The 57,671-nt window shown below is 28.6% G+C and carries 58 protein-coding genes and 1 pseudogene (1 of these 59 running past the window's edge); 10 read left to right on the top strand and 49 right to left on the bottom strand.

Annotated elements, in window-relative coordinates; genetic code table 11:
* The 15 genes from tilS to KGF42_RS08170 all read right to left on the bottom strand — a co-directional run.
* A protein-coding gene (gene tilS / locus KGF42_RS08240; RefSeq protein ID WP_107595743.1) for a tRNA lysidine(34) synthetase TilS crosses the window boundary here: on the bottom strand, positions 1–453 show its 5' portion. Its footprint begins 936 nt before the window's first position; only the first 453 of its 1,389 coding nucleotides appear in the window; the start codon lies at positions 451–453; its stop codon lies off the left edge, out of view.
* 182 nt (positions 454–635) lie between these two features.
* Positions 636–1,064, bottom strand: coding sequence for a DUF1934 domain-containing protein (locus KGF42_RS08235; protein ID WP_306800909.1), 429 nt, complete (start codon positions 1,062–1,064; stop codon positions 636–638).
* A 16-nt stretch (positions 1,065–1,080) separates the two neighbouring features.
* Positions 1,081–1,887 carry a glutamate racemase gene (gene murI, locus KGF42_RS08230; protein ID WP_227820869.1) on the bottom strand — a complete coding sequence of 269 codons (807 nt, stop codon included), beginning with the start codon at positions 1,885–1,887 and terminating at the stop codon, positions 1,081–1,083.
* A 201-nt stretch (positions 1,888–2,088) separates the two neighbouring features.
* The gene (locus KGF42_RS08225) at positions 2,089–2,574 is read right to left on the bottom strand and encodes a cell wall hydrolase (RefSeq protein WP_227820870.1); all 486 of its coding nucleotides are present in this window, start codon (positions 2,572–2,574) and stop codon (positions 2,089–2,091) included.
* Positions 2,575–2,624: 50 nt separating this feature from the next.
* On the bottom strand, positions 2,625–3,284 hold the full coding sequence (gene spoIIR / locus KGF42_RS08220) for a stage II sporulation protein R (protein ID WP_227820871.1): 660 nt from the start codon (positions 3,282–3,284) through the stop codon (positions 2,625–2,627).
* A gap of 143 nt (positions 3,285–3,427) precedes the next feature.
* Positions 3,428–4,108: a GntR family transcriptional regulator gene (locus tag KGF42_RS08215; protein WP_009892132.1), complete on the bottom strand. Its 681-nt coding sequence runs from the start codon at positions 4,106–4,108 to the stop codon at positions 3,428–3,430.
* On the bottom strand, positions 4,092–4,982 hold the full coding sequence (ispE, locus tag KGF42_RS08210; protein WP_227826100.1) for a 4-(cytidine 5'-diphospho)-2-C-methyl-D-erythritol kinase: 891 nt from the start codon (positions 4,980–4,982) through the stop codon (positions 4,092–4,094). The genes KGF42_RS08215 and ispE overlap by 17 nt, the downstream gene beginning before the upstream one ends.
* Before the next feature lie 117 nt (positions 4,983–5,099).
* Positions 5,100–6,650, bottom strand: a complete 1,551-nt coding sequence (locus tag KGF42_RS08205; protein WP_227820872.1) for a DUF3794 and LysM peptidoglycan-binding domain-containing protein — start codon at positions 6,648–6,650, stop codon at positions 5,100–5,102.
* A 92-nt stretch (positions 6,651–6,742) separates the two neighbouring features.
* Positions 6,743–7,009: a Veg family protein gene (locus KGF42_RS08200; RefSeq protein ID WP_009892135.1), complete on the bottom strand. Its 267-nt coding sequence runs from the start codon at positions 7,007–7,009 to the stop codon at positions 6,743–6,745.
* A gap of 147 nt (positions 7,010–7,156) precedes the next feature.
* The gene (gene yabG / locus KGF42_RS08195) at positions 7,157–8,017 is read right to left on the bottom strand and encodes a sporulation peptidase YabG (RefSeq protein ID WP_227820873.1); all 861 of its coding nucleotides are present in this window, start codon (positions 8,015–8,017) and stop codon (positions 7,157–7,159) included.
* Between the two features lie 83 nt (positions 8,018–8,100).
* Positions 8,101–9,039: a dipeptidase gene (locus tag KGF42_RS08190; RefSeq protein ID WP_227820874.1), complete on the bottom strand. Its 939-nt coding sequence runs from the start codon at positions 9,037–9,039 to the stop codon at positions 8,101–8,103.
* Positions 9,040–9,137: 98 nt separating this feature from the next.
* Positions 9,138–9,299: a hypothetical protein gene (locus tag KGF42_RS08185; protein ID WP_054275413.1), complete on the bottom strand. Its 162-nt coding sequence runs from the start codon at positions 9,297–9,299 to the stop codon at positions 9,138–9,140.
* 9 nt (positions 9,300–9,308) lie between these two features.
* On the bottom strand, positions 9,309–9,806 hold the full coding sequence (locus KGF42_RS08180; RefSeq protein ID WP_227820875.1) for an SEC-C metal-binding domain-containing protein: 498 nt from the start codon (positions 9,804–9,806) through the stop codon (positions 9,309–9,311).
* A gap of 105 nt (positions 9,807–9,911) precedes the next feature.
* Positions 9,912–10,622, bottom strand: a complete 711-nt coding sequence (locus tag KGF42_RS08175; protein WP_227826099.1) for a UPF0489 family protein — start codon at positions 10,620–10,622, stop codon at positions 9,912–9,914.
* A 444-nt stretch (positions 10,623–11,066) separates the two neighbouring features.
* Entirely contained in the window at positions 11,067–11,237 is a 171-nt protein-coding gene (locus tag KGF42_RS08170) for a hypothetical protein (RefSeq protein WP_227820877.1), read from the bottom strand.
* A 245-nt stretch (positions 11,238–11,482) separates the two neighbouring features.
* Between KGF42_RS08170 and KGF42_RS08165 the strand changes: the two genes are divergently transcribed.
* Entirely contained in the window at positions 11,483–12,238 is a 756-nt protein-coding gene (locus KGF42_RS08165) for an SGNH/GDSL hydrolase family protein (protein ID WP_227820878.1), read from the top strand.
* 13 nt (positions 12,239–12,251) lie between these two features.
* Here the strand turns inward: KGF42_RS08165 and KGF42_RS08160 are convergent, their stop codons facing one another.
* The 5 genes from KGF42_RS08160 to KGF42_RS08140 form a co-directional block, all read right to left on the bottom strand.
* Positions 12,252–13,448: an alginate O-acetyltransferase AlgX-related protein gene (locus KGF42_RS08160; protein ID WP_227820879.1), complete on the bottom strand. Its 1,197-nt coding sequence runs from the start codon at positions 13,446–13,448 to the stop codon at positions 12,252–12,254.
* Between the two features lie 15 nt (positions 13,449–13,463).
* Positions 13,464–14,879: an MBOAT family O-acyltransferase gene (locus KGF42_RS08155; RefSeq protein WP_227820880.1), complete on the bottom strand. Its 1,416-nt coding sequence runs from the start codon at positions 14,877–14,879 to the stop codon at positions 13,464–13,466.
* 652 nt (positions 14,880–15,531) lie between these two features.
* Complete coding sequence (locus KGF42_RS08150; RefSeq protein ID WP_227826098.1) at positions 15,532–16,785, bottom strand: MFS transporter; 1,254 nt, start codon at positions 16,783–16,785, stop codon at positions 15,532–15,534.
* A gap of 50 nt (positions 16,786–16,835) precedes the next feature.
* Positions 16,836–17,990, bottom strand: a complete 1,155-nt coding sequence (locus KGF42_RS08145) for an aminotransferase class I/II-fold pyridoxal phosphate-dependent enzyme (protein ID WP_227826097.1) — start codon at positions 17,988–17,990, stop codon at positions 16,836–16,838.
* Between the two features lie 561 nt (positions 17,991–18,551).
* On the bottom strand, positions 18,552–19,121 hold the full coding sequence (locus KGF42_RS08140; protein ID WP_079740218.1) for a recombinase family protein: 570 nt from the start codon (positions 19,119–19,121) through the stop codon (positions 18,552–18,554).
* Positions 19,122–19,323: 202 nt separating this feature from the next.
* Here KGF42_RS08140 and KGF42_RS08135 point away from each other — a divergent pair, with 202 nt between their 5' ends.
* Positions 19,324–19,551, top strand: coding sequence for a single-stranded DNA-binding protein (locus KGF42_RS08135; protein ID WP_054275421.1), 228 nt, complete (start codon positions 19,324–19,326; stop codon positions 19,549–19,551).
* 218 nt (positions 19,552–19,769) lie between these two features.
* On the opposite strand, the gene KGF42_RS08130 is transcribed toward KGF42_RS08135, so the two are convergent.
* Complete coding sequence (locus KGF42_RS08130; protein ID WP_227820883.1) at positions 19,770–20,513, bottom strand: DUF3298 and DUF4163 domain-containing protein; 744 nt, start codon at positions 20,511–20,513, stop codon at positions 19,770–19,772.
* Positions 20,514–20,680: 167 nt separating this feature from the next.
* Between KGF42_RS08130 and KGF42_RS08125 the strand changes: the two genes are divergently transcribed.
* The 3 genes from KGF42_RS08125 to KGF42_RS08115 are packed head-to-tail and all read left to right on the top strand — an operon-like array spanning position 20,681 to position 23,096.
* A complete protein-coding gene (locus KGF42_RS08125) occupies positions 20,681–21,553 on the top strand; it encodes a class I SAM-dependent methyltransferase (protein ID WP_227820884.1) in 873 nt (290 codons plus the stop codon).
* A complete protein-coding gene (locus KGF42_RS08120; RefSeq protein ID WP_227820885.1) occupies positions 21,553–22,218 on the top strand; it encodes an RluA family pseudouridine synthase in 666 nt (221 codons plus the stop codon). The genes KGF42_RS08125 and KGF42_RS08120 overlap by 1 nt, the downstream gene beginning before the upstream one ends.
* 20 nt (positions 22,219–22,238) lie before the next feature.
* Positions 22,239–23,096 carry a MerR family transcriptional regulator gene (locus KGF42_RS08115; protein ID WP_107595752.1) on the top strand — a complete coding sequence of 286 codons (858 nt, stop codon included), beginning with the start codon at positions 22,239–22,241 and terminating at the stop codon, positions 23,094–23,096.
* A gap of 137 nt (positions 23,097–23,233) precedes the next feature.
* Here the strand turns inward: KGF42_RS08115 and KGF42_RS08110 are convergent, their stop codons facing one another.
* The 5 genes and pseudogenes from KGF42_RS08110 to KGF42_RS19825 all read right to left on the bottom strand — a co-directional run bounded on the left by KGF42_RS08110 (position 23,234) and on the right by KGF42_RS19825 (position 25,824).
* The gene (locus KGF42_RS08110; protein WP_413927002.1) at positions 23,234–23,551 is read right to left on the bottom strand and encodes an FtsX-like permease family protein; all 318 of its coding nucleotides are present in this window, start codon (positions 23,549–23,551) and stop codon (positions 23,234–23,236) included.
* Between the two features lie 170 nt (positions 23,552–23,721).
* Positions 23,722–24,379 (bottom strand): annotated as a pseudogene (locus tag KGF42_RS08105) (ABC transporter ATP-binding protein).
* A gap of 44 nt (positions 24,380–24,423) precedes the next feature.
* The gene (locus KGF42_RS08100) at positions 24,424–25,032 is read right to left on the bottom strand and encodes a sensor histidine kinase (protein WP_413927001.1); all 609 of its coding nucleotides are present in this window, start codon (positions 25,030–25,032) and stop codon (positions 24,424–24,426) included.
* The gene (locus KGF42_RS08095) at positions 25,019–25,705 is read right to left on the bottom strand and encodes a response regulator transcription factor (RefSeq protein ID WP_054275429.1); all 687 of its coding nucleotides are present in this window, start codon (positions 25,703–25,705) and stop codon (positions 25,019–25,021) included. The genes KGF42_RS08100 and KGF42_RS08095 overlap by 14 nt, the downstream gene beginning before the upstream one ends.
* Positions 25,702–25,824 carry a hypothetical protein gene (locus KGF42_RS19825; protein ID WP_054275430.1) on the bottom strand — a complete coding sequence of 41 codons (123 nt, stop codon included), beginning with the start codon at positions 25,822–25,824 and terminating at the stop codon, positions 25,702–25,704. The genes KGF42_RS08095 and KGF42_RS19825 overlap by 4 nt, the downstream gene beginning before the upstream one ends.
* Positions 25,825–26,114: 290 nt before the next feature.
* Between KGF42_RS19825 and KGF42_RS08090 the strand changes: the two genes are divergently transcribed.
* The 3 genes from KGF42_RS08090 to KGF42_RS08080 are packed head-to-tail and all read left to right on the top strand — an operon-like array spanning position 26,115 to position 27,334.
* Positions 26,115–26,444, top strand: coding sequence for a PadR family transcriptional regulator (locus KGF42_RS08090; RefSeq protein WP_227826096.1), 330 nt, complete (start codon positions 26,115–26,117; stop codon positions 26,442–26,444).
* 4 nt (positions 26,445–26,448) lie between these two features.
* A complete protein-coding gene (locus KGF42_RS08085; RefSeq protein ID WP_054275432.1) occupies positions 26,449–26,898 on the top strand; it encodes a permease prefix domain 1-containing protein in 450 nt (149 codons plus the stop codon).
* Between the two features lie 58 nt (positions 26,899–26,956).
* A complete protein-coding gene (locus KGF42_RS08080; RefSeq protein WP_054275433.1) occupies positions 26,957–27,334 on the top strand; it encodes a hypothetical protein in 378 nt (125 codons plus the stop codon).
* Between the two features lie 168 nt (positions 27,335–27,502).
* Here KGF42_RS08080 and carB (KGF42_RS08075) read toward each other — a convergent pair whose 3' ends face one another.
* The 7 genes from carB (KGF42_RS08075) to KGF42_RS08045 all read right to left on the bottom strand — a co-directional run bounded on the left by carB (KGF42_RS08075) (position 27,503) and on the right by KGF42_RS08045 (position 39,196).
* Complete coding sequence (gene carB / locus KGF42_RS08075; RefSeq protein WP_227826095.1) at positions 27,503–30,709, bottom strand: carbamoyl-phosphate synthase large subunit; 3,207 nt, start codon at positions 30,707–30,709, stop codon at positions 27,503–27,505.
* 181 nt (positions 30,710–30,890) lie between these two features.
* A complete protein-coding gene (gene carA / locus KGF42_RS08070) occupies positions 30,891–31,940 on the bottom strand; it encodes a glutamine-hydrolyzing carbamoyl-phosphate synthase small subunit (protein WP_227820888.1) in 1,050 nt (349 codons plus the stop codon).
* Between the two features lie 258 nt (positions 31,941–32,198).
* On the bottom strand, positions 32,199–35,405 hold the full coding sequence (gene carB, locus KGF42_RS08065; RefSeq protein WP_227820889.1) for a carbamoyl-phosphate synthase large subunit: 3,207 nt from the start codon (positions 35,403–35,405) through the stop codon (positions 32,199–32,201).
* Between the two features lie 53 nt (positions 35,406–35,458).
* Positions 35,459–36,502, bottom strand: a complete 1,044-nt coding sequence (gene carA / locus KGF42_RS08060; protein WP_227826094.1) for a glutamine-hydrolyzing carbamoyl-phosphate synthase small subunit — start codon at positions 36,500–36,502, stop codon at positions 35,459–35,461.
* Between the two features lie 25 nt (positions 36,503–36,527).
* A complete protein-coding gene (gene pyrF, locus KGF42_RS08055; RefSeq protein ID WP_227820891.1) occupies positions 36,528–37,244 on the bottom strand; it encodes an orotidine-5'-phosphate decarboxylase in 717 nt (238 codons plus the stop codon).
* 377 nt (positions 37,245–37,621) lie between these two features.
* The gene (locus KGF42_RS08050) at positions 37,622–38,257 is read right to left on the bottom strand and encodes a DUF1847 domain-containing protein (protein WP_227826093.1); all 636 of its coding nucleotides are present in this window, start codon (positions 38,255–38,257) and stop codon (positions 37,622–37,624) included.
* 24 nt (positions 38,258–38,281) lie between these two features.
* Positions 38,282–39,196 carry a nitroreductase family protein gene (locus KGF42_RS08045; protein WP_227826092.1) on the bottom strand — a complete coding sequence of 305 codons (915 nt, stop codon included), beginning with the start codon at positions 39,194–39,196 and terminating at the stop codon, positions 38,282–38,284.
* A 602-nt stretch (positions 39,197–39,798) separates the two neighbouring features.
* Between KGF42_RS08045 and KGF42_RS08040 the strand changes: the two genes are divergently transcribed.
* Positions 39,799–41,028, top strand: coding sequence for an aminopeptidase (locus KGF42_RS08040; RefSeq protein ID WP_227826091.1), 1,230 nt, complete (start codon positions 39,799–39,801; stop codon positions 41,026–41,028).
* Positions 41,029–41,232: 204 nt separating this feature from the next.
* On the opposite strand, the gene KGF42_RS08035 is transcribed toward KGF42_RS08040, so the two are convergent.
* From KGF42_RS08035 to KGF42_RS08010, 6 genes are all read right to left on the bottom strand, one after another.
* Complete coding sequence (locus KGF42_RS08035; RefSeq protein ID WP_227826090.1) at positions 41,233–43,614, bottom strand: homocysteine S-methyltransferase family protein; 2,382 nt, start codon at positions 43,612–43,614, stop codon at positions 41,233–41,235.
* On the bottom strand, positions 43,586–44,311 hold the full coding sequence (locus KGF42_RS08030) for a vitamin B12 dependent-methionine synthase activation domain-containing protein (RefSeq protein ID WP_227826089.1): 726 nt from the start codon (positions 44,309–44,311) through the stop codon (positions 43,586–43,588). Before KGF42_RS08030 ends, KGF42_RS08035 begins: the two co-directional genes overlap by 29 nt.
* Positions 44,301–44,756 carry an S-ribosylhomocysteine lyase gene (locus tag KGF42_RS08025; RefSeq protein ID WP_227820897.1) on the bottom strand — a complete coding sequence of 152 codons (456 nt, stop codon included), beginning with the start codon at positions 44,754–44,756 and terminating at the stop codon, positions 44,301–44,303. The genes KGF42_RS08030 and KGF42_RS08025 overlap by 11 nt, the downstream gene beginning before the upstream one ends.
* Before the next feature lie 273 nt (positions 44,757–45,029).
* Complete coding sequence (locus KGF42_RS08020; protein ID WP_227826088.1) at positions 45,030–46,217, bottom strand: ATP-binding protein; 1,188 nt, start codon at positions 46,215–46,217, stop codon at positions 45,030–45,032.
* Positions 46,207–46,899 carry a response regulator transcription factor gene (locus KGF42_RS08015; protein WP_227826087.1) on the bottom strand — a complete coding sequence of 231 codons (693 nt, stop codon included), beginning with the start codon at positions 46,897–46,899 and terminating at the stop codon, positions 46,207–46,209. Before KGF42_RS08015 ends, KGF42_RS08020 begins: the two co-directional genes overlap by 11 nt.
* 133 nt (positions 46,900–47,032) lie before the next feature.
* Entirely contained in the window at positions 47,033–47,749 is a 717-nt protein-coding gene (locus KGF42_RS08010) for a M15 family metallopeptidase (protein ID WP_227826086.1), read from the bottom strand.
* Positions 47,750–47,875: 126 nt separating this feature from the next.
* On the opposite strand from KGF42_RS08010, the gene KGF42_RS08005 reads away from it, so the two are divergent.
* Complete coding sequence (locus KGF42_RS08005; protein WP_227820901.1) at positions 47,876–48,610, top strand: ATP-binding protein; 735 nt, start codon at positions 47,876–47,878, stop codon at positions 48,608–48,610.
* A 257-nt stretch (positions 48,611–48,867) separates the two neighbouring features.
* Here the strand turns inward: KGF42_RS08005 and KGF42_RS08000 are convergent, their stop codons facing one another.
* The 10 genes from KGF42_RS08000 to KGF42_RS07955 form a co-directional block, all read right to left on the bottom strand.
* On the bottom strand, positions 48,868–49,623 hold the full coding sequence (locus KGF42_RS08000) for a metallophosphoesterase (RefSeq protein ID WP_227826085.1): 756 nt from the start codon (positions 49,621–49,623) through the stop codon (positions 48,868–48,870).
* A 121-nt stretch (positions 49,624–49,744) separates the two neighbouring features.
* Positions 49,745–50,683, bottom strand: coding sequence for an SDR family oxidoreductase (locus KGF42_RS07995; RefSeq protein WP_227820903.1), 939 nt, complete (start codon positions 50,681–50,683; stop codon positions 49,745–49,747).
* 102 nt (positions 50,684–50,785) lie between these two features.
* The gene (locus tag KGF42_RS07990; protein ID WP_227826084.1) at positions 50,786–51,436 is read right to left on the bottom strand and encodes an HAD family hydrolase; all 651 of its coding nucleotides are present in this window, start codon (positions 51,434–51,436) and stop codon (positions 50,786–50,788) included.
* A 148-nt stretch (positions 51,437–51,584) separates the two neighbouring features.
* Complete coding sequence (locus tag KGF42_RS07985; protein WP_003422320.1) at positions 51,585–51,773, bottom strand: ferredoxin; 189 nt, start codon at positions 51,771–51,773, stop codon at positions 51,585–51,587.
* Between the two features lie 105 nt (positions 51,774–51,878).
* The gene (locus tag KGF42_RS07980) at positions 51,879–53,063 is read right to left on the bottom strand and encodes an amidohydrolase family protein (protein WP_227820905.1); all 1,185 of its coding nucleotides are present in this window, start codon (positions 53,061–53,063) and stop codon (positions 51,879–51,881) included.
* 140 nt (positions 53,064–53,203) lie between these two features.
* Entirely contained in the window at positions 53,204–54,121 is a 918-nt protein-coding gene (locus KGF42_RS07975; protein ID WP_227820906.1) for a SufB/SufD family protein, read from the bottom strand.
* Between the two features lie 21 nt (positions 54,122–54,142).
* Entirely contained in the window at positions 54,143–54,871 is a 729-nt protein-coding gene (locus tag KGF42_RS07970) for an ATP-binding cassette domain-containing protein (protein WP_227820907.1), read from the bottom strand.
* A gap of 175 nt (positions 54,872–55,046) precedes the next feature.
* Entirely contained in the window at positions 55,047–55,247 is a 201-nt protein-coding gene (locus KGF42_RS07965) for a hypothetical protein (RefSeq protein WP_003420681.1), read from the bottom strand.
* A 124-nt stretch (positions 55,248–55,371) separates the two neighbouring features.
* Positions 55,372–55,752, bottom strand: a complete 381-nt coding sequence (locus KGF42_RS07960; protein ID WP_227820908.1) for a VOC family protein — start codon at positions 55,750–55,752, stop codon at positions 55,372–55,374.
* 272 nt (positions 55,753–56,024) lie between these two features.
* Positions 56,025–57,383 carry an MATE family efflux transporter gene (locus KGF42_RS07955; RefSeq protein WP_227820909.1) on the bottom strand — a complete coding sequence of 453 codons (1,359 nt, stop codon included), beginning with the start codon at positions 57,381–57,383 and terminating at the stop codon, positions 56,025–56,027.
* Positions 57,384–57,671 lie beyond the last annotated feature (288 nt).

Below are 57,671 nucleotides of genomic sequence, written 5' to 3'. Positions count from 1 at the left end.
CTTTAGACCTGTTAAACCTGTTCCTCTCATAATACGCATCATAACAGTTTCAGCTTGGTCATTGAGATTATGACCTATTGCTATTTTATTGGCTTTAATCTTATCCTTAATTTCATAAAACATTTCATATCTTAGCTTCCTTGCTCCTTCTTCTAATGATAATCCCTCATTTTCACAATATTTTGGTACATTAATAGACTTTACAAAGAATACAATTCCCATATCCTCACAAAGCTTAGATACATATAATGCATCTTTTTGAGCTTCTATCCCTCTTATTTGATGATTTAAATGTGCTGCATATATTTCTATATTAAAATCTTTTTTCAATCTATTTAGTACATGCAATAAACAAACTGAATCAGGTCCTCCAGAAAGACCTAAAACTATTTTATCGCCTTTTTGTATTAAATTATGTTTATTTATAGTACCTAGTACCTTATCAAATATCATATTTATCCCTCTTACACTTAGTTTTATTCACTTTTAAGTATACTTTCTATAAAAAAACGCTAAACCCTTGTATCAATTTTAAGAAATTAAAGTTTAATATAAATATAATAATACCAAATAAATTAAATAAAAGGTAGTTTTTTCACTACCTTTATAAAATTTCTGGAAAATAGCTATAGTTATTATTTAATACCTATGTATATATCTATTTTATTCCTACCTAAAAATAAATCTTGTATCTTTATATTATAGTCTATTTTCAATTTTATGTATTCCCCTTCTTGTATATTTATATCTAATTCTCTTGTATCAATATCAATTAATAAAGTAGCTTGTGGGGTCACATATTTTGTAGTGCTACTTTCTCCACATTTAAACAGCATTGTTGAGTTAATAGCGCCAAACTTTTTGATACTAACTTCATTTTTAAGTATCTTTATAGTATTAGTTATTTCTATATTTTCTTCTTTTTCCTTGTAAATAACATATATTCCATCATTTTTGTAAAAAATTTTACCAAAGGCAGTCATCTCTATGGTGTCCATATTTCCTTTTTCATCATATTGTCTAGTATTTATACTTATTTTTACACTCAACGATTTTTCCTCCATAGATTCTTCATATAAGCTAATATTTTTGTATTTCTACTTTTTGAATCTTATCAATTTTTTTCTTTAAAAATTCTCTTGCTATATCTGAAAATTTTTCATGTATATCTGATACATAATATTGATAAGTTCCGTGAACTTCTGTATTGTTTATAATATTTTGTCCCTCTAAAATTGTTTTTAAATCTTTAGCAGTCTCTTTAGCTGGATTAACTAGTTTTATATGTTCTCCAACTTCTTCACCTATTGTTCTCTTCAAAATAGGATAATGAGTACATCCTAATACTAGAGAATCTATGTTTTTTTCTTTCAATTCTTGTAAATATATCTTTGCTGTCAATTTAGCTACTTCTGTATTTGCCCATCCTTCTTCAACAATAGGTACAAATAGAGGACATGCTTTATTGACAATTTCTATGCTCTCATCTATTTTAGATATTTCCAAATTGTATGCTTTTGAACTTATAGTTCCTTCAGTTCCTATTATTCCTACAATTTTGTTTTTTGTAGAACTTACAGCTGTTCTAGCTCCTGCTTCTATAACACCAATTATTGGTATATCATATTTTTCTTGAGCTTCTTTTAAACTTCTTGCAGTAGCAGTGTTACATGCTATAACTATAGCTTTTACATCTCTTGTTTTTAAAAAGTTTATGGCTTGAAAAGTATATTTAATTATAGTTTCTTTAGACCTTGAACCATATGGTATTCTAGCAGTATCTCCAAAATATATTATATCTTCATTTGGTAATATCTTCATTATCTCTTTTAAAACTGTTAATCCACCCAATCCTGAATCAAAAACTCCTATTGGCTTATTGCTCATATTTATACAACACCTACTTTACATTTTTGTGTTTAACAACAACTTATTTATCGCTAAAATTTTTATTTATATTCATAATTAATATATTATTACCTAAATGATTATTATAGTTTATTTTACACAAAAAATAAAGGAGCTATCTAAAATTAGAAAATAATTTCTAGAAAAAGACAACTCCTTTCACTACTTAAAAATTTAAATTTATTTTGCAAACACATGATTTCCTATTCTCATATATGGATTTAGTCTATTTATCCATTTGCAAGTGGCTATTTCTGGATTCCAGAAATATACTGCTTTATTAGTTGGGTCAGTTCCATAAAGAGCTTCTTGAGCTGCTTTACATGCTGAGTCTGTCGGTGTCATCTTTATTGAACCATCAAGCACAACTGAGAAAGCATTTTTTTGGTATATAACTTCTTCTATTGTGTCTGGAAATCTAGGGTCCAATACTCTATTTATTACTACAGCTGCTACAGCAACCTGTCCCTCATAGCTTTCTCCTCTAGCTTCTCCTGCAACCAACTTAGATAATAATATTAAGTCATTATCAGATAAATTTATGACTTCTTTCTTTGCTATATTTTTTTCTTGTTTATTTATTTTCTTAATCTTCTCTGTTGGTTCATATGCAAATACCTCTTTAATAGGTATAAATATAAAAGTCAAAGCTAATAGTATAGCCATCAGTTTACTCCACCTGTCCATGATTAAAACCACTCCTTACAATCTTATTTTTAAAATTTTTTCTCTAAATCTTTTACCACTTCAAGTACTTTAAATTTAATTTTTACTCTACTTGTTTTCTTTGGTGTATCTTGCTTTATTAACTTATATTCTTCATCAGTTAAAACTTCTTTCAACTTATCGTCTGTAGATTTATCTATTACTCCATTAGACTCATCAACAAAGCATAGTGGAGGGAACATAACACACCACCAATTTTTTCCTTCACCTTTTCCAATAATAATCTTTAATGCCTTATATTCACCAGCAGGAAGAACTATATTAGAATATTGTTTAGTAGGAAAGTTGCTGTATTGTATACCTACCTTTACACTGTAATTATATCCATTTTCAAGAATAATATTTTTACTTATTTCTTCCAGATTACTATATTCCTTTTTTATAATAGCTTCACTCTCTTTTATACTTTTTGAATTTTGAAGCTTTGGTTGTAAATATTTTATTACTTCATCTCTAACTTTTAGTTTAAGTTCTTGGTCTTCATCTGTATTGCTGTTTGCTATAACATGAAATCTTATTAATTTATCTTTATAATCTTTTGATATATTATCTACCTTTTTTACCTCACCATTTATTACTATTGTCATTATTGATATGACTGATATAAGACTTAATATTAATAGTCCCAATCTAATCTTAATTTTTCTCATTGAAAATTCCCCCTTAAGATAAATTTATATCATCAATTATGTCCAATTAAATTTAATTTATTCATAATATTTTTTAATATTAATAAAAAAAGCTATTTTAAAATGATTGTAATCATTTTAAAATAGCTTTTTAAACTTATATTTTATAAGTCTTTACTAATCATAGCCTTATCTATCATAAACTGCTCTGCTTTTTCTATATGCTCCGTAGCATACTTCTTAGATAGCTCACTATCACCTTTAATTATAGCATCAAGTAAATATTTATGCTCTTCAACAATATTATGCGATGTATCATAAGCAGACATGTAAGTAACCCTAAACCTATATACTTGTTCCCATAATGAGTTTATTAATTGGATTAATTTTTTATTATTAGTTGCTTTAAATATACATTCATGAAATTCTACATCAAGTTTTAACAGTGCATCTACATCGGATTCTAAAGTACTCTTTTTGAATTCTTCTGATATATCTTTAAGCTTTTTAATATCTTCATCACTAATTCTTTCGGCGGCAAGATATGCTGCTAAGCCTTCTAAGCTTGCTCTTACTTCTAATACATCCATAATATCCTTTAACGACATATTTGCAACATACGCACCTTTCCTAGGCAACATAACAACTAAACCTTCTAATTCAAGCTTTCTTATTGCCTCTCTCACTGGAGTTCTGCTTACTCCTAATTGTTCTGCTAGTTGTACTTCCATTAGCCTTTGACCAGGCTTTAATTTTCCTTCTAAGATTGCCTCTCTTAAATTTTCAAAGACTACATCTCTTAATGGCTTGTAATTATCCAAGTTCAGTTTAGTTAAATTCTCCACAAATTTCAACCCCTTTTTGACTGCTATTAACAACATACACCTGTTTATATTTTTTTAATAATTCTTTTTTTCCAATTAGAGCATCTTCTTTACTTTCAAATAGTCCAAAAACTGTAGGACCACTTCCACTCATCATAGAACCTAAAGCATTATTTTTCATCATTACTTGCTTTATATCATTTATTTCTCTATGTTTACTTATAGTAACATTTTCAAGAATATTTACCATGCTTTCTGATACAGCTTTTATATCTTCAGACTTTAAACACTCCATCAAATATTTATTATTTGGTCTTTTTTTAATATTATTCAAATCTAATCCTTGATAAACTTCTTTAGTAGAAACGAATAAGTCTGGTTTACATATCAATATATTCATATCACACGGTAAACCTTTGATGTCTGTTAGCTTTTCTCCAACACCTTGAGCTAAAGCAGGTCTTCCTGATATACAAAATGGAACATCTGCTCCTAAATTAAATCCTATTTCTTTTAATTCATCTTCAGATAATCCAAGTTTCCATAATTGATTTAGACCTACTAATACTGCGGCTGCATTAGAACTTCCTCCAGCCATTCCTGCTGCTACAGGAATATTTTTTTCTATGAATATCTCTACACCTTTTTTTATATCAAATTTATTCTTAAGTATTTTGGCAGCTTTATAAACAATATTATCTTCATCTAAAGGAATATCTAAACTAGTGCTTTTTACCTTTATTTCATCTTCATCTAAATTTTTTATATCTACTATATCGTATAAATCTATCGTTTGCATTATCATTTCAACAAAATGATAACCGTCTTGCCTTTTTCCTAAGACATCAATGGATAAATTTATTTTTGCTCTACTCTTTAGTCTTATAAAATCCATTCTATCCTCCTTGTTTAAAGAATAATGCATCACTAACAATAATATTATACTACAAAAAATAAAATAATAGGGTATTATAATACCCTATTATACTTAATTACTTTAAATTTTTTAACATTAATCTACTAATACGACTTTTTTTTCTAAAATAAGACACTTACCAGGCTTAATTGGTTCATCAAGTTTTATATCATTAAGTTCTGCAATTTCATTTTCTGTTGTATTGTATTTTTTTGCAATGTTCCAGAAAGTATCTCCTTCTTTACATATATATACGATTATGCTAGGAGCTTTAGATAAATCATAGACACCTTGGTCTTCACCCTTGATAATAAAGTTTTCTGCTTTCTTATCTAATGCTTCAGTAAATCGCTTGATTTTTATAATCAAATCTATCTGGTCTCTATTCAAATCAACTTCAACTTTATCAATACATGCTGTATTAAACACAGATGCTGTATCAGTTAAATTATCCATCTCTATATCGTGTTCAAATGGAATTTCTTCACTAATTTTATAAACCAATTTTAAACCTTCAACTGGAACAAATAAAATTTCAACTTTTACGATTCCTTGTATAATGCTTTTATTTCCTTCAATATAGCTATTTTCTATAGACATAGTTGGACAAACGCTTACAATATCTTTTATTTGTATATCATCATTATCATTTCTTATGCCTTCTCTAACCATAAATGTTTCTTCACTATTTCTTAAAGTCTTATTCAACTGAATAGGTTTATGGTCAAATTTTATTATTTTTTGAGGAGAATATGCATCTTGTAATACTTCTCTTGTCACTTCATCTGTAACTTTTACTTTACAACAAGCCATACAATCTATTTCTAAAAGACCTGTATTACTTTCACTATTTTGTTTGAAAATATGATTAAAGTCTGACATAGATAACAGAACTTCCTCAGTCATACCATCACTAACTCCAGGTACTTCTACAAATTGAGTAAACTCAATACCTACTCTATCCAACTCCACAAGTTCACCCTCATATGTACAAGCTAATGGATTTATTTCTAATACTCCACCAATAATAACTTTATTGTCAGTCACTCTACTTTCTTTTACTTTAACACATGGATTCAAACTTATTATAGACTGAATTTCTTCTGTGTTTATAGTTATAGTATCTCTTATAGAACTTTCTGCTTTTTCTATTCCAACTATATCTTGAAAACATATTTCCTTTCTGTACTTTTGTATTCCTTCTACTTGTGCTACATCTTTTACAATGTCTAATCTTTGCTTCTCAAACAAACTTCCCCTTATATTCATAAGAGCTCCTACTTTAATTTTTCTCTCATTCATTATAGTACAATCCATATGCTCTACTTCTGAAAACAACATGTATTCCATATCTTGAACAACATTATCTTTTTCTATTACTTCGTTTATATCTACTTTCCCATCTACATTAGAAATAGTATTTTTATCATCTGCAATATAGATTACATTATAATTAAAACTTCCTCTACAAAGTATCTTCCCATCTGCCATTTCAATTTTTTTAATTGATATGTACCCTTCTGTTTTTACAATTTCATATACATCTAATTTTTTGTCCGGCACAACTGCCTCCGCCTCAATGAATGTTTGAAATTTTCCAAAGTCTATTCTATTGTCAACCTTAATTACATCTTTAATTAATTCCATAGCTTACCTCCTTAAGTATTATAAAAATATCACACTATATTTATATTTAAGAAGCAAAAAAAAAATTACACCTATTTTTAATAGGTATAATTTTAACTGATTTGTAATTTATCTTGATCTCTAAAAACTTGTAACTTTACATTAGATGTTAATAAATCTGAGTAACTATAAGATACTCTAGGATATCCATTACTTTCATCATCTAATTTTATAACAAACACGCTTGGATAAACTTTTTCTAGTATACCCTCTTTTGTAATAATCTGCTTTCTTCCTTTATTAGCTTTCAACAATATTTTCTTTCCTATATGTCTCTCTAAGCTTACTCTTATCTTGTCTAGAGTTTGAACAGTAGCCACAATATCACCTTCTTTAACGTTTATATGTTTACATAATATCACATATAAACATTTTTGTCAAATGTTTAAACTAATTATTTTATATATTTTTTGCAAAAATGTCAATACTATTTTTGAAGATATACAGTATAATTATGTTAATTTTTGCTAATGTAATATTGTTTTTGGCATTGCCCATCTAAATTTTCCTCTTGTTTCAGAACCACCAATTCCCTTAACACCTGTAATAGTCTGCTCTATAACCTCATCAATAGGCACTACTACATCAATTCTTGAACAAGCAATTTTCTCTACTATAAAAACAGGGTCTAATGCATGTATCATTATTCTTCCAGGTGAACTTGCATAGTTTGCTCCTGCACTTATTATTTTTTCATAATTTGATTGGCATGCTCCTGCAAATATAACAAGATTATCCAAATTTGGTTGCCATTTACGTGCTTCTTTTACTGTTTTAATAAAGTTTAAAGAGTTTCTATAGTTACTCATATCTTCTATATCCCCTCTTTTTATTGTCATTGCATCATGACCTGTTATTACTAGTATATCTGGATTATATTTTTCTAGTAACGCTCTTACTTCTTTATATTGATTTTGTTCTGAAACAGCTACACCTACTGCAGGTATTCCAAGTTGAGCATATACATCCAAGCAAATCTTTAAATATTCTTTATCTCCATCTATCTGTAATACCTTTCCAGGCATTCCATATGTGTTAGGATTTAATTGAAGTTTTGGAACTGCTCTTGTCATTCTTTTTTGTCTTTCTTTAGCTTTTCTTACTGACTTATATAATAAATTTTCTACATTTTTATCTATTAATATACCTTTTATATCAGGTGCTTTTACTAATTCTAAGTCATCAATATAAGCATCTGCTATTACTCTAAATGCAATTCCCTTTAGTATAGCTATTTTCTCATTATTTTCATCTACACCAAAAGAGACTATTTTAAATACTATATCTTTGTCATGTGACTTTCTAGCTACAATGTCTCCTACCTTCATAGTTAAACCTCCAATAAATTTTTATCTTAGTTTATACTATGTTCGATATAAAACTTTGTTTCCTAATGTCAAAAGAACATTTCTTATAATACTTCTTTTATTACTCTTAAAGCATTTTTATAGTATATCTTTTCTATCTCATCTTCACTAAATCCTTCTTTTTTTAAAGGTTCATACAATTTACCCATTTGTGATATATCTTCAATCTCAACCTTTGAATCTATTCCGTCAAAATCTGAACCTAGAGCCACAACATCTATTCCTCCAACATTTACAATATGTTTTATATGTCTAACCATATCTTCAAGTTTACTTTCACTTTTATCACTTAAAAATAAGTGGAAGAAGTTAATACCTGTAACTCCACCTTTATTTGCTAATACTTTAATCATATCATCAGTTAAATTTCTAGAATGGCTCATCATTTTTCTTGAATTAGAATGTGTAGCAACTATTGGTTTAGAAGAAATCTTTGCAATTTCATAAAATCCACCATCTGAAATATGAGAAACATCAACTATCATTCCTAATTCATTCATTTTATGCACCACTTCTCTTCCAAAATCAGTAAGTCCTTTTTCTTTATACTCTACTTTATTATGAGGAAAACTCAATTCATTCACATGATTCCAACTTATTGTCATCATTCTAACTCCTAAGTCGTAAAATTTCTTTAAATTCTCTATTTTACCTTCAAGTACTGCACCTTCCTCAATAGATAAAAGTGCTGTAAGTTTACCTTCTGATTGATTTTTCATAATTTCTTCATAATTAGTGGCTAAAGCTATTACATCACTATTTTTTTTCATTTCCTCATGAAATTTACTTGCCATACTCATACAGTAATCAAAAGGATGCTTTACTTCTTCAGTATCAACAAAAAGAGCAAATGTTTGAGCTAATGAATCCCCTTTTTTTAATCTGTCTATATCAACAGAATATTTGTTAGACTTAAGTTCACTTGTCTCTACATTTTCCATTAATTTTGCTATAGTATCACAATGTAAATCAATAAATTTCATATTTATACCCCCTGTATATTTTATATTTATATCTAAAAATAGAAATAGTTGTCCTTATAGACAACTATTTTTAATATTCTTTTTGATGTTACTTAATCTTAGTCTTCTTTTAAGTTAGGTATTACTTTTTTAACTTCTTCAATTTGATGCCATGTTTTATCTATATCATTTTCACTAATATATTTTTTTAAATCAGTTAAAGATGTAAAATCTTTAACTGATAAATTGTCATCATCATCCGCAAATCTTAAAATAAACATGAGACTACCTTACTTTCCACAACATTTCTTATATTTTTTCCCACTTCCACATGGGCATGAATCATTTCTTCCTATTTTTGCTTCTTTAACTATTGTTTTAGATTTCTTGTAAGCCTTTATTATTTCTTTTCTTTGGTCTGCTGGTAGTATTTCTTCCCAACCTTGTAAATTATATAGCCAATGAGCTTCAACAGTTACCATATTGTTATATAATTTTTCCCAATCTATTTTTATAGAAACTTCTTTATCAGCTTCTACATCTTCTAAAACTATACCTTCTTTTAAACTTTCACTTATTCCATCTATGAATCCCATGAAAAATTCATTAGTAGTTCCAAATTTTTCAGCTAATTCACTTACTTTCCCTTCAACAACATCCATTTTATTATTTAATATTTCATTATATATTCCAGCTTCAATTTTTAAATATTCTTCCCAGAATTTTACCTCTGCTTCTTGACTTTCATGATTATCACTTAAATTTCTCCATTCAGTATATAAACTCATACTTTTTCCTCCTAAGTATACCTATATTTTTATAGTATAAAATCTTTTAGTTAGATTAGAAGTTTCTTCTTTTTGATTATACCATATTTTATTTAAAGTTAACTCTTACATTATATCATAATTAAACAATTCTTTTAATACTTTTATAGCATACTCTTGATTTATAAAGTAAGGGCTTGTCGCAATTGTTATTATTTTGGCTTTTTTAACTAAGTTTTTTATCTTTTCTAATTTGAAATCAAATGGTATATAGTCCATATCACTTGAAAATATATCTAAATCTATATCAAGGACAAATTCTGATTCTATATCTAAATCAAATCCATATGAACTGTCTATTATTATTAATTCTGAGAATATGTTATGTTTTAAAGCGGGTTTTATAAAACTTCCTACATTTAAAACTTCATTTGTATACCTGAATACATCTTTTATATTATTTATATCTACATTATAGTTTTCAGGTTCTCTAGTATCCTTATGTTGGTCCACATGCACTAACTTACATCCTCTTGTAAACTCATCCTTCAGCATAGATTTTACCCAAAAATAAAATGCATGATTATGATTGTCAAATACATATATCTTTTTATTTCCCAGGACATATTCGACCATATTCTTCAACCCTATTGCTTTTATTTCCTTATTCTCATCTATTTCATTAAAGACTACCTCATTACCTAACATTACATCATTCAATGTACCATTTATAAGCTTTGGAACATATATACTCTTACCTTCTCTTTTTTCATATGAAAACACATTATTTCCAACTGGTTTTTTTATATAAAACCCAATATATTCATACTTTTCCATAAAAGTTAAATTCCTCCATTATTATAATATATAAGCCTAAATTCACCTATTTTTGTATTCTCCTCATAGACAAATTTATGGTATTCTTGGTGACTAACACTAATATCTTCTCTCAATATGTATTATACAATAAGTATAAGATATATTTATAAATTAGTATTATTTCTTGCGTAAACATAAACGAGATTATCTCAAAATTGATTTTTTTCTAATCAAATTTTAAGTTCAACTCATTTTTGAGTTTTTGTATGTTATTTTTTGTTACTTCTTTTTCAATTAATATCTTAAATTTTAATATTGAGGAAATTTGAGTACAAGAAATAGAGCCTATGTATTTTTTTAAATTACTTAAATAGCTATTTCAAATCAATATCCATTTCATTTATTTTCACCATCCTTTACTTTTCTACTCATATACATTAGTCAACAGAGCAATAATATATTCTAATTTGAATTTGTTCTAAATGCTTTAAGATATTCTGATTTTTGATCAATATCCTTATCTCCAATTTCTATTAATTGTTCAACACTTAAATTATCTAATTTTTCAGACTTACCATTAATATTTTTATTAGAAAATACTAATGGTACTTTTAATAAAAATACAATTATCATTAAAATGATGGACTTATTTTTTTATTTAACATATAATCCTCGTTTTATAAAAACATCTAATACTACTAAAAAAAATAGCCATACAAATCAATCAAAGCAATATGTTTATACATTTTATTCAAATTTTTTATAGGTATATTTAGTTTTAGATATCCATAAATTTTCCGCTTTATTTGTATCTAAATTATGTTAGGAATAATTTATGAATACTTAATACATAATAAAGCATATAGGAGTGGTATCATATGAAAAAGAGCACCATATGTTTTTTATTAGTTACAATAATTAGCTGTATTACTTCATATACGTTAGTTGATTTAAATAATTCATCACCTGTATTTAGTGATACACAAAACAATACATCCTTAGAATTGATGTACTTTAACAAGTGGAAAGGCAAGTCATGGATAACTCTAGGTGATAGTATAACAAGGGCTAATGGATATCAGGATAAACTTAAGAATATATTAGGATTCTCAAGAATTGATAATATGGGTGAAAATGGTCAAACAATGGTATCCCAATCTAAAAATAAGTCAACATATACACTTGGAAAGACAATTGATTATAAGGTATACGATTTGGCAACAATTTTTACTGGAACTAATGATTTTAGATATAATAAAAAACTTGGAAAAATTAAAGCTAGCGGAAGTGTTGAGTTTGATGAAACTACCTTTACAGGGTCATATCAGCTGTTAATAGAGAAAATATTGTCATCAAATCCTAGTATAGATTTGGTTTTAATTACTCCGCCCCAAAGAATTCGTGATGGATATGATATTGACTTTACCAATGAAGTTGGAAGTAAGCTAATAGATTATGTAAACGTTATAAAATCTTTAGGTCAGATGTATTCGCTTCCTGTATTAGATTTATACTCTGAAGGTGGGATATCAAAAAAGAATATTAGTACATTTACAAGAGATGGTCTTCATCCAAATGATGTTGGATATGATCGTATATCAGATAAAATGTATAGATTTTTATTAAGCATATAGCAAAGAGAGAAGATTAACTCTTCTCTCTTTGTTCTTTCATTACATCTATCATCATTTTAAAATCTCTTGTATTGTACATAAACATGACTAAATCGGCCTCACTATCTCTTATAATATCATCAATAGATATATCAAGTTTATCAATATATCTAGGATCTACTAGTTGCACCTCTGAGAATATATCCGCGAACAACCATGATGTAGGAGCTTGATATGAATCTCTTATAATAAGTATTTTTTTATCAGATAATGCATCTTCATTTCTAATTTTTAAAATAGAGCAAGCATTACCAAACATATATGCACCACCATATAAAATGTCTTCTTCATTTTTACGAGTAGCTATAACATCTTCTTCCTTGCATTTAGTTTCTGTTTTTCCATCAAATTTATAATATTCGTAATTAGGCTTATCTTTTAGATGAACATATGGAATAGTCTCATCTTCTTTAACTAGTTTATTTAAATTTTTATTGAAACTTCCTAGAAAATATCCTTTATCATACATTGTTTGGGTATAGTTATCCCAAGAAATATTATTTACTATATTCATATCTTCAATTATAAATTTAAAGCCTTCATAAGCTCCTATTCCATTCCAGTGATGGTCTGTTTTAAAATACAAGCCTTCTCGCTGAGATTCATTAAACTCTTTTAAAAAATGTTCATCTACATCTATAGAGTTTATAATTTCTAAATCCAAATAACTTTTGAAAGCATTTTTATTATTAATATCATTTTTTAATCCATCAGTATATTTGGGGTATAAATGTGTTAACATACTTTCTTTATTTGGAGTAGAAATATAATAAACTTTTTTATTTGAATCAGCTGCTATTTTAGATAATTCATTTATTTCATTTGCAGCATCTTTTAATTCTTTTTCAGTCATTGATTTTGATGGCATTGGCATAATCCAGTTATCATCTAGTAAATAATAGTTTTTAATTTTATTTTTACCAAGAACTATTTGTGCCTTAGAGTATATTTCAGATAACTCTTCTCTAAATGGAAACTGGTCTGAAAAATAACTTTCAAATTTACTTGTATATTTTTCAAATTTAAAATCTTGTAGAGTTGGTTTTTGAGCCAACGTTCTATTTTCAGATTCACTAATTTCTTTATCTTTGCTTACTATGTGTATAAGGAATGTTCCTATTATTATAACTACAAAAGGAATTGATATCCACTTTGATTTCTTATTATTCATCTTAATTGTCCCCCCTTAGAATCTGAAATATAAAAATGGATTATATGTAGAATTTATCAATATCACAACCACTATAAACATTAGTGCCACTAAAAAAGTTGAATGAAGTACGTATACAAAATTACTTTCAACCAGCTTTTTAGTTTTTGATTTTAATATTGACTTAAGCTTAGGTATTATAGGTATTGCAAATATAATAGATAAAATTATAATATATCCATAATCATTTATATACATAATAAAGGAGTTATTATATATTGGACTTGAGCCAATTCCAAATAAAACTTGTACAAATTCAGATGCTTGTACTATATTATCTGCTCTAAAGAATACCCATCCAATCATTACTATTAGTACTAAGTATATATGTCTAAATATCTGTGGTACCTTTTTTAGTAATTTATCTAAAAAGGCTTTTTCTATACTAATTAAGATTCCATAATATATACCCCATGTAAGAAATGTCCAGTTAGCACCATGCCATATTCCTGTTAAAGACCATACCACAAATAAATTTGTATACTGCTTAATAGGAGAAACTCTATTTCCACCTAAAGGTATGTATACATAGTCTTTAAACCAACTACTTAGTGATATATGCCATCTTCGCCAAAATTCAGATACAGATTGTGATATGTATGGATAGTTGAAGTTTTCAAGAAAATCAAATCCAAACATTTTACCAAGACCTATAGCCATATCACTGTAACCTGAAAAGTCAAAGTATATTTGAAGTGTATAGCATATTATTCCCAGCCACGATTCAGCTATTGAAAGATTAGCTATATTTGCTGAAAAAACTCCATCTGCTACCACACCAAGTTGATTTGCTAAAATAACTTTCTTAGCTAGTCCACATATAAATCTATTTACTCCAACTGCAAATTTTTCATTAGAATGAGTCCTCTTACTTATTTGCTCATCTACAGTTCGATACCTAACGATGGGACCTGCTACAAGTTGTGGAAATAAACTTACATATAGCCCTAAGTCAAATATATTTTTTTGAACGCTTCCATCTTTTCTGTACACATCAATTACATAACTCATTGTTTGGAATGTGAAAAATGATATACCTAAAGGTAGTGCTATTGTTGGAATGCTTATATGAGCATTAAATAAAGCATTAAAATTGTCTATAAGGAAATTAGAATATTTAAAAATCACCAATAATGATATGTTAAAAATCACAGATAATGTTAACCACAATTTCTTTTCTTTCTTATTATCTGAAGATACTTTAAGCCCAAACATATAATTGATTGCTATAGACCCAAGCATTAAGAATATATATCTAGGTTCCCCCCATGCATAAAAGAATAGACTCATAAGTAATAACACAAAATTTTTAAGTTTATCATTAACTAAAAAATAAAGTATAAAAACTACAGGTAAAAACGCGAATAAAAATGTTAAGCTACTAAAAATCATATTTTTATATCAATTTAAATCCTCTAAATTGATATATTCACCTCCTTTAATTGACACCTTTATGGATCTATTTTATTGTATAACTACACTTGAACAAACTTTGTTTAAAAAAAATGTATAATAGTGGACTAACATAGTTATATTTAGATACAAAATGTATTAGTATGTAAATTTAAGTAAGAGTAGGACTTAATTTTATAATTAGAGCCATCTCTTGATAATCATGAAAGTTATTTTTGACAGACTTATTCCTTATATAAATATAAAATAATATAAACACATAAAATCATAATATTTTTCTTGAATCTAAGTCTATTTTATATATTACTTATATAGGTTAACATAATAACATAAAAAACATATTTTGCAAATATTTTTAATTTAATTGTAATTATTTGTTATTGAAAATATTATTTATATATACTCATCTCGACACAAAATCTTATAATAACGAGTCGCACCTGGAAATTTTCAAACATATTGTAAACACTTATTTACATAGATTTTTCATTTCTAACTATAAATTCGTTATATTTCTAGTTGTGCAAATAAATTTTCTAGAAGAATAAATGCATTGTGTTATTTTTTGCCCAAAAAGGGGATAACTCAAAATTTTATTTTGAGATATCCCCATATAAATAAGTATAAATATTTAAGCAATCTTGTTATTCAAATTCTTATTTTCTCTTTTGTTTATCTTATTTAAAGCATAAGTGGCAAATATACCTATAACTGCACATACTACAGATAAAATAAATATATATGTATATCCTGTTTGTCCATATTTATCTAACCAATTACCTGCAATAGTGTAATAAAATGCGTCTGGAGAAAATCCTATAAATGACGCAAATCCAACTACTGCTCCTGTGGTTTCTAAAGATATATTAGACTCTGAAACAGATGCAAAGTATATACCTCTAAATCCAAATAATATTACACTTAGTATTATCATGTTTATTACAGCTATCCATATAAATCCTGCACTCTTAGGAATAACCAAGTAAGCAGCTGTGCTCACTGTCATTAGTATAAATCCTACAAACATTACTCTTATAGATGAACCAACTTTATCTGTTATGACACCAGCAACTGGAGATGCACCCATTTTTATAACATAAGTTCTGATTATTGATAGAGCTGAAACTAGAGTCATTGGCATTACGTAAACTTCTGATAAGTATGGACTTAAATAAGTTAAACTTGAAAATACTAAATAAGTTGAAAATATTATAAGACCAATCAACCAAGCCTTTGGCATTGTAACTACTTTTAATAATGACTTAATGCTTAATCCTTCGTCTGATGTTCCACTATCTTTTTTATCTTCTACTAAGAAGAATAGAAGTATACCACATATTATAGATGCTGCAGAATATAACCATACTACATATTTGAATCCTACTGTTATTTCAGCAAATTTACCAAAGAAGTAAAGACCTATAAAAGAAATTAATGTACCTGATACACCTGATAATCCTTCATAAAAACCAAATATTCTTCCTTGCTCTGACTCACTTCCTTGCATTCTAACAACCTTAACAGATGCTGAGAAGAAAGTTAATATAGTCGTAAATCCCCATAATACAAATATTAAAAGTATCATACTATATGATGGGAATGTAGAGAAATAAAATCCAAGTATTCCTGAAGCAATTAAAGAAAAAGTTATCAGTTTTCTAACTGAGAATCTATCTGCAAACCATCCTCCTATAAAATAAGATACCATTCCTACTAATCCATATAAACTTAATAAGTTCCCTATTTGTGTATGACTTAATGTTAAAGCCTGTTGCATTGGGTCATAAAATGATGATTTCATATATGGTAAACTATACATAGCTGTTGTTCCAAATGCCAATATGAATATTATTAAAAATCTTTTAACATTACTTTTGTTTTCCATTGATTCTCTCTCCTTAAAATTTTATTGTTTATAATCTCATTCATGTAATTTTATTTTAATTTTTTTATTGCTTTTTTGAAGTCATTTATTATGTCATTTGAAGATTCTAATCCAACAGCTATTCTTATTAGATTTTCTCCATTCATTTGAACCAATGTATGTTCTTCCCCTAAGCTTGTTGCTATTGTTGCAAGCTCTAAAGAATTCATTAATTTTCTACTAGCTTGGTCTCTTGTCAAACCATTTATACCATCCTTAAGTTTAAATGAAACTACCCCTCCACCTAAACCATTCATTTGAGTTTTACAAAGCTCATATTGAGGATGAGATTTTAGTGCTGGATATTTTACTAATTCTACATTTTCTTCTTTCTCTAAAAACTCTGCTACTGCTAATCCATTTTCACAATGTTTTTTCATTCTCATATCTAATGTTTTCATACCCCTTAAAATCATCCACGCACTCATTGGTGGTAAAGATGCTCCTGTAAAACAACATAAACTTGGCCATCTAACTAAATCTATCAATTCTTTTGAGCCTGCTACTGCTCCTCCTAAAGTATCCCCATGTCCATTTATAAATTTAGTAAGACTATGTATTACTAAGTCTGCACCTAAATCTATTGGTCTTTGCACGATTGGTGTACCAAAAGTACTATCAACTATAGCTAAACTTTTATTTTCATGAGCAATTTCTGCTATTGTTTTTATATCTACTAAATCTAAGGATGGATTTAAAGGACTTTCTATATAAACTATCTTAGTATTTGGTTTCATTGCATCTTTTACATTTTGAGGATTTACTGCATCTACAAATGTAACTTCAACTCCAAATTTAGATAACAATTCAGACATAAATAATTTAGTATGTGAGAATATTCCATCTGAGCTAACTATATGGTCTCCACTTTTTACTAATGCCAATATAGTAGATGTTATTGCCCCCATACCTGATGTACTAGATATAGCGCTTTCTGCATTTTCAAGCATAGCTAACTTAGCCTCTAACTCTGTAAGTGTTGGATTACACTCTCTTGTATACACATATCCCCATGTCATACACAACTCTTCAAAATGTTCTACTGTCTTTGCAGCAAATGTTGCTGTTTGACATATTGGTGTAGCTAATGCTCCTGTTGCTGGGTCTGCACTATGTCCCCAATGTATTATTTTTGTCTCTAAATCTTGATTAATATTATTACTCATTTTGATTCCCTCCTGTTTTGATTTATCTATACAACGTTTTCCCAGCTAAATTTCACCAATTTAGCTTATACTTAATATATTTTTTTAAGTATACTTTTATATTTGTTATAATTCCTAAAAATATGACACTTATTTTGTTTTTTTACAGTTCTAATTATAAACTCTATAGTAACTATAGAGTCAATATATTTTTGATATTTTTTTTACAATGTTTAAAATTTTTGATACAAAAATAGGTATATCTTAGAATAACTAAGGTCATTCTAAGATATACCTATTTTTATACTATATATTAAATAATTTACATAAAGCATCAACTTTTTATATCATACATAAGTTTTTCAATATTTATTACCTTTTCATAAATGCATTACAGTTAAGGACTTTAATATTACTTAATATTTATAACAAAATATACCTTTATAAAATTATATAATTTAAAAATATCCTATAAAAAGTTAAAAAAGTTTTTCTACTTATTAAATCTAAAAATAAGCTTATTTAAAGGCATAAATATATTTAGTTTACTTATACCTCTAATATTTCATAAATTATGCCTCATTAGATTGACTTCTTAGCACGAATAAGTGTACTCTTAGATATGCCAGTCATCTTCACAACCTCTCTATAGGATTTAGAATTTAATAATCCCAATGCATATTGTATCTGTTGATTGCTGTATTTCTTTGGTCTACCATCTTTAAAATCTTTTTTCTTCCTAGCAAATTCTTTCCCTAATTGAGTACGTTCTATTATCATGTTTCTCTCAAGTTCTGCAACTGCAAGTAATGTAGTTAGAAAAAACTTGCCCATTGAAGTATTTTCTAAGAGACCTATATTTAAAATATGAACACTCACTTCTTTAGCGAACAAACCTTCTATTAGTTGTATCCCTTCTGATGTACTTCTCGCTAGTCTATCTAATTTAGTAGCAACAAGTAAATCTCCCTTTTTTAGAGATGATATAATTTTTTCAAATTTAGGTCTATTTGTAGTAGTACCTGTATAAGTTTCCTTTATTATTTTAGCATCATTATATTTGTTCAATATTTCTTGCTGTTGCTGATACAGACTGTTATTATCTGTTTGATTTTTTGTACTTACACGGCAATATCCATATATAATAATCATCACTTCCTAACATAAATATTTAGTACAGAAGTTACTCATAAGTCTGTATTTATTTATCTTTATCCATTTTACTAAAACGGTTTTTTAGTGTCAATACTGTTAACTTTTGACACCATAATAATTCCTTTATAATTTGTTTGACTATGTCAAAAATTACCAATATAATGAAATTAATGAGTCTATACAAATTGGAGGAAATAATATGAATAGTCTGTTAAAAGAAGCAATAGATGAATTAAAAAACATCCATTGCGGAGAAGTTTTTTTATTAAAAGAATTGTTCAAAGGCTATGAATGGAACAGGTTGGAGATGAATATCAGATTAAAATTAGGAAAGCTTTTTTTGTATGAAGTGGTAAGTAATCCCAATTTGAATGTAGAGGTCATAAATAAAAACTCTGCTTATCAGCAAATGTATAAAAAAAAATAATCACTTAAATGTATATAATAATATAATCTTCTTGTTGATTCAAAAGTTAAAACTTTTAATACAAAACAATCGTGCTATTTTAATATTTATCAATATGTCTAAGTTTATAGAATTAGTACATATAAATAGTATTGTTTAAATCACATTGTTTAAGATAGATAAATCTTAACCCTACTCCAGCATAAATACTAAAATAGGGCTTAGAATTATCTATATTTTTATCTCATAAAATGTTTAGCCCTTCCTCTTGATTGAACATATATATCTGGGGAAATACAATAAAAGCGTGAATTTATGAAATTTCCAAAGTCAGAAAACTTCAACTTAAACTTAGGTATTCCAAAGCTTTCAGGTGCTATCTCATCAACCCCAAAATAGATGACAATTCCACCATCTGTAAGATAAAAAGCTTGGTCTTCAGGTACAACTAATTCAACATTAGAATAATACATTTCTCTATTTTCATTTATTTGAGATTTTATATAATCAGTTATTATATTTATATAATCAACCCTATCTCTAAAAATATCACCAAGCAAAAGTTCCTTTCCAGTTGTCAAATCTATATTGTAATTATTCAATGTATTGTATTTAGGTCCAGAGTTATTAGTAAATCCCATAAGGTTTAATATCATACTTAGTACATAATTTTTATTAAAAGTAACTGCGTAATTAGTGGATACCCAATAACTTTGTTTTGGAAGTGAATTTTGAGAAGCTGCATTATTATATTCTTGTTCTTCTTCCTGCAAACCGTTTTTAAAATTATTTACAGTCATTCTTACAGCATTGTTTATGTTATTTAAAATAACTGGGTTTACGTACGTAGATTGATTTCTAATATTGTATATAACAGGATACTTTACATCATATGAAAAATACTTACTTCTTTCAAAGTCTTCATTAAATTGCACATATAATATATTATATGTACAAGTATTTGTGGATTGATAATTTTCCATTAAAATCCTCCCCCTTTTATAAAAAAATCAGATACAATATAATATGCTTAAAACAGTAATAATGTTAATAGTAAATGTAAAGAATAGAAAGTATCTAAAACAGCAAAAAATGACTAATTTTGTGGTATAATACATAGGATTGAGAGTTATTTTATAGGAGGAAAAATATGTTATTATTAGCAGATAAATGGAAAGATTATGAACTTATAGATATGGGAAATGGAGAAAAATTAGAACGTTGGGGTAATTATGTACTTAGAAGACCAGACCCACAAGTTGTATGGCCAATGGAATCTGAATGGGCTTTATGGAAAAACCCTCATGGACATTATCATAGAAGTAATAAAGGCGGAGGTCAATGGGAGCACAAAAAAAGATATCCAGAACAATGGACTATAAATTATAAAAACTTAAAGTTTCACATTAAACCAACTGGATTTAAACATACTGGATTGTTCCCAGAACAAGCAGCTAACTGGGATTGGATGATAGAAAAAATAAAGAAAGCTAACAGACCTATAAAAGTGTTAAATCTTTTTGCATATACAGGTGGAGCTACTGTAGCTTGTGCATCTGCTGGTGCAGAAGTATGTCATGTTGATGCTGCAAAAGGTATGGTTAATTGGGCAAAAGAAAACATAGAGTTATCAGGTCTTAAAAATCAAACAGTAAGATTTATAGTAGATGATGTTGTAAAGTTTGTTGAAAGAGAAATAAGAAGAGGTAAAAAATATGATGCAATAATAATGGACCCACCTTCTTATGGAAGAGGTCCTAAAGGAGAGGTATGGCAAATAGAAGAAAAGTTATATAGTTTTGTAGATTTATGTATGGGAGTTTTATCAGATAACCCTTTGTTTTTCTTGATTAATTCTTATACAACAGGTTTTTCTCCAATAGTTCTTGAAAATGTATTGTCTACAACAATAGGTAAGAAGACAAATACAGGAGATGTATATGGTGGAGAATTAGGAATACCAGCTTCCAGAGATGGTAAGATACTTCCTTGTGGTATATTTGGAAGATGGGAGAAAAAATAATGATAAAAGTCATATATGAAGATAACCATTTATTAGTTGTAGAAAAACCAGTTAACATATTATCTCAGGGAGATAATACTAATGATAAGGATATGGTAAATCTTTTAAAAGACTATATTAAAAAAAAGTATAACAAACCTGGAAATGTATATATTGGTTTAATACATAGATTGGATAGACCAGTAGGTGGAGTTATGGTTTTTGCAAAAACATCAAAGGCAGCATCTAGATTATCTGAGCAAGTGAGAAATAAGAGCTTCAAAAAAACCTATCTAGCTGTTGTTCATGGCAAGATAAAATCTAGTTCAGATACATTAAGGGATTTTTTATATAAGAATAAAAAGACTAATATGGTAACTGTAGTGAAAAAAAATCATACAGATGCCAAAGAAGCTGAACTTAACTATAAAGTATTAGACTTTAAAGAAAATTTAAGCTTAGTTCAAGTTAACTTAAAGACTGGTCGCTCTCATCAGATAAGAGTTCAATTTTCAAGCAGAAAACATCCATTATATGGAGACCAAAGATATGGAAAAGAAATAAATAAAGTTGGACAACAAATATCTCTTTGGTCCAATAAGATAGAAATCTACCATCCTACTACAAAAGAAAAAATGGAGTTTACATGCCATCCACCTGATAAATATCCATGGAATATATTTTAAATCTCAAATGAGGTGATTATATGAGTAAAAAATTTTCAATAGGTGAAATGTCAAAGCTTCATAAAATAAGTATACAAACACTAAGATACTATGACCAAATAGGTTTATTTAAACCTGTTCATGTTGATAAAGAAAGCAATTACAGATATTACTCAATTGACCAATTTTCACAATTAGATATTATAAAATACTTAAAGTATTTAGGTATGCCCTTAAAAGAAATTAAATCAAAGCTTGATGAAAATAATGAAGAAATTCTAAAGCTACTGACTAATAAAATTAATATAGTGGACGAAAAAATTAAAGAATTAGAACTAATAAAAAAAGTGCTAAGTGCAAAGAAAGAAACCATGGAAAAAGGTATGAAAGTGGATGAAGTCGGTAAAATAGTGAGAAAACATATCCCACGAAGAAGTATCTTATCTATAGAATATGAAGAAGGATTAAGTAATGAAGAAACTATGGAACTTTCCAGAAGACAAATAGCAAATATACTAGAAGATAATATATCTGTGTTTTATGGTGGAGTAAGTGGACTTGTATCTATAGATAAATTTTTAAAAGAAGATAAAGTTATTTATGACAATAGTTTTGTAACTGTTGAAAGAGATTTATTTGATATAAAATCACAAAAATATATAACAGAAATTTCAGCTGGTGACTTTATTTGTATGACATATAAAGGGTCTTACAAAGAAAACTATACTGCTTTTAAGAAACTAGTTGATTATGTTGAGTATAAAAGAATACCTATTGAAAATTATATATATGAAATACCTATAATAGACCCTCTGTCTACAAACAACGAAAAAGAACTTCTAACTGAAATTCAGATACAAGTTAAAAAAAGAGAAATTGACTTAAGATGCCTGGTATAGTAATTTAGTTTGCTTATAAATCTTAATATAGTTGTCTATTATCAATATACGGTTTCTCTGGATTGTGATTACTCACAGTGAACTTTTTAAGAAAACAGGTGGGAACATGGATAAAGCCAATTCCCACCTGTTTTTAATCAAGCCATATCATCACGAAGTGCGTCAATAATATTTTCTTTTTTTATTTTATTAATAGTATACAACATTGTAATGAACACAATAAATAGAACACTAAATATACTAATTCCGATACTAGCCCATGGAATCACAAAATCGATATCATCTGTAACCATTACTTTATGAATTAGCCAGGACGAAATTAATGCTATAGGAAGGCCGAAAATCAACGCCCTTATACCATAAAAAGCACACTCAAAATTCATCATCTTCTGGAAATCATGCTCAGACATTCCTACTGAACGAAGCATGGCAAGCTCTCTACGGCGTAGCTTGATATTAGTTTAAATTGTGTTAAACACATTGGCAATCGAAATCAGAGAAATCATAATTATGAAAGTATATGAAAACACATTGGCAATAAAAATGTAATTGCGATTCTCATCCATCATTCCATACATATTTGTTAAAAATGTTCATTAACGGTTCACCTTCCTATCATCACGCACTACTTTTCCATCTGAAATGCAGATAGTTTATCTGCCTGTAGGGCAATATTTTCATCGTGTGTGACAATGATGAGAGTCTGGTAATATTTGTTATGGCTTTCTTTTAGTAGATGGATAATCTCCTGTCCGTTTTTGCTGTCTAGGCTACCAGTAGGTTCATCTGCAAGCATAACTGCTGGTGCATTCATCAATGCACGACCAAATAGCAACACGTTGCTGCTGACCTCCAGAAAGCTGGTTTGGCAAATGTGTTTTTCTTTCTTTTAAGCCAAGTTATTCTAACAGTTCATTTAACCTTTCTTGGTTAACCTTACGCTTATCCATAAGTATAGGTAGAGTAATATTTTCCACCACATTTAACGTTGGTGTCAGATTGTGAAACTGATAAATCAATCCAACTTGTCACCTGCGGAAAATAGCAAGTTTTTCATTGCTCTGACCATATACATCCTGCCCCTCCAGATATATCTTTCCACTTGTTGGTACGTCAACGCCTGCGATGGAATGTAGCAATGTAGATTTACCAGAGCCAGAGGAACCAATGATTGCAGTAAACTCTCCTTTTTCAACAGTAAGTAAAACACGGTCGAGTGCAGTAACTTGGTTTTCATTCTTACCATAGACTTTGCATAAATCTTCAATTTTTAAAAATTCCATTATATAAGTCTCCTTTCATATTTTATAAATATATCATAGGACTTTCAATTTAAATCTCCCCAAATTTTTGTTCCTTTTGGTACATTAATTTGTAAAGTTATATTGTGTAGTTCCATGGGAATTAGAAATTGGTGAAGTGCAGCACTAATCAAATTATTTACATCAATTTCTTCTTTTTGAAAAACCACAATACCTGCATCCAAACGAGATAATTTTAAAAGTGAAGTAATCAACCAATCCATTCGCACAAGCAATTCCTCTGTTTCCCTTATCAAATCTTTTCTCTCCTTTTCATCAGGATTATTCTCTAACAATGACAAAATAAGAGTAACTGATGTAAGGGGAGTACGGAGTTGGTGGGCGATGTCAGCCAGTGAATCGGCAAGATATTCTTCACTTTGTAGAATGGAAAGTTCGCCTTCCTCTGATTCAGCGATATATAAGTGGTCAGCATTATGAAGCACAATATCGATTTGTTCTGAAATATGTGCAATGCTTTCGTATCGGTTTTTAGTAAACATGAAAAACACAGTTCCAAATGCAGTGGCAAGTATCCCAGTCATAACATTGATTGCAAATCCCAAAGTTACAGTAACAATAGTTATTAATAAAAATAAAATGGCAAACTTCTGAAACTCTTTATTTCGAAGCATACCCTACCCCCAATCTATACCCTGTCCCACGAACAGTCAAAATTATTTGTGGACTTGAAGGGTCGTCTTCTATCTTCTCTCGCAAGCGTTTGATGTACACAGTCAATGTATTGTCATTAACAAACTCGCCTGCTGCATCCCACAATTCGTCAAGCAATCTGACCCTTGTAATGATACTTTTTGGATTGCTAATAAACACCAACAACAAGCGGTATTCTAAAGCTGAAAGAAAAACTTCGTTACCGTTTTTTTTAACAACACCAGTTGACATATCGACATAAAGCCCACAGATTTCAAAAGCCGACCCAAAACGCTCACTTTTTCGTAGTGCTGTTCTAATTCGAGCAATCAATTCACGTGGACGAAAAGGCTTGGTGATATAATCATCCGCACCCATGTTAAGCCCAGTAACAACACTCGATTCATCTCCTGAGGCTGTTAGAAAGATAACCGGAATCTCTTGCTTTTCTTTAATTTCTGTGCAAATCGTAAACCCATTTCCGTCAGGCAAGGAAATATCAATCAGTGCCAAGTCAAATTTATTCTCAGCAATCTCTACAAGGGCTTCACTTCTTGTGGGTACATGGGTTACTATAAACCCTTCTGAGTCAAGCAAAAGAATAAGATTCTTGGCAATTGCTTTATCATCCTCAACCAAAAATATCCGTTTCATTTACTTTCACCCTCCTCTGTTTTATTAGTTTTATATCTTCCAGCAGAGTAATAATACACTACTATTTTATCTATTATTCCAAAATTTTCAGTAGTTTCTTTTGTTCTTATATAATCCATACATAACACCTCCATTGATTTATTATATTTCTTATAACAGAAATATACAATCTAGGACAAAAAACATAATGTAAGTGCAACTATTTTTTAACTCACTAACTTATAAACATACACTCCAACGCACGCCACCTCCCTGATGATGTGCTTATCAATCTACATGTTTACTATGGTACCCCCATGTTAGTATACGCTTTATAATCGATACTTGAAAAATTAAGCTCGATGTTTTATTATATACTTATATATACCTTATAATACGAGGTATATGATAAAATAAAGTAGGTGAATCTATGGACTTGAATAAAGAAGTACTTAAGGGTCATATTGATACTTTAATATTATCAATAATAAATAAAGGGGATTCATATGGTTATGAAATAGCAAAAGTAGTTAGAGATGAAACAACTTTTGAATTAAAGGAAAGTACTCTCTATGTATCTCTTAAAAGACTAGAATCTAAGGGTCTAATAAAATCATATTGGGGAAATGACCAAGGACTTGGAAGTAGAAGAAAGTATTACAATATAACAGATGAAGGAAAAGAAAATTTAGAATTAAAGATTCAAGAGTGGAACTTTATACAAAGCGTTATGAACAAATTTCTAAAGAGAGGGGAATAGATTTATGAAAATAATAGAAGAGTATTTAGAAGCACTATATAAAAATGATACTAGCAAAGAAATTCAAGATTTAAAAGAAGAATTAAAAGAACATCTAATAGATTCCACCAATGAATTTATTGAAAATGGATATGACATAAATGAAGCACAAAATAAGGCAATAGAAAGATTTGATGGCAGTAATGGAGTATCAGTAGAATTACGTTCAATCTTTAAACAAAAAATAGAACCTAAAAAAGTACTATTACGAAAATTATCAAATTCAAGAATTGTATTTTTAAATTTATTTGGATGGCTTCTTGCAGCTACTGCATATACAATAAATAGAGGTTTTGGTCATATAGCTCCACCATGGCTAATTATACTTTTAATAATATCAATAGTTATATTAATAATCTTAACTATTATAATTAAGGGATTAAAAAAGGAAATAGAAAATGATTACAATATATAGTTATATTGTAATATATTATTTATTCTTATAAACATATATTTTGAAAGGAGCTTTTTATATGGACAAAAAAATTCTATTAGAAAAATTTCTTGATACCTCAGGAGTTTCATATATCAATGAAAAATTGAATCTATTTAAGGATACTAAGTGGATTTCATTTGGCACTTATATAATGACTGTTGATAGTTTTTGTTATAGGGAGGATTCAAAGCACTATAATCCAATAATGGCTACCTTTGATTATGAATCAGAGATTTTTATAGTTAATGCCTTATACAAGGAAAATATCTATTCTATTAAAAGTAAAAAACTCTATAGGAATGTATCTAAAGGAGATAAGATAATTGTTACAATTAAATACTCTTATGATAAATATGAAAATCTTATACATGAAGAAATTCATGACTATCATCTCTATCCTCTATCTCTTGATTAAAATAAAAGGCTATAGCCTCTATAGCTAACGCCTTTAATTTAAAATACTTTAAATACTATATAATTTTCATAAAAGACTGTAAATAAATTTGTGTAAAATATATAAAATTTATCTACAGTCTTTTGTTATACAACATTTATAATCTCTTATAGAACAACTTTATCACTTCTACTCAGCTATATTATAAACTTTTAACTTATCTTTGTTTAAATGTTTCTTTTTAACTTCTACCAAAGCTTTTAGTGTATCCAAAGATGTCATTATTTCAGTAGAAAATTCAATGGCTGTTCTTCTCATTTTAAATCCATCCCTTGTAGAGTCATTTCCTTTAGTAGGTGTATTTATTACTATGTCAACTTGTTTATTTCTTATAGCATCTAGTATATTTGGTCTAGGCTCTTCAATTCTATTTACTATATCTGCCTCTATTCCATTTTCTCTTAAACTCTTAGCTGTTCCTTCTGTAGCAACAAAAGTATATCCTAACTCTTTCATATCTTTTGCTATCTCTATAAATTCATCTTTATCATGATTATTGACAGTAGCAAGTACTACCCCTCTTTCATCAGACATATGTCTACCTGCCGCCAAGAATCCTTTATATAAAGCTTCTTCTAAATTTTCTCCTACGCCTAGAACTTCTCCTGTAGATTTCATCTCAGGTCCTAGACTTACTTCAACCTTAGATAATTTAGACATTGAGAATACTGGCACTTTTACTGATACTAATTTTGGCTCTTTGTAAACTCCTGTACCATATCCTAAATCTTTTAATTTAGCCCCTAGCATACACTTAGTTGCTAAATCAACTATTGGTACTCCACTCACCTTACTTATATATGGAACTGTTCTACTAGCTCTAGGGTTAACCTCAATTATATATAATTCATTTTGGAATTCTATAAACTGTATATTAACCATACCAAGTACATTAAGGTCTAAAGCTATCTTCTTAGTGTATTCTACTATCTTTTCTTTTATTTCATCAGATATATTTTGGCTTGGATACATTGTTGTACTATCTCCAGAATGAACTCCAGCTCTTTCCAAATGCTCCATTATACCAGGTATCAATATATCTTCTTTATCACATATAGCATCTACTTCTATTTCTCTACCAGTTAGATATTTATCTATAAGTACTGGATTTTTATGGTCTCTATCAAATGCATCATCCAAATACTGAATTAATTTTTCTTCGTTATAAGTTATTTCCATACCTTGACCACCAAGTACATAAGATGGTCTAACTAATACTGGATAGCCTAACTCCTTAGCAATTCCAACACCTTCATTAGTTGTCCATACACCTTTTCCTTTTGGTCTATTTATATCTAGTCTTTCTAGTAAATCATCAAACTTTTCTCTATCTTCTGCTGCATCTATATCTCTAAAGTCAGTTCCCAATATAGGTATGTTTTTTTCGTGTAAGAACTTAGCCAATTTTATAGCTGTTTGCCCACCAAACTGTAATATTACACCTTCTGGTTTTTCTTTTTCGATTATATTTAAAACTTCTTCTTCTGTTAATGGTTCAAAATATAACTTATCTGATGTATCAAAATCTGTACTTACTGTTTCAGGATTATTGTTTACAATTATAGTTTCTATTCCCATTTTTCTTAAAGATTTTACACAATGAACTGAACAATAGTCAAATTCTATACCTTGACCTATTCTTATTGGACCAGAACCCAATACTATCACTTTTCTCTTATCACTAACAACTACCTCATCATATTGCTCATAAGTTGAATAATAGTAAGGTGATAGAGCTTCAAATTCTCCTCCACATGTATCAACCATTTTATAAACTGGCTGTATATTATATAGACTTCTTAATTCATATAATTTTTCTGGGCTTATCTTCATTAAGTCAGATATACCTTTATCAGAGAATCCTTTTTTCTTTAATTCATGTAGATACTCTTTATCTAGGTCTTCTATTTTTAGAACTTTTAATTTTTCTTCTTGCTCTACTATCCATTTAAATTTGTTTATAAACCACTTATCAACACCTGTTATTTCTGATATCATTTCTACTTTATAGCCTCTTCTTATCATTTCAGCTAAATCAAATAATCTCTCATCATCAGGTACTACAACTCTAGCCTTTAATTCTTCTAATGTTCTACCTTCTGATGGTGCATGAACCAACGAATATTTTCCTGTTTCAAGTGATCTTATCCCTTTAAGAATTGCAGCCTCAAAGTTACTACCGATACTCATGATTTCACCAGTTGCCATCATCTTAGTACCTAATTTTCTATTGGCATGTCTAAATTTATCAAATGGCCACTTTGGTATTTTTGCCACCACATAATCTAATGTTGGCTCAAAACAAGCATAAGTTTTTTTAGTCACTGCATTTTCTATCTCATCCAAAGTGTAACCTAAAGCTATCTTAGCTGCTACTTTTGCTATTGGATATCCTGTAGCCTTTGATGCTAAGGCTGATGACCTACTGACCCTTGGGTTTATTTCTATTATCGCATATTCTAAACTATGTGGGTTTAAAGCTATTTGAACATTACATCCACCTTGAACCTCTATTGCATTTATTATGTCTATTGATGCTTTTCTAAGCAATTGATACTCTTCATCACTTAGAGTTTGACTTGGTGCAACAACTATACTATCTCCTGTATGAACTCCAACTGGGTCTACATTTTCCATATTACATACAGTTATACAGTTCCCATTTCCATCTCTCATTACTTCATATTCTATTTCTTTCCAACCTTTTATACTCTTTTCAAGAAGAACTTGACCTACTGGACTTAATTGTAATCCATGTGTAAGAGTTTCTCTTAATTCTTCCTCAGTATCGGCTATACCTCCACCAGTTCCACCTAATGTATATGCTGGTCTTACAACTACTGGATATCCTATTTTGTTGGCAAATTCAAGTCCTGCTTCTAAATTTGTAACTATATCACTAACTATTACTGGCTGATTTATTTCTTTCATTACCTCTCTAAACAAATCTCTATCCTCGCCCTTTTTTATAGACTCTATAGATGTCCCTATAACTTTTACATTATATTTATCTAGTATACTAGCATCATGTAATTCTACAGCTAAGTTTAATCCTGTTTGACCACCCATACCTGCAAGTAAACTATCTGGTCTTTCTTTTTCTATTATTTTTTCTATAAATTCTATTGTTAATGGCTCTATATATATTTTATCTGCAATCTCTTTATCAGTCATTATCGTAGCTGGATTACTATTTACTAATACAACTTCAATTCCCTCTTCTTTTAATGCTTGGCAAGCCTGTGTTCCTGAATAGTCAAACTCTGCCGCCTGACCTATTATTATTGGCCCTGACCCTAATACTAAAGTTTTCTTTATACTATCTAATTTAGGCATAACTCATTCTCCTTATCTAAACAATTTTCACATCTCTTATCTTCATCATCTATATAATCAATTTTAATTACTTTATTTCATCTTAAATTTAAGTTTTCTCATTATATACATCTATATTAATTAAATCAATCTTTTTTGATTTAAGTTATTCTTATTTTTTAGTTATATATCCTAATATTATCTATTTTACTAACTCTAAAAATTTATCGAAAATATAGTCATTATCTTTTGGTCCTGGACAAGCCTCGGGGTGGTATTGAACACTGTATACATCTAGTTTCTCATGTCTCATTCCTTCAACAGTATTATCATTTAAATTTATATGTGTCACTTTCATGTGTTCAGGAACTTCTGAAACATAATACCCATGATTTTGAGAAGTTATAAAGACTTTTCCCTCTTCTAAATCTTTAACTGGGTGATTTCCACCTCTATGTCCAAATTTAAGCTTAGCAGTTTTTCCTCCAAGAGCTAAAGCTAAAAGTTGATGTCCTAAGCATATTCCAACTATAGGCTTTTTACCAATAAGAGCTTTTATATTTTCTATAACATCTTCTAAGTCTTCTGGGTCTCCAGGTCCATTTGACAAGAATATTAAATCAGGGTTTATACTTAATACATCTTCAGGAGATGTTGTAGCTGGAAATATTGTTACATCACATCCACGAGCTATAAATGACCTTAATATATTTCTTTTAACTCCAAAATCCATCACAGCCACTTTTGGACCATTCCCTTTTATATGCTCTACTTCTTTTCTTGTAACTGTTCTAACTGCTTCTGTATTTGAAAACTTATCCAATTTATGTTTAACATCTTCTAACTTGCTGTCTTCTAATGTAATTATACCTTTCATTGTTCCATTATTTCTAAGTATCTTAGTCAAAGCTCTTGTATCTATTCCTTCAAGACCGATAACTTTATTTTGTTTTAAATATTGGTCTATATCAATTTCACATCTAAAATTACTTGGAGAATCACTTTTTTCCCTTACTATGAATCCCTTTACTTGAACTTTTTCAGACTCTGCTGATGATAAATTTATACCATAATTTCCTACAAGAGGATAAGTCATAGTAACTATTTGACCATAGTAAGAAGGGTCTGTTAAAACTTCACCATATCCTATCATAGAAGTATTAAATACTACTTCTCCTACACTTTCTTTTAAATATCCAAATGCCTTTCCTATAAAAACTGTTCCATCTTCTAATATTAACCTTGCTTTCATATTACAGTACCTCCTAATAATTCTCTTTAGGCAAACTAAAGAACATTAACTAAATATTAGCTTTTAAATATCTATATATATTTTTCACTTTTACATTCTAGTTTTATACTTATTTACATTTATTTTTTATCTTTTTCTATTATACTACAAATTTCTTAAAAAAAAGAAGTTATCTCAAAAGTAAAAACTCATAGAAAAAATAACTTCTTCTTTTTAATTTAATAATTAAATTCTTAAACTATACAATCAACTTAATCTCTATTCAGCTATATTGTAAACTTTTAACTCATCTTTATTTAAGTGCTTCTTCTTAACCTCTACCAAAGCTTTTAATGTATCCAAAGATGTCATTATTTCAGTAGAAAATTCAATAGCTGTTCTTCTTATTTTAAATCCATCCCTTGTAGAGTCATTTCCTTTAGTTGGTGTATTTATTACTATATCAACTTGTTTATTTCTTATAGCATCTAATATGTTTGGTCTAGATTCTTCTACTCTATTTACTATATCTGCCTCTATTCCATTTTCTCTTAAACTCTTAGCTGTTCCTTCTGTAGCAACAAAAGTATATCCTAACTCTTTCATATCTTTTGCTATCTCTATAAACTCATCTTTATCATGATTATTGACAGTAGCAAGTACTACCCCTCTTTCATCAGACATATGTCTACCTGCTGCCAAGAATCCTTTGTATAAAGCTTCTTCTAGGTTTTCTCCTACACCTAGGACTTCTCCTGTAGATTTCATCTCAGGTCCTAGACTTACTTCAACCTTAGATAATTTAGACATTGAGAATACTGGCACTTTTACTGATACTAATTTTGGCTCTTTGTAAACTCCTGTACCATATCCTAAATCCTTTAATTTAGCCCCTAACATACACTTAGTTGCTAAATCAACTATTGGTACTCCACTCACCTTACTTATATATGGAACTGTTCTACTTGCTCTAGGGTTAACCTCAATTATATATAATTCATTTTGGAATTCTATAAACTGTATATTAACCATACCAAGTACATTAAGGTCTAAAGCTATTTTTTTAGTATACTCTACTATCTTTTCTTTTATTTCATCAGATATATTTTGGCTTGGATACATTGTTGTACTATCTCCAGAATGAACTCCAGCTCTTTCCAAATGTTCCATTATACCAGGTATTAATATATCTTCCTTATCACATATGGCATCTACTTCTATTTCTCTACCAGTTAGATATTTGTCTATAAGTACTGGATTTTTATGGTCTCTATCAAATGCATCTTGTAGGTATTGAGATAATTTTTCTTCGTTATAAGTTATTTCCATACCTTGACCACCAAGTACATAAGATGGTCTAACTAATACTGGATAACCTAATTCATTAGCAACTTCAATACCTTCGCTAAGTGACCATACACCCTTTCCTTTTGGTCTATTTATATCTAGTCTTTCTAGTAAATCATCAAATTTTTCCCTATCTTCTGCTGCATCTATATCATCAAAGTCAGTTCCCAATATAGGTATGTTTTTTTCATGTAAGAACTTAGCCAATTTTATAGCTGTTTGCCCACCAAACTGTAGTATTACACCTTCTGGTCTTTCTTTTTCGATTATACTTAAAACTTCTTCTTCTGTTAATGGTTCAAAATATAACTTATCTGATGTATCAAAATCTGTACTTACTGTTTCAGGGTTATTGTTTATGATTATAGTTTCTATATCCATTTTTCTTAAAGATTTTACACAGTGAACTGAACAATAGTCAAATTCTATACCTTGACCTATTCTTATTGGACCAGAACCCAATACTATCACCTTTTTCTTATCACTAACAACTACCTCATCATATTGCTCATAAGTTGAATAGTAATAAGGAGATATAGCATCTATCTCACCTGCACAAGTGTCAACCATTTTATATGCTGGTTTTATATTATATAGACTTCTCAATTCATATAATTTTTCTGGGCTTATCTTCATCAAGTCAGATATACCTTTATCAGAGAATCCCTTTTTCTTTAATTCAAGAAGATAATCTTTAGTTAAATCTTCAATTTTCATAACTTTTAGTTTTTCTTCTTGCTCTACTATCCATTTGAATTTATTTATAAACCATTTATCTATACCTGTAATTTGCTCTATCATTTCTACTTTATAGCCTCTTCTTATCATTTCAGCTAAATCAAATAATCTCTCATCATCAGGTACTACAACTCTTTTCTTTAGTTCCTCAATACTTCTCTCTTCAGATGGTGAGTGAACTAATGAATATTTTCCTGTTTCAAGCGATCTTATTCCCTTAAGAATAGCAGCTTCAAAGTTGCTTCCTATACTCATGATTTCACCAGTTGCCATCATCTTAGTTCCTAGTTTTCTATTTGCTTTTTTAAATTTATCAAAAGGCCATTTTGGTATTTTTGCCACCACATAATCTATAGTTGGTTCAAAACAAGCATAAGTTTTTTTAGTCACTGCATTTTCTATCTCATCCAAAGTGTAACCTAAAGCTATTTTTGATGAAACTTTAGCTATTGGATATCCTGTAGCTTTTGATGCTAAGGCTGATGATCTACTAACTCTTGGATTTATCTCTATAACTGCATATTCAAAACTATGTGGGTTAAGTGCAAATTGAACATTACATCCACCTTGAACTTGTACTGCATTTAATATATCTAAAGATGCTTTTTTAAGCATTGCACATTCTTTGTTACTTAAAGTTTGAGTTGGGGCAACAACTATACTATCTCCTGTATGAACTCCAACTGGGTCTATATTCTCCATATTACATACGACTATACAGTTTCCTTTTGAATCTCTTATTACTTCATACTCAATTTCTTTCCAACCTTTTATACTCTTTTCAATTAATACTTGTCCAACTGGGCTTAATTGTAGTCCATGTGAAAGTATCTCTCTTAACTCTTCCTCATTCTCAGCTATACCTCCACCAGTTCCGCCTAGTGTGTATGCTGGTCTTACAACTACTGGATAACCAATTGTAAGTGCATAATCAAGACCTGCTTGTAAGTCTGTAACTATATCACTAACTATTACAGGCTGATTTATTTCTTTCATTACTTCTCTAAATATATCTCTATCTTCACCTTTTTTGATAGATTCTACTGAAGTACCTATTATCTTTACTCCATATTTACCTAGTATGCCTTTTTCATAAAGTTCAACTGCTAAGTTTAGACCTGTTTGACCACCCATACCTGCAAGTAAACTATCTGGTCTTTCTTTTTCTATTATTTTTTCTATAAATTCTATTGTTAATGGTTCTATATATATTTTATCTGCCACTTCTTTATCAGTCATTATTGTAGCTGGATTACTATTTATTAATACAACTTCTATTCCCTCTTCTTTTAAAGATTGGCAAGCTTGTGTTCCTGAATAGTCAAATTCTGCCGCTTGACCTATTATTATTGGTCCTGACCCTAATACTAAAGTTTTCTTTATACTATCTAATTTAGGCATAAATTTTTCTCCTTATCTAAATGGTTTTTACTATCTGTAAATAATACTTCAATCTATATTAATGCTAAGAATTTATTAAATATACAATCTAAATCTTCTTTTGTTGTGTATTCTGGAATGTACTGAACACTATATATTGGTAATTCCTTATGTCTCATTCCTTCTATAGTATTGTCATTTAAATTTATATGAGTTACCTCTGTATTTTCTGGCATTTCTGAAACATTATATCCATGATTTTGAGAAGTTATAAATACTTTTCCAGTTTCTAAACATTTAACTGGATGATTTCCTCCTCTATGTCCAAATATAAGCTTTGAAGTCTTTCCTCCTAATGCCAATGCTAAAATTTGATGTCCTAAACCTATTCCTGTCAGTGGCTTTTTACCTACTAAATTTTTTATATTTTCAACTATATCATTTACATCTTCTGGATTTCCTGGTCCATTAGATAATAATATTAAGTCAGGATTTATATTTAAAATTTCTTCTGCTGTAGTCATTGCTGGTACTATAGTTATATCACAGTTACAAGCTTTAAGAGACTCTAGCACACTATTTTTAACACCAAAATCTATAACTACAACCTTAGCACCAGTACCTTTAATATTTTCAATTACTTTTCTTGTAACATTTTTTACTGAACCCTTGCTACAATGCTCTGCCAACTTAGATTGAACATCTTGCAATGATACATTTTCTAAAGTTATAATTCCTCTCTTTGTTCCATTGTTTCTAATGGTTTTAGTTAGTGCTCTTGTATCTATTCCTTCAAGTCCTATTACCTTATTTTGCTTTAGATATGTATCTATATCCATCTCACATCTAAAATTATTTGGGTTATCACTTTTTTCTCTTACAACAAGTCCTTTTACTTGTACTTTATTTGATTCAACATCTTCTAAATTTATTCCATAGTTTCCTATAAGTGGATAAGTCATAGTAACTATTTGTCCGTAATAAGTTGCATCTGTCAATAACTCTCCATATCCAGCCATTGAAGTATTAAATACAACTTCTCCAACAGCTTCCTTTAGATATCCAAATGCTTTTCCTTCAAATACTGTTCCATCTTCTAAAATTAATTTCCCCTTCATGTAAGCTACCTCCCAAATATTTTATCTAAGCATTTTCTATTTCTTTTACAATATTAATAGCTGATTCTCTTGGATTTTCTGCTTTTGTTATAGGTCTTCCAACAACTAAGTAATGAGCGCCTCTTTTTATTGCATCTGATGGAGTTACAACTCTTTTTTGGTCTCCAACCTCTGCTGATTTAGGTCTTATTCCTGGGCAAACTGTTATAAAATCAGTTCCACATGCTTCTACTATCTTATCTACTTCTTGTGCTGAACAAACAACCCCATCTATTCCGGATTCTTTTGCCAGTTTAGCTCTCTTTATAGCTAACTCTTCTGTTGTCATATTACATCCTATGTCCTGTAAATCTTGATTGCTTAATGAAGTTAGAACTGTTACTCCTACTACTAAGGGCTTTTCTATATTTAATCTTTCTGCTTCTTCCTTAGCAACTAATGCACATTGTCTCATTCCTTCCATATCTGATACATGTATTGTCATCAGCCAAACATTATCTGTCACTGCAGCTCTCACCGCACTTTTCATAGTATTTGGGATATCATGGAATTTAAGGTCTAAAAATATTTTTTTACCTTTTTCTTTAAGATAATCTATTGTTTTACCTTTTGTTGCAACATATTGCTCTAGCCCTACCTTAAATATATCTACACTATCTTCTAATCTGTCTATTAATTCTTTAGCTTTATCAAATTCGTCAGTATCAATTGCAACTATTAGCTTTTCTTTACCATTTATCATTTTTACATCTCCTTTTTAATAAAGCCTAAATACTCATAAAAAAATCCTCACACCAAAAGAGGCACAAGGATTTTATCTATACATAACTCTATTCATTAGCTATGAGATATCTTTCCCAGTCTCTCTGGACTAGTTTAAAAGACTTTATTATATTTAAATTTTTATTTTATACTCATCAAAAACCTCTAGAAGATTTACTAGAGGTTATATATTAACACTATCTATAACCCTTTAGTCTCTCTGGACTAATTTAAGGAATTTAGCTGTAATATTTTTCTTTATTTCATATAACTTTATGTATCTTTTTAAGATACATAAAGTTATATCTTTTTTATAATTAAACCACTAATTGCTTTTTATGTCAATAAGTCTTTGAATTATTCTTCATCTTTATCAAACAATTTTTTTTCAAAATAAGACTCTGCATTATATATCGCAGCAGCTGGATTATGCCCAGTTACTCTATCTTTGACAATTAGAGTTGTTATAGGAGCTTCCATATATTTCATGGCTAAGGTATCGTGACCAACACATAATCCAAGAATTACATTAAGGTCAACCTTAGCTTCATTTAAAAATAAAGCCTGTCCTATTGGATTACACATTATTTCATCTGCACACTTTGATATTGTTTGAGATGCATCTAGTCCAATTGTACTTTTAGGCATTGCTCCATTTTTACATATAACAGAAAATACTTCAAAACCATGATGTTCAAATATTTTTTGTACTGTTTGCATTTCTCTTTTTAATCCAATACAAAATGCTATACCAATTTTTTTATAACCACACTTCTTTGCAAACTCTATAATCTCTTTTAGTCTAGTATATTGACAATATCCTTCTGTTTCAACTAGTCCAGCATTATAAGCTATTTTTCTATTTTCTTCCTCTTCATAAAGTTGTTTTGCTTTTTGTTGTAATTCAACCTCTCTAGTTGGACATATCTTCATTAGCTTCTCCATATTTCCATCAGAACAGCCTCTAAGATTACATTTCCCACACTTATACATATTCAATATTCCCCTTCCAAAATCTTATTCATCTTGTGATTCTTCTTTTTCTAGACTCACATTTTCTTCTTGGACTTCTTCTTCTTGTTTAACATGCTCAATTACAGTTATAAAATATGATTTCCCTATTTTATTCCTTATAGGAAGCTTTTCATATGAAACATCTATTTTATTTTTTATACAAGCTATATCAAAGTGCCTTAAACCTACACCTAAACTAACTTTATTCATATCTTCACAATGTTTCTTAGGTTTTTTTTCAAATAAATGAAGACCTCGTTCATTCTTATGGAAATACCACGGTTGAGAATTTTTTACAGATGGAGCTCTCCTTGTCAATTCTAATATTTCTTTCCACTTTCTATTCCTATTTATCTTATTTATCATATCTTTTACTGGTTTTCTATCAGGTCTAGCATATCTTGTTCTAAATAAATCTTCATTTTTTGCTGGATATCCAAAAGCTATTATTATATAAGGATTCTCTATTTCGTTTTCGTCTTCTTCTTCTGTTTTTATTCCAGCTAAATAATCTAAATCATCTTCTTCATCTTCTTCAGAGCTTTTATCCCCGATATCCACAAATTCTAAGATATCTTCTCTCTTTAAGTTTCCTTCCAGCCAACAAGTAGCTACACCCAATGTTGTAAGACGTAAAACTACACCTTCTGTAGCGAAACCTATATTTTGTAAATAGTCTTCACCTTTATTTGATGTAACCACTATATAATGGGGTGCTTTTACCTTACACTCCTTACCCATTAAAAAATGGATTATATGACCTCTGTCAACAACATGTGCTTTAATATTTAAATCTTCATTTAAGTATTCTAAATTTTTACAACTTCTTTTTATTTCTTCCATTAATGGCTTTTTTATCTTCTTACTGGAAAAATTTCTTACAGATTTTCTATAAAAAATGGCTTCATAAAGCTCCATTTATGCCCTCCTAACTGAAATCTTCTGACGTATAAACTCTATAAATTTATATAAATACTTTATATTCTTTATAGTTTTATTTCCTTTTTCCTCCTGCTCTATTTTGAAGTTCATAAGAATATCTACTCTAGTTTAATATAGCAGTCCAAAGGCTTAAATTCGACCTCGTCAATGTCTACATATTAGCACAATTTTTTTATTTGATTTTCTATGCTAATTTAAATAACCACACTAGCGATTACTTTTATAATTAAGCTTTGCCAGAAAAATTTTTTTTCATTTATAAATATCTATCTCATTATTATATTATAAGTTTTTTTCGGTATTCTTGTATAGCTTTTCACTAAAAAAGTATTTTTATTTCTACTTTAATACTATTATCAACAAAAAACATACTGCTTAAATAAGCTTACTATCTTAATAATCTGTTTTAATTAAAATATATATTTTTTATTTCTCAATCCATAAAGTATAAATATTTTAAATATGACCCAAAATCTAAGTAAAGTTATAATATTTTATAAGTTGTTTAATATTAAAAATCTAAGTAATGTTATAATAACTTATAAGTTATTCAATATTAAAAATATAGGAGGATAGATATGAATTTAAATAGAAATTTAGAAAAATACGCTGAGTTAGCAATAAAAGTCGGAGTCAACATACAACCAGGTCAATCTTTACTTATAAAGTCACCAATAGAATGTGCTGATTTTGCAAGAAATGCACTTAAAGAAGCATATAAATGTGGAGCTAAAAATGTATATATAGAGTGGTCTGATGAAGAAAGTACCCTTATTAAGTATTTATATGCTCCAGATGAGACATTTCATGAATTCCCAAAATGGACAGCAGAACAATATGTGGATATAGCAAAGGAAGGTGGAGCATTCTTATCAGTCTATGCCCAAAATCCTGACTTACTAAAAGATGTTGACCCTGAAAGAGTTGCAAATTTTCAAAAGGCGTCTGGGAAGGCTTTAAAAGAATGGCGTTCTTACACTCTAACTGATAAATGTAAATGGAGCATAGTTTCTGTACCAACAAAAGATTGGGCAAAAAAAGTATTCCCAAATTTATCAGAAGATAAAGCAATAGAAAAATTGTGGGATACTATATTTAAGTGCTCAAGGGTAGATGGTCAGGACCCTATAAAGGCATGGGAAGAACATAATGAAAATCTTAAGTCTAAAATGGATTTTCTAAATAAAAATAATTTTAAAACTTTAAAATATAAATCCTCAAAAACTAATTTGACTCTAGACTTACCAAAGGGTCATATCTGGTTAAGTGGAGCATCTAAAGACCCTAATGGAATAAGCTTTAATCCTAATATTCCAACTGAAGAGATTTTTGGAATGCCACATAAGTTTAAAGTGAATGGAACTGTTTATAGCACAAAACCTCTTGTTTATGGTGGAAACATAATAGACAACTTCTTCTTAACCTTTAAAGATGGTAAAATAATAGATTTCTCTGCTGAAAAAGGATTCGAGACGCTAAAGAAACTTATTGAAACGGATGAAGGTTCTCATTATTTAGGAGAGGTTGCTCTTGTCCCATACAACTCTCCCATATCTGATACAAATACAATCTTTTATAATACTTTGTACGACGAGAATGCTTCTTGCCACTTTGCAATTGGTTCTGCTTATAAAACTTGTCTAGAAGGTGGAAATAATTTAAAAGATGAAGAATTAGATGAATATGGTGTAAATGATAGTTTAACACATGTAGATTTTATGGTTGGTTCTGCTGATATGGATATTATTGGAGAGACTTATGATGGAAAGCAAATACAGATTTTTAAAAATGGTAACTGGGCTTTTTAACATATGCTTTTAACTAAAAAGGGCTGATGGAAGTTATACCAGACTTCCCAGCCCTTTTTAATGTTGATGATAAATATTTTTTATATTAATTAATCTCATTATTATAGATTAATTCCTATTGTTTTAAACATAAGTATCTAAAACTTATATTTATATTATATATAAAATATCCTATTTAGTAAAACCTTTATTTTAATTTACATGCTAAAAATTTAACTTTGCTATTTCAACAGCAGATTTTGCATCTTTTGAATAATAATCAGCACCCATTTCTTCAGCATACTCTTCTGTTAGAACTGCACCACCTACAAATACTTTTGCATTTATCTCATTATCTTTTAATGCCTGAATTGTATCTTTCATACTTTGAACAGTTGTAGTCATAAGTGCACTTAATCCTACTAATTTTATATTTCTTTTTTTAGCAACTTCCACCACTTCTTCAATTGGAACATCTTTACCTAAGTCTATAACTTCATAGCCATAATTTTCTAACATTATTTTTACTATATTTTTTCCAATATCATGAATATCACCTTTTACTGTAGCAACTATTATTTTTCCTTTAGATACATTATCGCTATTTTTACTTAATAGGATTTCCTTTATTGTATTTAATGAAGCTTTTACTGTTTCTGCTGATTGAATCAATTGTGGTAAAAATATATCTCCACTATCATATCTTTTTCCTACTTTATCAAGGGCAGGAATTAAAATCTCATCTAATATATAATTTTCATCCTTCTCTTTTAAAAGATTCAGTGTTACATTTTTTGCTTCGTCTTTTAATCCTCTTTCAACTAAGACATCTAGTGGCAAATCTTTATCAATTTTCGTAGTAGAATCCGATTTCTTTGAATTATTTATATTACTATATTGACTTATATAGTTTATACACCCTTTATCTGTGTTATTTAATATTTTAAAAGAATTAATAGCTTCCATCATACTATACTCATTTGGATTTATAATTGCTAAATCAAGACCTGCTCCTAAAGCTAATGTTAGAAAAGAAGCATTAAGTGCTTTTCTATTTGGAAGACCAAATGAAATATTTGAAACACCTAATATAGTTTTTACTCCTAGTGTCTTTACCATTGTTATAGCCTTTATAGTCTCTATTGCTTCTTCTTGTTGTGCTGAAACAGTTAGTGACAAGCAATCTATAAATATATCTTTTGGCTTTATTCCATAAGAAACTGCTCTATTAACTATTTTTTTTGCTATTTCAAATCTTTCTTCAGCCTTTTTAGGTATCCCCTTTTCATCAAGTGTAAGACCAACCACACAAGAACCATACTTTTTGACTATTGGTAATATACTTTCTAAAGACTCTTCTTTGCCATTTACAGAGTTTACTATTGTCCTTCCATTATAATATCTAAGACCTTGCTCTAAGGCCTCTACATTGGAAGAATCGACTTGTAAAGGTGTATCGACTACTGCCTGAATCTCTTTTATTAATTTTGGCATTAATTTTTTTTCATCTATCTCTGGAAGACCAACATTCACTCCAAGTATTTGTGCTCCAGCATTTACTTGTTTTAGACCTAAATTTATAGCATAATCCACGTTTTCGTTTTTCAATGCTTCTTGTAAAGATTTTCTACCTGTAGGATTCAATCTTTCTCCAATAACTATAGGTGATTCTATTTCTACAAATTTTGATGGTGAACAAACTACACACTTATCAATTTTCTCGATACTTCCTTTGGTAACAGAACTTATATTTTCAGATATTTCTCTTATAAAGCTTGGATTCGTACCACAACATCCACCTATTATAGTAGCACCAACCTCAACAAACTTTTTAACTCCTTCAAAAAACTCTTTTGCATCAACATCATATATAGCCTCCCCATCAACTATGTTTGGAAGACCTGCATTTGCTTGAACCATTACAGGTATTGTAGCTCTTGATACTATTTTTTCAACTATTGGTAAAAGTTGTTTAGGTCCTAGCGAACAGTTTACTCCTATTGCATCTACACCTAATCCTTCTATAGTAGCCACCATACATTCTGGCATACATCCAGTAAAACTTCTTCCACCTTCATCAAATGTCATAGTACAGAAAACAGGTAAATCAGAATTTTCTTTAGCTGCTAAAACAGCTACTTTAGCTTCATATAAATCCATCATTGTCTCTATTACTATTACATCAACTCCAGACTTAACACCTTGTAGCACTTGCCTTTTAAGTATTTCATATGCCTTATCAAAACTTAAAGTCCCCATAGGCTCTAGCATTTCACCTATAGGACCAATATCCAATGCTACATATCTTGGTTTAGTATTATCTACATTTTCTATAGCTTTTCTAGCCACTGAAACAGCATTATCAATTACTTCTTCTACAGTATACTTACTATCTAATTTTAATTCATTACATCCAAAAGTATTCGTAAGTATTACATTTGAACCTGCCTCTAAATATGCTGTATGTATTTCTATAAGTTTTTCTGGATTTTGAAGACCAAATACTTCTGGATTTTCACCTAACTTTAACCCTTTCTGTTGAAGCATTGTCCCCATAGCACCATCAAATATTAATATATTATCTTTTAGATACTGTCTTATTTCCACAAGAATTCGCTCCTTTTCTATATGTACAATTTCTATAGTTTTTACAATTTTCACACGATTTTTCTTTCTTAGATTCATTTATTTTTGCATTAGAAATACCTATTATAGCCACTACCGATTTTCTTGGTATCATAATGCCATTGGAAGTAATCGTTAGACCTATTTGTTTTTGAGCATTTAAAATATTTAATATATCTATATTTTTCTCTATTGGCAAATCCCCATATCCTGGGCTATATCGCATGGTTATAAATTTATTTTGTTTTAAAAAAACCTTTTCTACATTATCTTGAACAATGTCACACACTTCTTCTATTGCTGTTGTTCCACATGAATCAATTATTAGTCCTTTTGTTAAATCTGAATAAGAATGTCTCCTTATTTCTTTTTCTATATCTATTCCTATAGTAGCTGCCATAACTACACATTCATTACATTCTTTTAAAAGTTTATATATGTCATTACTCTCTAAAGCTAAATTTGTCCCCTCTAATTCTACAATATTATCTTTATTTATCTTAATAGGATAAATCCTAGATAGATATCTAGGATTTATTTTATTTTTAGTTATAGTTATACATTCATCAATAGTATCTTTAAGGTCTTTATCTATCTCTTGACCTTTGTATTGTAAATATCTTAAAACTTCACTTTGATTTATGTTTATATTTTCTCTTCCAATTAAATTATTCTCCATATATATTCAAAGAAAATCCCTTATCTAAAACATCTTTTGCGTATTCTTTTGCTCCAAATAAAGATAAGTCTTTGTAGTTTCCACATTCTATAGCTGTAGCTGCTGGCATTTTATCTGATTCAAGAACTTTTTTTAATGCCTCTTCTAAACCAATCTTAACTGTATTGGCATCCACATCTCCCCATAGTATTAAATAAAATCCTGTTCTACATCCCATTGGAGATAAGTCTATTACACCATCTAGTGTATCCCTTAAATAAGTCGCTAAAAGATGCTCTAGACCGTGCATAGCAGCAGTTCCAAAACTTTCTACATTTGGCTGTAAAAATCTCAAATCAAATTTAGTTACTTTATCTCCCTTTACTCCATCAAGTACACTACACTTTCTTACAAAGGGAGCTTTTACTTTTGTATGGTCTAGTTTAAAACTTTCTACTTTTTCCATTATTTAATCCTCCATTATCCTTTAAAATTTGTTACATTAATTCTAAAAAAAACTCTCCCTATCCATTATTGATAAGAAGAGTATATTATTTCAAATCATCTCATCGTTGTTAGCAGGACCACCGATAAAAGGTTGGTATAGGATCACTGAGCTAACTCTCTCCCCTAATTCTTGATAAGTATCTTATTAAACTGACTTAAATTATATATTACTTTTTTATTTTTGTAAACACTTTATTGTTATAATATTTATACACATAATCATACTTTTATTTTATAACTCAGTTGATTGTATTATTGGTAGTTGTACCTCAAATACAGTTTGATATTTGTCACTTGAAACAGTAATTTCTCCACCATGTAAATTTACAATATTTTTTGTAATCGCAAGACCTAATCCAGAACCTCCAATATTTCTATTTCTCGATTTTTCAACTCTATAAAATCTATCAAATATATTTGGTAAATCTAATACAGGAATTGGTTCTCCATAATTTATCACTTTTACAACCGCTATATCTCCCTTTTTCTCTGTGACTATATCTACATAAAGTCCATCTTTTCCATATTTAACAGCATTAGTTATAAGATTTTCAAATGCTCTTACTAATTTATTTGGATCCGCTTTTACAGTTAATTTTTCTTCATTAAAATTAACTCTACTAACCATAAATTCTTGTTTAAAATAAATTTCAAATTGAGATACTATTTGACTTAATAATTCTACTAAATTTATTTCTATTTTGTTTAATTTTATTGTATTATTTTGCATTTTAGTCAATTCAAACAAATCATTTATAAGAACATTTAAATTTTTCGATTTTTCATAAGCAATATCAACATAATACATCATCTGAACTTCATCTTTATACTTACCTTCTTCTATCACTCCTAAATAACCCATTATGGATGTCAAAGGTGTTCTTAAATCATGTGACACATTTGTTATTAAATCTGTTTTTGTCTGCTGAGCTTGTCTCTCTTCAATAGTTATATTTCTAAGTTGATAAACTATATTATTTATTTTATGTGCTAGTTCATCAATATCATCCTTTTCTTTATCCTTTAATATATCTAAGTCATACTCAATATCTATACTTTTTTCTAAGTTACCTTCATCCATTAAATTTACAGCACTCTTAATGATTTCTAATTTTTGATTTTTTTTATTAGTTTTTCTTATAAAATCTACAATTTGCTTATTTCTATTGTACGATATCATGGAATAAATTGCTAATGATGTGATTGTAAATAAAAATGGATAAAATAAACTCTCTCCTATAAGACTTCTGAAATCTCTTAACTGATATACAAGTTGATTAATTACAGATATCTCACTATTGAAATATAATGATTTTATTATATACATACTTGTTAAAATAAGCATTGAAGTTAAAACACAGCTTATTATAAGATCTAATATGGGTCGAAACATGTGATTTAATAAGCTTTTATTTTTCAATTTTATATCCTACTCCCCATACAGTATGAATTATTTTTTCTCCATCTGTATATTTTTCAATTTTATCTCTTATTCTACTCATATGAACCATTACAGTATTATTAGATTGATAGTATTTCTCTTTCCAAACCTTTTCAAATATTTCTTCTGTACTATATACTCTTCCCTTATTATTTGCTAGTAAATACAATATATCAAATTCTCTTGATGTCAAAACTATATCATTTCCAGCTACTGTTACACTATGCTTTTCCTTATCTATCATTACTACTCCAACTTCTATGACATCTTTATCTTCATTATTAGCACCACTAAAGTAATATGCTCTTCTAATCAGTGACTTCACTCTCACAGTAAGTTCAAGTGGGTTAAATGGTTTTGTCAAATAATCATCTGCACCAGTCATTATTCCTTGTATTTTATCCATGTCTTCTGATTTTGCACTCAACATAAGTATTGGTATATTCAAATTTTCTCTAACTCTTCTACAAACTTCTATACCATCCATTTTTGGCATCATTATATCTAATACTATTAAATGAACATTTTCCTTTTTTAAAATATCTAAAGCCTCTTTTCCATCTTCAGCTTTAATTACATTATATCCACTATTTAAAAGATATATCTCTATAAGGTCTCTTATTTCCTTTTCATCATCCACAACAAGAATTGTATTCTTCACTTTTACACATCCTAACTTAATCTTTGTATATAGCCTTATTCATATAAAATTATACTATATTTTAGTTAGTGCAATCTATAAATTTATTCATTTCTAGATTTCCAATATCATACAATTTATTTACATATTTATATTATTTATTTTGTAAATATTCTTCTAAAGTTAATCCTTTTGAATAAATTTCCTCAGCAGCATCCTTACCAACATATCTAATATGCCATGGTTCATATGCTGTACCTGTTATATCTTCTTTACCTTCAGGATATCTTATTATAAATCCAAACTTATGAGCATTTTCTGCCAACCATTTAGCTTCTTTTGTACTTCCAACAAACCATCTTTCTGGATTTGTTAAATCAATACAAAGTCCAGTTTGATGCTCACTGTAACCAGGCTTTGCTACATATGCATCTGCCTTTTCTTGACCCTGAGATTTTACCCTTCTTGTATAAGTATCTAGCTGAGTATCATAAGATCTGTATGCTGAAGACCCTAAAAACTGTATTCCTTCTGCATTAGCTTGTTTAACTAAATCTTCAACTGCCTTTGCAGGTTCTCCTGCCATTTGTTTTTCTTCTTCTGTTGCTTCTTCAACAAAAGGTATGTTTACTTTAGTAATATTTTCAGGAGTATAGTTTTTGTTAATTCCATTTGTCTTGTTTACCAATAATATATTTGGTATACTATTTGAGTGATTTTTATTTTGAGAATTTGCCTCAACACCTTGTTCTGAATTATGTTGAGCAATTACTGTTGGGTCTTTATCTTTCTTAAGTAATCTATCTTTAGATATAAATATACTTATAAATACTACTAAAATAATGGCCACTATCAATTTAAATTTTTTCATAGCTAAATATTCTCCTTTTTGTTATGTTTGTCTATACTGTTAATTCTAAAGTATAAGTTTTAAGTATTTTATAAGTAAATCTTAAATAAATCTTAAGTTTAATATTTTTAAAGGATGGTGCTAAAAATGTCTATACAAAAACTTCTAAGTAAAGCTCGCAAGGCTATACATGATTTTGATATGATACAAGAAAATGATAAAATTGCAGTTGGACTTTCTGGTGGAAAAGATAGTTTGACTCTACTTCATATACTTAAAAGCTATCAAAGATTTTCTCCACAAAAATTTGAATTGATAGCTATAACATTAAATACTGGAGGTATTGATAATTCTCCATTAGATAAATTATGTAAAGAAATAAATGTGCCTTTTTATGAATTTCAAACCGACATAAAAGAAATTGTATTTGATATAAGACAAGAAAAGAATCCTTGTGCATTATGTGCTAATTTAAGAAGAGGTGCTTTGAATGATAATGCTAAAAAACTTGGATGTAATAAAGTAGCTCTTGGACATCATAAAGATGATGCAATTGAGACATTTTTAATGTCTATGTTTTATGAGGGAAGAGTAAATTGTTTTTCCCCAAAGACATATCTAGATAGACAAGATTTAACTGTTATAAGACCTATGATTTACATAGAAGAGTATATGACTAAGAAAATTTCAAAAGATTCTAACTATCCTATTATAACAAACCCATGCCCTGCAAATGGGCACACTAGAAGAGAGTACATAAAAAATCTTATTGCTAATTTAAATAAAGAGATGCCAGATTTTAAAAGAAATGTATTTGGTGCTTTAAATAATTCTGAAAAATTGTTCATATGGGATAAAGATAAGATAAAAAATTTTAAATAGTAATTAAATTTTTTACATAAAAAAGCAAGATTGTATTAATTATAAAGAATACTTATATAACATTACACAATCTTGCTGTATTTTTATTTCTTATCTGTTATGTCTTTTATCTATATTTCAATAGTTATTAACAGTATTTATTTTATCTAATACACTAATTATAACTTAAATATTTTGTATCTTAATTTAATCTATTTTTACAGCATATACCTCTTTATATTTCAACAAATAAAATAACATTTCATAAATATTTCATATTAGATTATAATGTTAAATTCTATTATCTCTGGTATATTAAAAAATCTAAATGGTAACTTTGTACTTCCAAGACCTGAACTCACATATAAATGATTTCCATTTATATTATAAAATCCTTTAGTGTATTTCCTTCCATATGGAGGGGTAACCAATGCTCCCTTAATAGGTAATCTTATTTGACCACCATGACTATGTCCAGATAAAACTAAATTCATTGCATCATTACTAAGCATATCTACTAAATCTGGTTCATGTGCTAATAATAAATTAAAATTCTTATTATCCGTTTGACTCTCCAGATGTTTTATATTAGGATTTCCATTTAATATTTCATCAACACCTAATATATTAATATATTTCTCATCTTCTAATTTTATTTTTTTATTTTCATTTATCAAAAGATTGAAGTTGGAATTTTTCATAATCTGCTTATAATATCTAGGAAGCTTATACATATAATCATGATTGCCGAATACTGAAAATTTTCCCAACCTAGCATTCATACTTGATAAAATAGTTGTAATTTCATCTATATCTGGATTTTTATTGGAATAATCAATTAAATCGCCAGTAAATACTATTATATCTGGATTTAAAGTATTAATCTTATTAGCTACTTTTTTGAGATTCTTAGTTGAATAAAAACTACCTATTTGAGTATCTGAAATTTGAACTACTTTTATACTTTCAGATTTACTCTCCCTTTTGTCATTTTTTATCAATGCTCCATTTTCACTTATATTATATTTTTTCACAATTAATAGACTCGGTTCTATCGCAACTGAGTATATAAAAATCAAAATAAATATCAATATAAAAAATCTTAAAAAAAACTTAATTTTTGAATTCAAAATATCTACCTACTTATTTATTTTCTTAAACTATTTGTATTACAGACTCAACTTTGTTCATTTTTCTGTCATGCATTTTTGGCTTATTAGCTGAAAACCATTTATATGTTGCTGTAAGACCTTCTTTTAATAACACGTTTGGTATATAAAGTCCATGTTCAATAAGCTTATTTATATCAAGATTAAAGTCTATATTTCTAAATGGGAAATATGTTCTTTCTCTAAACTCTACTTTTTCCATATCTACATACTTTATAATAGGTTCTTTACCAATAATTTCTCCACATGTATATATAAGGTCATCCCAAGAAACTAACTGTGGATTTGTTACATTATAGGCCTCTCTTACATGAGGGTTTTTCATTATGCTTTCTAATACCTTTACTAAATCCCCAATGTATATAAATTGATTACTCACTTGTTTTCCTTTTGGTACTGGTATCTTTTCATTTTTTTCTATTTTTTCAAAGAAATAATACTCTCTATATAAATTATTATTTTCACCATATATATAAGTTGGTCTAATAATTATATATGGTATAGGACTATTTATAACAAAATCTTCTGCTTCTTTTTTATTTAATCCATATTTTCCCCAGTTTTCATTTTCACCTTTCTCATTTTCTTCTTTTATATTTCTTCCACTATATTTATAAACTGCTCCTGCTGACAATACTATATACTTTTTTAAGCTGTCTATGCTTATAAAATCAATAAGATTGCTTATATCTTCTTTTGTATATGCCGTCATATCATATATGTAATCATACTTTCTTTCCGTGATAATGTTTTCCATATCTTTGCGAACTTTTCTATCACAAATTAGATGTTCTTTAAAACCCTTATAATCTATTTCCTTTTTACCATTTGTAAGTATATCAACTTGATACCCACATTTAATTAAACGCTTAGCAAGTGCAGAACCTATGAAGTCGCTTCCACCCATAATTAAAATAGATTTCATTTCAAGTGCATCCTCCTCTTTTTTAAATGACTTCCTTAACTATAATATCATATTTTTAAATATGCTACACCATTTTGTAATATTTTTGTCTATAAAAGATATTTATAGCAAAATATCTTTTATGGAGTCTACACTTTCGACAATATAAGTAGGTTCGCTTTCACTAATCTCTTCAAAAGAACCATACCCATACAACACTCCGATAGAATCTACACCTATTTTCTTAGCTCCAATTATGTCATATTTTCTATCTCCAACCATAATAACTTTATCTTTATCTTTTATATTACATAAATCTAGTACATATTGTATAACTTCATTTTTATTCACTCTTGTACCATCAAGATTGCTACCCGCTATATATTTAAAATATCTATCTATATCAAAATATTTAAGTATAGTTTCTGCGAAAACTGTCGGCTTGGAAGTTGCTAATAGTAATATTTTACCATTTTCATAAAGCATTTCTAATGTCTCTTTTATATTCTCATAAATTTTATTTTCAAATATTCCTTTATCAGCAAAATATTCTCTATACTTTTCAACAGCTTCTGTAGCCTTTTTATCTTCAAATTTATAATATTCTTTAAAAGTATCATGTAAAGGCGGTCCTATAAATTGTTCCAAATTGTCCAAATCTTCTTCTATGCCAAAGTTATTTAAAGAATATTGAATAGACTTTGTTATTCCTTCTTTAGGGTCTGTAAGTGTTCCATCCAAATCAAACAATATTATTTCATATTTTTTGTTCATATTTAACTCCTCCATATTTATAAAAGTTAATATCTTATATCTTAAGTTTATCAATTTTAAAAAGCTATAGTAATAGAAATTTCTAATACTATAGCTTAAGTTCCAATTAAATCTTATATATTTATTTTTAAAATAAATTTAAATATCTCTATTTAACTGTTATGGCTGAAACTGGACATCCTTCTTCTGCTTCTTTACATAAATCTTGTAAATCTGCTGGTATTTCTCCTTCAATTGCTACTGAATGACCTTCATCACTCATACTAAAAACGTCTGGACATGTTCCTATACATGCTCCACAAGCTACACATACATCTTTATCAACAAATGCTTTCATACTAAAATACCTCCCCTAAAATTATCATTTTTAATTATTGTTTCCTTACATATTTATCCAATATATTCCAATTTAAACATATATTTATTATTTTATCACTATTGTTTAGTTTATCATAGTATATTCATATCCATTTCTATAAACTTCACTACTTTTCATCCATGATTTTACAGTATATTGTAATCTTAGCTTTTTATTTAAAACCAGTTCATTATCATTATAGTCTTTTATAATATTATTACTTTTCTCCATTGTGAATATAGTAAAATCACCTTCTCCACCAACTTTTATTCTACCTTTACTTCCATGTAAATCGAAAATTTTTGTTGGATATTCAGTTACTTTTTCTATACATGTTTCTAAAGGTATTCCAAGTTCCATAATTTTATTTATAACATTTAAAAGAGAATAATTTACATCTTTCATATTTTTTATATGCATATCAGTACTTATTAAGTCTGGTTCTAACCCTTGTTTTATTGCTTTTTTAAATATTTCAAAATCAAACTGGTCTAATCCATGGCACACATCAAACAAAACACCTCTATTCTTTGCATTTATTACCGATTCTCTTAATGCTCCAGATTCGTCAAATATTCCATTTGTACTATTTCCATATACAGGTGTAACCACATCTCCTTTTCCCAGAATATTCATTACTCCATCTATATATGATGGATGCTCACCTATATATACCACTAATGGTAAATTTAATTTTTTCGCAACTTGCTTTGATTTCTTAATTATATCTATACTATTTTCATTAGATTGAAATTTACTTGCTTTTACTTTTATACCCTTTATCTTTTCTGTATTTTTTTCTACAACAGACTCAACATTATCAAAATTTATAACATCTAAAGAAGTTGATTCATTCAATATATTTAGTCCCTCATTTGTTACATTTAAAAACGAATATACTTCCGTTTTACACTCATCCATATACTTCTTCTTAAAATCATAGTAATTTAAAGGACCAGCTGTACCTGCATCAAATATAACTGTTGAACCTTTTTCAATTCCAATTGAATCAGAATCCATACCTGTAGGTAATTTTCTCTTATAACAATGGGTGTGAACATCTATAAATCCAGGAGCAATATACATGTTATCAGCATTTATTATCTCGAACTCTTTATTTGTAAGTAATTTTTCTTTTCTTATTTTTTCTTTAAGGTTCAATCCAATAGCATATATTTTACCATGCAAAACTAAGATATCTTTTTTTTCAAATTTGATACCATCTGTTGGAGATATTATTGTCCCATTTCTTATAAGTAAATTTTTCATTTATTCCACATCCTAATTACAATATAATTTCTCTAATAGTTTTATTACATAAATAAAATAAGTCTAAAAATAAAAATATTTTAGACTTATTCACTATATTATACTATATTCATTATCTTAAATTAAATAAAAACTTTAGTTTACTTTAAGAAGCAATTAAGTATTTGTTGCTCAGCTTCTTCTTCAGTAAGACCTAATGTCATCATCTTTAGTATTTGGTCTCCTGCAATCTTTCCAATTGCTGCTTCATGTACTAAAAGAGCATCTGGATGGTTTGCAGCAATTTCAGGTATAGCGCTAATTTGAGAATTTCCCATAATTATTGAGTCACATTGAACATGTGCAGAACAAAGAGAATCCCCAATAACGCAAGGATTAAACTTTTGTTTAGAATTATCTTGACCAACTGTACGAGAAACTACTTGAGCAGAAGAGTTTTCTCCTTCTAATATAACTTTCATATTAGATTCTGCAACTTGATTACCATGAGTTAATAATTTCTCAAATATGACTATTTTAGCTCCTTTTCCTAGGTTAGCATCCATTTCCCTTTTAGTTGAATCTACACCTTTAATTTGAATTGTTTCCATCTCACAATATGAATCTTCATCCATATTAACAATAGTAACTGGATTTAAAATTCTCTTTCCTTCTCCATCACCTTCACCATAATGTTTTTCTACATATTTTAAACGAGCTCCTTTATGTAAGAAAAATCTATGTATCCCATTATGTTCACTATCATCACAACCACAGTTATGTATACCACACCCAGCAATTATAACAACATCTGCATTTTCTCCAATTTCAAAATCATTATAAACCATATCCTGTACCCCAGCTTCAGTTACTATTACTGGTATATGTACATTTTCTCCTTTTGTATTTGGTTTTACTATAATATCAATTCCAGGTTTATCAGTTTTAGGAACTATAGTTACATTTTCAGTTGAATGTCTCTCTATTCCTTGCCCATTTTTACGTATATTATATGCTCCTAATGGAGTTCCACGAAGTTCAGCAACTTTTTCTAAAAGATTTAAATCTATTTTGTTCATTTAATTTGCCTTCCTTTCTAATTAATTCATATCTTTCATTAATTCACAACTTGAATTAACTTGGCACATGATTTCAGGTAATATAGCATCTTTTGTTCCATGGCTTTTTACTGAACCATCTTGTAGAACAATTATTTCATCGGCTAACTCTAATATTCTTTCTTGGTGAGAAATTATAATTATAGTCTGGTCAGACTCTTCATGTATTTTTTTAAAACTTTCATTGAGCTTTCCAAAACTCCAAAGGTCTATTCCTGCTTCAGGTTCATCAAATATAGAAACCTTTAAATCTCTAGCAAAAAGAGTTGCTATCTCGATTCTTTTCATTTCTCCCCCAGAAAGAGAGTTATCAACTTCACGATTTAAATAGTCTTTTGAGCACAATCCAACATCTGTAAGATATTGACAACATACATCAGTAGACAAGGGTTTTCCATGAGCAAGTGTAAGTAGATTTTCAACTGTCATACCTTTTATTCTTGGTGGTTGTTGAAATGCATATCCTATTCCTTTTTTTGCTCTTTCTGTAATACTAAGATTTGTTATATCTTCTCCATCTAAAATTATCTGACCATTAGTGGCTTTTTCAATTCCCATAATAAGTTTAGCAATTGTAGATTTTCCTCCACCATTTGGACCTGTGATAACAATAAGTTTTCCTTTTTCAAATGAAAGGCTAACATTATTTATTATTCCTAGCTCCTCATTGTTAGACTCAACATTAAAGGAAAGATTTTTTATTTCAAGCATAATACCCCTCTTTTCTGTAAAATATTACATTAATATCCATTCTTTTATTATATCAGTACTTTTTATATATCAGCAACTCTCAGGAGATAAAATATGTATTTAAAAATAAAAGAGATGAGTTTTACACTAACCCATCTCAAAAATTTAGTATTATCAAATTATATGTATTTAGGAATTAACCTTCTATATACTCTAGTATTATTTTTTGATTATCTTTTAACATAATCTCTTCTTTTTTAGATTCTATTCCATTCTTTTTTATCTTTACCTCAGCCACAAAAGCATCATTGCCTTCAACCATTTCTAATAGTTCATAAGCTTTTTTGCGTCCTATTTTAGTTGCTATATCTTTTAGTACTGCCATTTTCTTAAACATTTTATCACCTCTACTCAAAATTTACAATTGATTTTTAATTATATAACTCTAGTCTTATACTAGTTTATAATAATTATTGTCTCTAATTATATCAGATATTGAGTAAATTTAATACTTTGTAAAATTATTTATCCTCTCTAACCAAATAATCATTTCCATCTTGGTCTTTAAAAGAAAACATTCTTCCATAAGGCATTTCCATTAATTCCCCAACTTCAACCTCGTTATTCGCCATTTGCTCATAAGTACCATTAATATCTCTTGTACTTAAAATTATTGATGGATGAGATATGTCTACTTCTTTATTTTGCTTCATCATTAAACTTTTATCATATAATACAAATGTTGTAAATTCATTTTTACTTGGTGCTACTTCTATCCATTTCATATTTGGACCCATTTCCTTTTCATAAGTCACCACAAAGTTCAATTTTTCTGTCCAAAACAATTTTGCATCTTCTTGATTATTTACATAGAGAGTTATTTTTCCTATTTTATTTATCATAACAATACCCACCTTTATTATTAAATAAATACCTAATATTTTTTATATTTAATAATATACCCATATATATTATTTTCTATAGATATATATTTCTAATATTTATCGCCAAATTATGTAATTCTCCACAATATATAATTTATAGTATCCATATTATTATAGACTTTATTTATGTAATTTAATCAGTTTATATATCACACTTATAATTATGATAATATCTACATAAAAAATCACTCCTAAATAGAGTTTTCTATCCAAGAATGATTTTATATATTCTATGCAACTTTGTGTTTTAGCCACTTTGTTCCTCTTAATCTTAAGCAATATAAAGTCCCTCTAACAAGCCAATCTGTATACATACCTATCCAAATTCCTAACACTCCAAATTCTAATACAACCCCCAGTACGTAACCTGTAAAAATTCTAAAAATCCACATACCTATTACAGCAGTCATCATTGTATATCGAGTATCACCAGCTCCTTTTAGACCTGCTGACAATACAAAGGATATAGGCCATATTACCATAGCTAAACAATCACTTCGAATCAATTGTGTTGATATGTTAATTACACTAGCATTTTGAGTATACATACTTGAAATCCATGGTGCAATTGGTATAAATATAGCTCCTACCACAAATAAACAAATTGTTGCAAATTTAGTTAAATATAATAAAGTACTCTTAGCTCCTTTAATATCTCCACGTCCTATATATTGACCTACCAAAGTTGTAGCAGACAAAGCTAAAGCATTCCCAATTACATTTATGATAGATGCAATTGACATTCCTATAGCATTGGATGCAATTGCTGATGTTCCCATAGTAACTATAAATACTTGAACAATCAATTTCCCTGCATTAAAAAGTAATTGTTCAACTCCTGCTGGTATCCCTATATTAAATATAGACTTTTGAATTTCAACATCAATCTTAAATGGAAATATTTTACCTATAGATATAAATTCGTTTCCTTTAAATAAAGCTCTCACAATGACTATACATCCAATTATTCTGGCTATAGCTATAGAAATAGCTGCACCTGTTATACCATAAGATGGTGTTTGTAGATTTAGTCCTAGAGAGCTTAAATCAATACCATATATAAGTATATATCCTAATGTTACATTTACTATATTCATAAACATAGTCACATACATAGGTTTCTTTACATCTCCACACCCTCTTAGAATACCATTTGCTATTTGTTGCGTAGCAATAAATGGATATGTGAATAATGTAAACTCTATGTATAATTTCGCATTTGATTTTACCAATTCTTCTGCTGAACCATAAAACAAATTGATTACACCTGTTCTAAAAATCCACATTAATATTGTTATTGTAAATGATAATATTACTCCAGATACTAGAGCCTGCTTAATGGTTTCATTCACCTTCTCATTATCTTTTTTCCCTATTTGTTGAGCCACAACAACAGTAGCCCCAACAGATAATGCAGCAAATACAGATATAAATATATTGTTTATTGAATCAACCATTCCAACTGCAGATACAGCTTCTTCCCCAATATGACCTGCCATCATTGTATTAAATACCCCTAAAAGCATGACAAATGTCTGCTCTATCATTATAGGAATTGCTAATTTTATAACATTTTTCCTTATAAACATCCCTATTCCTCTTTTCCCTCTTTATATAAATTTAAATTTTAATTAGTTTATCTAACTGTAAATTGGCAATGCAAAATTTAGAATTGTATTTTCACCATTATAATATACTGTACTCAAATAATATAAATCTTTTTAATATTATTTGAACACAGTACATCTTTATAATCATTTTATGTTTATTATTTTTTATGGATACTACATTTTAAACATTTATTAATTTAATATAAATATTTTCAACTATTATTAAGAATAGCTATATTTCGTTAATATTGTATCACTATTGTGTAG

This window comes from Clostridioides sp. ZZV15-6383 (assembly GCF_020657735.1).
Classification (GTDB): domain Bacteria; phylum Bacillota; class Clostridia; order Peptostreptococcales; family Peptostreptococcaceae; genus Clostridioides; species Clostridioides difficile_D.
Note: the sequence above shows the minus strand (reverse complement) of the source record. Positions and strands in the feature narration are given on the sequence as shown.

Coding starts and splice junctions, on each gene's coding strand:
- KGF42_RS08235 (WP_306800909.1), bottom strand. CDS start 1,064: ATGGAGGAAAAATCGTTGAGTGTAAAAATAAGTATAAATACTAGACAA.
- murI (WP_227820869.1), bottom strand. CDS start 1,887: ATGAGCAATAAGCCAATAGGAGTTTTTGATTCAGGATTGGGTGGATTA.
- KGF42_RS08225 (WP_227820870.1), bottom strand. CDS start 2,574: ATGGCTATACTATTAGCTTTGACTTTTATATTTATACCTATTAAAGAG.
- spoIIR (WP_227820871.1), bottom strand. CDS start 3,284: ATGAGAAAAATTAAGATTAGATTGGGACTATTAATATTAAGTCTTATA.
- ispE (WP_227826100.1), bottom strand. CDS start 4,982: ATGGATTTTATAAGACTAAAGAGTAGAGCAAAAATAAATTTATCCATT.
- KGF42_RS08205 (WP_227820872.1), bottom strand. CDS start 6,650: ATGGAATTAATTAAAGATGTAATTAAGGTTGACAATAGAATAGACTTT.
- yabG (WP_227820873.1), bottom strand. CDS start 8,017: ATGAAGGTAGGAGACATTGTAGCTAGAAAGTCACATGACAAAGATATA.
- KGF42_RS08190 (WP_227820874.1), bottom strand. CDS start 9,039: ATGAAATTTATTGATTTACATTGTGATACTATAGCAAAATTAATGGAA.
- KGF42_RS08185 (WP_054275413.1), bottom strand. CDS start 9,299: ATGTTTATTTTAAGATTTGCGGATGATGATGACAATTTATCAGTTAAA.
- KGF42_RS08180 (WP_227820875.1), bottom strand. CDS start 9,806: ATGAGTTTATATACTGAATGGAGAAATTTAAGTGATAATCATGAAAGT.
- KGF42_RS08175 (WP_227826099.1), bottom strand. CDS start 10,622: ATGGAAAAGTATGAATATATTGGGTTTTATATAAAAAAACCAGTTGGA.
- KGF42_RS08170 (WP_227820877.1), bottom strand. CDS start 11,237: ATGATAATTGTATTTTTATTAAAAGTACCATTAGTATTTTCTAATAAA.
- KGF42_RS08165 (WP_227820878.1), top strand. CDS start 11,483: ATGAAAAAGAGCACCATATGTTTTTTATTAGTTACAATAATTAGCTGT.
- KGF42_RS08160 (WP_227820879.1), bottom strand. CDS start 13,448: ATGAATAATAAGAAATCAAAGTGGATATCAATTCCTTTTGTAGTTATA.
- KGF42_RS08155 (WP_227820880.1), bottom strand. CDS start 14,879: ATGATTTTTAGTAGCTTAACATTTTTATTCGCGTTTTTACCTGTAGTT.
- KGF42_RS08150 (WP_227826098.1), bottom strand. CDS start 16,785: ATGGAAAACAAAAGTAATGTTAAAAGATTTTTAATAATATTCATATTG.
- KGF42_RS08145 (WP_227826097.1), bottom strand. CDS start 17,990: ATGAGTAATAATATTAATCAAGATTTAGAGACAAAAATAATACATTGG.
- KGF42_RS08140 (WP_079740218.1), bottom strand. CDS start 19,121: ATGATTATTATATATGGATATTGCCGTGTAAGTACAAAAAATCAAACA.
- KGF42_RS08135 (WP_054275421.1), top strand. CDS start 19,324: ATGAATAGTCTGTTAAAAGAAGCAATAGATGAATTAAAAAACATCCAT.
- KGF42_RS08130 (WP_227820883.1), bottom strand. CDS start 20,513: ATGGAAAATTATCAATCCACAAATACTTGTACATATAATATATTATAT.
- KGF42_RS08125 (WP_227820884.1), top strand. CDS start 20,681: ATGTTATTATTAGCAGATAAATGGAAAGATTATGAACTTATAGATATG.
- KGF42_RS08120 (WP_227820885.1), top strand. CDS start 21,553: ATGATAAAAGTCATATATGAAGATAACCATTTATTAGTTGTAGAAAAA.
- KGF42_RS08115 (WP_107595752.1), top strand. CDS start 22,239: ATGAGTAAAAAATTTTCAATAGGTGAAATGTCAAAGCTTCATAAAATA.
- KGF42_RS08100 (WP_413927001.1), bottom strand. CDS start 25,032: ATGCTTCGAAATAAAGAGTTTCAGAAGTTTGCCATTTTATTTTTATTA.
- KGF42_RS08095 (WP_054275429.1), bottom strand. CDS start 25,705: ATGAAACGGATATTTTTGGTTGAGGATGATAAAGCAATTGCCAAGAAT.
- KGF42_RS19825 (WP_054275430.1), bottom strand. CDS start 25,824: ATGGATTATATAAGAACAAAAGAAACTACTGAAAATTTTGGAATAATA.
- KGF42_RS08090 (WP_227826096.1), top strand. CDS start 26,115: ATGGACTTGAATAAAGAAGTACTTAAGGGTCATATTGATACTTTAATA.
- KGF42_RS08085 (WP_054275432.1), top strand. CDS start 26,449: ATGAAAATAATAGAAGAGTATTTAGAAGCACTATATAAAAATGATACT.
- KGF42_RS08080 (WP_054275433.1), top strand. CDS start 26,957: ATGGACAAAAAAATTCTATTAGAAAAATTTCTTGATACCTCAGGAGTT.
- carB (WP_227826095.1), bottom strand. CDS start 30,709: ATGCCTAAATTAGATAGTATAAAGAAAACTTTAGTATTAGGGTCAGGG.
- carA (WP_227820888.1), bottom strand. CDS start 31,940: ATGAAAGCAAGGTTAATATTAGAAGATGGAACAGTTTTTATAGGAAAG.
- carB (WP_227820889.1), bottom strand. CDS start 35,405: ATGCCTAAATTAGATAGTATAAAGAAAACTTTAGTATTAGGGTCAGGA.
- carA (WP_227826094.1), bottom strand. CDS start 36,502: ATGAAGGGGAAATTAATTTTAGAAGATGGAACAGTATTTGAAGGAAAA.
- pyrF (WP_227820891.1), bottom strand. CDS start 37,244: ATGATAAATGGTAAAGAAAAGCTAATAGTTGCAATTGATACTGACGAA.
- KGF42_RS08050 (WP_227826093.1), bottom strand. CDS start 38,257: ATGTATAAGTGTGGGAAATGTAATCTTAGAGGCTGTTCTGATGGAAAT.
- KGF42_RS08045 (WP_227826092.1), bottom strand. CDS start 39,196: ATGGAGCTTTATGAAGCCATTTTTTATAGAAAATCTGTAAGAAATTTT.
- KGF42_RS08040 (WP_227826091.1), top strand. CDS start 39,799: ATGAATTTAAATAGAAATTTAGAAAAATACGCTGAGTTAGCAATAAAA.
- KGF42_RS08030 (WP_227826089.1), bottom strand. CDS start 44,311: ATGGAGAATAATTTAATTGGAAGAGAAAATATAAACATAAATCAAAGT.
- KGF42_RS08025 (WP_227820897.1), bottom strand. CDS start 44,756: ATGGAAAAAGTAGAAAGTTTTAAACTAGACCATACAAAAGTAAAAGCT.
- KGF42_RS08010 (WP_227826086.1), bottom strand. CDS start 47,749: ATGAAAAAATTTAAATTGATAGTGGCCATTATTTTAGTAGTATTTATA.
- KGF42_RS08005 (WP_227820901.1), top strand. CDS start 47,876: ATGTCTATACAAAAACTTCTAAGTAAAGCTCGCAAGGCTATACATGAT.
- KGF42_RS07995 (WP_227820903.1), bottom strand. CDS start 50,683: ATGAAATCTATTTTAATTATGGGTGGAAGCGACTTCATAGGTTCTGCA.
- KGF42_RS07990 (WP_227826084.1), bottom strand. CDS start 51,436: ATGAACAAAAAATATGAAATAATATTGTTTGATTTGGATGGAACACTT.
- KGF42_RS07985 (WP_003422320.1), bottom strand. CDS start 51,773: ATGAAAGCATTTGTTGATAAAGATGTATGTGTAGCTTGTGGAGCATGT.
- KGF42_RS07980 (WP_227820905.1), bottom strand. CDS start 53,063: ATGAAAAATTTACTTATAAGAAATGGGACAATAATATCTCCAACAGAT.
- KGF42_RS07975 (WP_227820906.1), bottom strand. CDS start 54,121: ATGAACAAAATAGATTTAAATCTTTTAGAAAAAGTTGCTGAACTTCGT.
- KGF42_RS07970 (WP_227820907.1), bottom strand. CDS start 54,871: ATGCTTGAAATAAAAAATCTTTCCTTTAATGTTGAGTCTAACAATGAG.
- KGF42_RS07965 (WP_003420681.1), bottom strand. CDS start 55,247: ATGTTTAAGAAAATGGCAGTACTAAAAGATATAGCAACTAAAATAGGA.
- KGF42_RS07960 (WP_227820908.1), bottom strand. CDS start 55,752: ATGATAAATAAAATAGGAAAAATAACTCTCTATGTAAATAATCAAGAA.
- KGF42_RS07955 (WP_227820909.1), bottom strand. CDS start 57,383: ATGTTTATAAGGAAAAATGTTATAAAATTAGCAATTCCTATAATGATA.